Origin of the sequence: Sneathiella aquimaris, assembly GCF_026409565.1 — a bacterium.
Classification (GTDB): Bacteria; Pseudomonadota; Alphaproteobacteria; order Sneathiellales; family Sneathiellaceae; genus Sneathiella; species Sneathiella aquimaris.
Map to the genome: position 1 here is coordinate 113433 of NZ_CP112881.1, position 57671 is coordinate 171103.

Here is a 57671-nt window from a genome sequence, read left to right on the forward strand (position 1 = left end):
GATCTTCACATTCCGGGCAATCGTATAAATCCATGTAGAAGCGGAGGCTTTGCTACTGTCGAAAAGTCGGGCTTTCTGCCAAACCTTCAACATTGTTTCCTGCAGAATTTCTTCTGCATTATTTTCCATGACGCCCTGCGACAACAAGAAAGACTTGAGCCGAGGAGCGATGGAATGGAAAAGACGGTGATAGGCCTTTTGATCCTGTAAACGAGCGATTGCCGTCAGATCATCGTTCAGATCGTTTGGGGTGGCGTTATTTGCCATTGTCCCTCGCTTCGTGTCGTCAATCGATACTGTTCGATTAGGTTGTCCCACCAGCTCTTCCTTACCGCTTCTGTATAATCTGTATACGCAGACAAATTAGAACTGGATCAGCAGAGCAATTAAAATTGTGATCTAAAGTGTATAGAAACCCGTAGAAGGAGGATAGAATAACTTTATGAGAGCATCGGCATGAAAAAAATTGCAGTGATAGGGAGCGGGATTTCAGGGTTGTCCGCTGCGTGGCTTTTAGCAAAAAAACATGATGTGACGCTGTTGGAAAAAGACGATCGCCTGGGGGGTCATAGCAACACTGTCTCTGCCGATGGACATAATATCGACACTGGTTTCATCGTATATAATACGAAAAACTACCCCAACCTTGTTAATTTTTTCAGAGAATTGCAGATCGATACAGATCCCACAGAAATGTCGTTCAGTGTATCGATGGGGGATGGGGCGCTGGAATATTCAGGAACGTCAGTCGGCGGCTTGTTTGCGCAGAAATCCAATCTTCTAAGTCCGTCATTCTGGAAAATGCTGATGGAGATCAGACGGTTTTACAAGGAAGCTCCAGAAATTTTTACGGCCGAACAGACACAGTTCATAACGCTTGGAGATTTTCTGAAAAAAGGTGGGTACAGTCGGGAATTGATTGATAACCATCTGCTGCCTATGGGGGCTGCGATCTGGTCGACGCCGGCCAGTGATATGATGAATTATCCGGCAGCAACCTTCATCAGATTTTGTCAAAATCATGGGCTTCTTCAACTGAAAGACCGACCTGAATGGCGAACCGTCCAGCAGGGCAGCCAACAATATGTAAATAAAGTCGCGAAAATATTGGGCGATAAAATCAAACTCAACACGGCGGTTGAAAGCATTCATCCCGAACGGTCCGGTGTGATGGTCCAATCGCGAAACGGCTCGGTTCAACGGTTTGATGACGTGGTGATTGCGACCCATGCAGATCAGGCACTTTCAATGATCAGCGAGCCCAGCCAGATGCAGCAAAAAATACTTGGCTCTTTCAAATATGAAAAGAACCTGGCCGTCTTGCACAGTGATGAACGGTTTATGCCTAAACGTCAAAATGCCTGGGCCAGTTGGAATTATCTGACCCATTCTACCGATGATCAGGAAAAACAGCAGCTGTCCATGACTTACTGGATGAACAGGCTACAAAATATTTCAGCACAGAAAAATTATCTGGTGACCCTCAATCCGGCGATCCAGATCGAAGAAGGCACTGTGATCCGAAGTTTTCCTTATGAGCATCCGTTATTTGATACCGCTGCGATTGCGGCACAGCACAGGCTGTGGAACCTTCAGGGTCAAAATCGTCTTTGGTTTTGCGGCAGCTATTTTGGGTACGGTTTTCATGAAGATGGGATACAATCTGGCCTTGCTGTTGCAGAAGCGTTGGGCGGCCTGCGGCGGCCCTGGGCGCATGATATACGGCAGTCCAGGATTTGTCTGCCGAATGATTGGATGGGCGCAGAATTGACGCGTGTGGCATAACTGGATGTTGAAAAGCTCACTTTATCAAGGGATCGTTACCCATCGGCGGTTAAAGCCGGTTGGGCATCTTTTGCAGTACCGCCTTTTTTATCTTCTGATCGATTTGGATGAATTTGATCTGCTGGACAAAAGCCTGTCTTTTTTGTCGGTCGGCAAGAAGAATATTTGCAGCCTGTATCAATCTGATTTTGGTGAAAATAACCCGGCAGATCTTAAAGCCTACATCCTGGGCAAGTTGCAGGCAGAGGGAATTGAGACACCCATTTCCCGGATCAGCCTGCTTTGCGTTCCCAGATTGTTTGGCTATGCCTTTAATCCGATATCGGTCTATTACTGTTATGGGGCAGAGAATACCGTTGTGGCTGTCGTTTATGAGGTCCGCAATACCTTTGGTGAACAGCATACCTATGTTTTTTCGGTCACCGACAGTTACCCCCAGAAAATTCTGAAGCATTATTGTGCCAAGAAATTCTATGTTTCGCCTTTTATGCCGATGGATTGCCAATATAATTTTTCTTTGCTTCCCCCGTCCGATGAGATTGCGGTTTCCATTCGTCAATTTCATGAGGGCAGCCCGATTATGAACGCGTCCTTTCACGGCACGCGTTCTGAACTGACCAGCCGAACACTTGGTCAGGCTTTGCTCAAATTCCCCTTTAACAGTCTAAAAGTCATTACCGGCATCCATTGGGAGGCGTTAAAACTTTGGCTTAAGGGACTGAAAGTTGTCGACCGCTTCGATACGCCAACAAAAGAGATGCAGGAGAAATAAATGTCCGACGTTACCCACAAGCCGAAGGTTTCTGTTTCTGAATACCAACCGGTTTCATTTTCCGCATCGAAATTCAATGATCCCTGGTTGAGCGCTTTTTTACATGTATTGCAGCGTATCCAGTATGGCCATGTCACCCTTTCCTTGCCCTCGGGCTCGCTTTTTGAGTTTGGTCAGCCTGTGGCAGGCGTAAAGGGCGCACAAATGGATCTGCATGATATCGGCGCGGTCAAACGGTTTCTCAAGCACAGTGATATTGGCCTTGGAGAGAGCTATATGGACGGGCAATGGTCCTCACCGGATCTGGATGCCCTGATGCAGGTCGCCTTGTTGAATGAACAATATCTAAAGGAAAGCATCCTTGGCGGACTTCTGACTAAAATACAGCATTTATTTGCCCTTTTTAAAACCCGCAATACCAGAAGTGGTAGTCGGCGCAATATCGCGCATCATTATGACCTTGGGAATGATTTCTACCGGTTATGGCTTGATCGAACGATGACATATTCGTCGGCCCTTTTTGGGGAAAACGATCAATCTCTGGCTCAGGCACAAATGAGAAAATATCAGGAAATTGCCAGGATTGCGGGGGTTGAGAAAGGATCTAAAATTTTGGAAGTTGGCTGCGGTTGGGGCGGTTTCGCCGAATTTGCGGCCATAGAATATCAGGGTCAAACCGATGGTCTGACCCTGTCAGAAGAACAGCTTGCTTTTGCCAAGGACCGTTTGTCTTCACAGGGGCTGGAAAAACAGGCGCGTTTTTTTCTGCGGGATTATCGGGATCATCATGGGGATTATGATGCGATCGTATCGATCGAGATGTTCGAAGCGGTGGGCCGGGAAAACTGGGACTCGTATTTTCAGTGTTTAAAACAGAACCTGAAGGCGGGCAGGAAAGCCGCCGTACAGGTGATCACGATCGATGAAAACCGGTATGATACCTATCTTGGGGCGCAGGATTTCATTCAAAAATACATCTTTCCGGGAGGCTTGCTGCCCTCCAAAACAGCGTTTATGAATTCGGCCCGGAAAAATGGTTTTAACGTCCGCATCTGCCACGAATTCGGAACCGACTATGCGGATACTTTATCTCAGTGGGAAAAAGACTTTCAGAAGAACTGGCAGAAAATCAGTACGCTTGGTTATGACACACGGTTCAAGCGCATGTGGGAATTTTACCTGAAATACTGCGAAGCGGGTTTCCGCCAGAAATCGCTGGATGTGGTTATCTTTGAGTTATCCTGACCCAAAACCCAACCTGGCGGTCTTTTTATATGCCCTGCCGGGCGTGGTTATGGCGATGCCGCTTATTCCGGTCATAGTCATTATCCCAGCCTATTATGCAGATAATCTCGGCTTGGGTCTTGCACAGACGGGCCTTGTCCTTCTGATGGCTAGAATACTGGATTTTTTTACAGATCCCGCGGTTGGCTGGGCAACCGAGAATTCGCAGCGACGATACGCCAATGCCCGTAAAATACAGATCGGGATTGGTGTCGGCATCACCGGGTTTGCCCTGTTTCAGCTTTTTACGCCGTCCGTCGGTGTTGGCAGTTTTTATCTGTTTTTCTGGTATAGCCTGATGCTGTTTGGCTGGACGGTTATTCAAGTGCCCTATCTTGCGTGGATTGTTGATTTGACCGGCCAGTATGAAAAGCGGGTCAGTTACAACGCGGCGCGGGAATTTTCAGGTATTGTCGGCATCCTGATACTGGGTGCGTATCTTGCATTTGCAGCAGAACAACCGGTTTCTGAGCAATTACGCGGCAGTGCAGAATTGATCCTGTTTTTAGGATTGGCCGCCTTTCCATTTCTGTTTTTCTTAAGATCATCGCGGAAAAAGATATCCACAAAATTACGGCTATCAGCGTTAAAGACGCTTCGAAAAAATCGTCTTTTCCTGCGCTTGATGCTCGCCTGGTTTTTGAACAGTATGTCCATCGGTGTTGCAACGGCCTGTTTCCCGCTTTTTGTTAAATACGGGTTGGGACTGGAAGAAAGCACCGGTACCTATCTCCTGTTTTTATATTTTTCTGCCGCCATACTGGGAATGCCGATCTGGTATTATTTATGCCGGATATACGGTAAACACAGCGTCTGGGGTTATGCGATGATTATTGCCTGCCTTGCCTTCTTGGTGGTGCCGTTTTTATCGACAGGATCCGTTGTTTTATTTGGTCTGGTCTGTCTGGTGACCGGCATAACCGTGGGGGCCGATCTTGTTATTCCACCGTCTATTCAGGCGGATGTGTCGGACTGGGATTCCTATTCGACCGGCGAGGATCGCGCGTCCCTGCTTTTCTCGCTTTGGAGTATGGTCAGCAAACTCGCGCTGGGGGTTGGTGCCGGATCCGCCTATCTCATCCTTGGTCAACCAGAGACGTCTGCGGATACTGCAGAGATGTCGGACGCATTAAATTTACTTCTTCTTTCAGTGATCTATGCCGTGGTCCCCATCGTATTAAAGGTAAGTTCAGTCGCCATCATGTGGCGCTTTCCACTAGATGCGAGAAAACACAATGTTATCAGAAATCGACTGGAACGGCGTGCGGGCTGATCACACCCAGTCAAAGGAGAAGTCCGATGCGCGCCCTTTTGTTGTTTCCCCTACTGTTGCTTTTGACGGGTTGTAATACGATGAAGCCTGAACAGTTTAAAAACGCCACGCCGGCCCTCGATCTTTTCGAGTATTTTGACGGCAAAACCACGGCGTGGGGGATTTTCGAAGATCGTTTTGGAAATTTGCGGCGCCAGTTTAAGGTGGATATTGACGGTATCGTCAATGGGGACACATTGGTTCTGGATGAGGCTTTTGTGTATGCGGATGGCGAAAAATCCCGTCGGGTATGGACGATCATAGCCAAGGACGCTCATCGATTTGAAGGATCGGCTGATGACGTGATCGGAAAGGCTGTTGGGATTTCTTATGGGAACAGCCTGAACTGGACCTACGAGATGGATCTGAAAGTGGAAGATAGTGTCTGGCGGGTAAAGTTTGACGACTGGCTGTTTCGTCAACCTGATGACGTGATTATTAACCGGGCAACGGTGACGCGTTGGGGGTTTGAAATAGGCACCGTCACCCTGTTTTTTACGAGAGACGCAACGGCCGCTTTATCCACCGAATAATCATGCCCAATACAGGGATCTTCTCAAAAAAATATAAAGTGGAATCCCAGTAATCTACATGCGTGTGGATCAGTCCGTTTTCGTTAAATAAAAGCTCGGAAACACCCCTGATATGAACGGCTCCCAGTTTTTTGGAAGTCGCGTCAAATTCCCACTTGAGAACGGCAGATTGCTTTTCATCATCCCAAAATACAGTGTTTACGGAAAATTTGGGTTGCTCCAGATGATCAAACATGGTGGAGAACAATTCGATGACCTTTGATCGGGATTGTAGCCTGTTAAATGGGTCCTCAAAATATAAATTCTCTGTTGTCAGTTGATCCAGGTCTGAAACGGTTTCCGGCGACAGATTTTCAAAAAACGAAATATATTTTTTGCAGGTTTCTTCTGAAGATGTCGCTTTCATGAGCCAGTGACTTTCCGGATGAGAGGCATTGAGATCCAGTAAGGTAACAAGCGGATCAATTTTAGCATATAGGCAAATCTCAGCGGAAAGGTGATCTCGAACCGGTTCGTCTCGATGCCTTCCCGGATCCGCCTGGCGGCATCGTCCACCTCCAGCAGGAACGGCATGGGGTGTTTGTTCTGGTCGGTCAGCGGTGTTCTAACGAACCCGGGATTGATGATTTGAAGATCAACGCCTGTCTTGGCAAGATCAACGGCCAGTCCTTCACATAAATTGATCAGCGCGGCCTTGCTGGGACCGTAGGCATGGGAGAGGGGTAAGCCATTAAACCCGGCGACGGAGCCCATCACAACGATTTTTCCAGCATCCGCCTTCAGCAGGGGCGGCAGAATTTGTTCGAGAACCCGAATGACCCCAAAATAATTAACGGTCATCGTATCAATCCCATTTTGGGCGACAAATTTATCGCTGGTCATGGGGCGATAGGTTCCGGCATTAATAATGACCTGTTCCGGTGGTTTTTCTGACGAAAACAGGGCGGTGACACATTTCTGGATTGTGTCCGGATCTGTTACGTCCATGGGACAGGTCGTCAGCAGGTCAGGAAATTCGGATGCAACCTTGTCTAACTGCTCTTTCCGGCGGGCACTGATAATAACAGGAGTGCCTTCAGCGGCATATTGACGGGCCAGCTCTGCGCCGATCCCACTGCTTGCGCCGATGATCCAAACTGGTTTGTTAGAGTTCATATCAATTATCTTCCGTGTTGCAGTTTAAACAGAAATATTCAACGTTGGATCCGTCTTTTGCGGTGAAGGCCAACTTGACCCACCGGCCTTTGAGGTCATACCAGACCGTGGCGTCCAGATCGCCAACATACTGGTATCGGCGGGCTTCAATAAAGCCTTGGTGAACAGCAATGGTTTCGATCCCTTCTGGCTGGATTGTAACCCGGTTCAAATTGCCTGAAATGGTGTTCAGGACTGTGTCCTGGAACAACACGTTCTTATTCCAGTGATTTGTCGGGTAAATACGATAGTCAGGTTTTTCCGACACTTGTTGGCCATTGACCCAAAAACCGGCTTCTTTGCGGGCGGCGGAATTCGTGATGCGTTCGCCGCCATCTACAATATCAACGCTCAAAGCTGTCAACTTGCCGCTTTCCCACTTCTCCACGCTTGCATAAATATACTCATAAATAGGCAATCCCAGCAGTGTCAGTTTTAACTGAAAATTCGAGATGACTTCCAGCTGGTCGTCGGTCTTGTTGAACGTCACATTGTGACGGCCCACGTGGTCCCCATCCCGCAAGACAGAAAATTCAATGCGCTTACCGTACATTTCCAGTGGATCAACCGGGCTCAAACTCAAAGCTGTTGTGGCGCTGTTTGTAAAGCCCATGGCAGATAGAAAAGCAATTCCTGCCAGCAAACTCCTGCGCGGTGAAAACATTGTTTTTTCTCCCTTTGGGTGGCGAAAACGTGAGGGCATCAATAAACATTTACGCGTCTGAACCGAGTTTGGATCAGTTTTTTCTCAAGAAAGAAAAAAATGCCTGGATATTTGATTTTATTGATTTTTTTTTGATCCAATTCGGAAGGGGCTGCGTAAACAAGGGGGAAAATGATCTGCTGAGACCTGGATCTTTTAAAAATGTCGGATCGCCGACCCTTAGGAGAGAGAACATGAAATTCTACAAGCTTTTTACCTCGAAGATTGCAGCTATCACCCTCGCACTCGGTTTGGCCGCTTTCGGCACAAACAGTTTGGCGGGCTCTCAGGCAGACATTGTCGATACTGCTGTTAGCACAGGAAAATTTAATACCCTTGTTGCCGCAGTTAAAGCCGCTGACTTGGTCGGTACCTTGAAAAGTGATGGGCCCTTTACCGTCTTCGCCCCAACGGACGCCGCATTTGACGCCTTGCCAGCGGGTACGGTTGAAATGCTCCTGAAACCAGAAAACAAAGACAAGCTGGTGCAGATCCTGACCTATCACGTAATGGCCGGAAAAGTACTGTCTAAAGATATTGCCGGCAAAGAAATGATGGCGCCAACCGTTGAAGGCAGCAAACTTAACGTTAACGCAACGGGAAGTGCCGTGATGATCAATAATGCGAAAGTGGTCGGTGCTGATGTTATGACGTCGAACGGTGTCATCCATGTGATTGATACGGTTCTGCTTCCCAAAAAATAAAGATTTCGAACCCCAGGCAGGACGGATAGCCGGCCTGCAACCCCCGTGCCCACTGACAGTCATCCCCTCGTTGTCGGTGGGCACATCTTTTTTGCAAAACAGCGTTTCAACCGATGTGTTTTAAGGCGCAAGACATAAAAAAACAGCAGCCTTTCGGGGCTGCTGTTTTTTCGTGCGATATGGTGTCTTAGAAGTGAACCGTTAGCCTGATATCACCGCTCACAGCGTAAGAGGTTTCGTCATTTTCGATCCGCGCGCTATCGTTTAATGCTTCAGGCATGTGAATATACGGCATGCCATAGACGGCACTCGCTTTCATGCCGAGGGAAAGATCAACTGCGCCAAAAGACTTTTCAACACGAACGCCCAATTCCCCCTCATAAACACCACTGGTTTCGTCATCCTGCAGCGACAAAGTGTTGAACAAATTAATGTTTTGATCTTTATCCTGCGTTGCTGAAAGGTCAGTATCGGCAACATAACTTTTTATGTTGGACATGACACTAATGCGGTAGCCTGAAAAACTCGGGGATTTAATTTCACCTCCGAAACTCAGGCCGTATAGATCGGCATCAAGAGAGGCATCCAGAACATTCCGATTAGCGCTAGAAAAAGCAGAGTTCAAGTCATATGTCTGGGAATAGTCCGTAAAAAGAACGCCGATTGAGGGAGCAAAGGACCAGGTGTTTTCTTCATGGCTACCCTTGATGAAGGCGGAAAATTGTGCGACATCGATTTGATTATCACTCGCCCATGTCCCGTTCGCCCATTGGAGGCCGCGGGAACCATCCAGATTAAGATTGGAGTTCGCATTAGCCCCACCGTCAAAATGAGACGACGTGCTGTTGCCGGTCATATATTTGCCAGAAAACTGCACACTCGGCCGATCGCCGAAAAATGAGTTGCTTAGAAAAGTATCTTCCGGGAGTGAATAGCCAATAGCCACTCCTACGCCCGCCAAGGTCATGGTTTCGTTGGTTTTTGCCCGGCTACCGGCAACGTCATCCAGCATGTAAATGGTTTCGGGTTGCCACGCTCGCTGAATATCAGTCTGAACAGAAACTTCAAATCTACTGGCATTGTTGGTTTCCCCTGCGACAACGGATGTTGACATCAAGATGCAGGCGACAAAGGCTGATTTACTTGTGGTATTCATTATTTTTTTGGTCCTTTGAGCTAGCAGTGCAAAAAATTTATTAGAAAACTCTAAGGTATTGATTTGAGTGAGTTTTTCAATTATTTGAGGGTTCTAACACGGGCTAAAAGCAAAGACAATCAAATCCTATAATGCAGCCTGAACAAGAATTCTGAGGGTTCTGTAGTAATTTTTGGTATTGCGATATCATTTTCTGCAGTGGTCGGGGGACGGATCGCATGAGGATGGGGTGGTTAAATCAAAGCCCTGCTTTAATAACCAGTTGAACGGATCCCGTGTATAATGGGATCCCCAAAAGTCGAGGTTTACAGGTGTTCGGAGTACCTGTTAGCCGAGTGATCTATTTTAACCTGCCTGCCGAGTTTTCCCAAGGAATACATCAACGACAGATTTCAAGGTATCGGCCTGTTGAGACAGGGCGCCGGTCGAACTTTCAATTTGGCCTGCAGGAAATGCAAAGTCTTTTGAACGCGCGGCTGTATCGGGTCCGGTATCAATCCAACTTGCAGAATGAAGGCTGGTCACCCATCCGTTAATCAAGGAGGTTGGTTTTACCGGATCACTTGGCGGGGGCGTGGTTTGTTTGATAATGCTGTTTCCAGACCAGAACCCATCCCTTTTTAAGGGGAGTTAGACAGGAACAATCCTGTTTTCAGGATGCCGCATATACTGGATGAAAAAGCCGGGTTACTGGCAGAAGGCCGGTGTGGGTCTTCGCAGATGGGCGTCGGTCAGTTTTGCACCAATCCGGGTGTGGTTGTTGCCGTGAAAGGCCCCGCACTGGACGCTTTTAAAGCGCAATCTGCCAACGTTCGGAAAAAGGCAGTCGCCCTGCGCATGCTCACGAACCGTAATGCACAGGCCTAACATGAAACAACCCGGGCCTATAATACCGATGACCGCTTCACTTGCCTGCTGGCAGCTGAAGAAACTACTAATCCATTTTGTGCCATCCCGGGGATTTATGGTACAGACTTTGCCACGTGGCAAAAACACCCCGATCTGGCCGAAGAAATTTTTGGCCCCTCAGCAATCATCATTGAATGCCAGGACTTAGCGGAAATGGAAATGGCAAGCGCGGCTTTTGTCGGTCAGCTTACTGGCACCGTGAATATGTCTGAAAAGGATACAGCGGCAGTGGCTAAACTGATGCCTCATCTGGAACGCAGTTGTAGCCGCGTTTTGGTCAACTATTTTCCGACCGGTGTCGAGGTCTGTCATGCGATGGTTCACGGTGGCCCCTATCCGGCGAGTACTGATGCCCGGTCCATCTCCGTTGGTACACTGGAAAATCGAACGTTTTGTGCGTCCCATCAGCTACCAGAATATGCCAGAGGCGCTATTGCCTGATGGTCTGAAAAGTGACAATCCGCTGAATATTGATCGCTTGATAAATGAGAAAATGACCAAAGGCACCGTCTGGTTTGGACGGCGCACCCTCTCCTTAAAAGAGCAGTTTCTGGCCATTTGATATCAGGAGGCTGGCGGAAAATAATATGAAAGAGCTCTCTTTCTGGACAAAGCCTTTGAATTAAGAAACGGGAGAGCGGTGTGCGACAGACCCCCTTTCAAAAGCCTCTTCTCAGCTTGTCCTCTTGTGAAGTTGGAGGCCTCTTGCTGACCCGCAACATAATCAAAGTGACAGTCGAACTGTGGGAAACATGCCCTGACAGCAGTTGAGGTTGGAGCTGTTCTCAGATCGCAGTCAACCTGTCATGCTGACGGATGTCCACTTTATATCCGGGATATTGAACGCTACCAGACCGCGCCTCGGTGGGAAATCATTGAAAAAGGTTGGCAGAGGCATTAGCTAAACCAGTAGAAACACGGTATTTCCTGTTGATACTCCTCCTTGAGCGCGGGAATTCAGAGCGATGAAACCTTAAATTTAATATGGAGAAGCTTTCGGATTATGTCATTTCAACGACCTCCGATAACGGACAATCCAGATAATGAGGGGCGACGAGCCGGGTTTGAGTTTGAATTTGCGGATGTGAATATTCAAACCTGCTCTGAGATTATCGCTGATCTGTTCGAGGGTAAGATCCAATACAAAAACGCGCTGGAAGCCGAGGTGACCGATACTCCAATGGGGCGTTTCAAGGTTGAGCTGGATGCCCAGATGTTAAAAAGCCTGGCCGCTAAACTTGAAATAAAACAGCCTGTTGAAGAGGGCAGTCTTTTGGATATGAATCAGATCCGCGCAGCGCTAAGTGCCCGAATGGGTCAAGCTGCAGGGATGATGGTTCCTTATGAAATTGTAACACCGCCAATGTCCTTCGACCAGCTTCCAAAGCTGGAAATCTTGCGTCAGAAACTCCAGCAAAAGGAGGCCAAGGGAACCCGGTCAGCGTTTGTCAATGCGTTTGGAATGCATATAAATCCTGAAGTGGCTTCGGAAAAGGTCTCTTATATTCGCGATGTTCTTCGCGCCTTTTTAATTCTATATCCGTGGCTGAAGAAAGTCATGCGGATCGATTTGCCCCGCCGGATGCTGACCTATATCGACCCCTTTCCTGACGCTTATGTTAAACTGGTGCTACAGGATGACTACGCGCCTTCACTGGATCAGTTCATCGAAGATTATCTGGCGCATAACCCAACCCGCAACCGAGCCCTTGATTTGTTGCCTCTTTTCGCCCATCTGAAGCCGTCCATGTTGGACGGGCTGGACGAAGGGCAACGTAAGTTGGTGAAAGCCCGACCAGCATTTCACTATCGCCTCCCGAATTGTGAAATTGACGATCCGGACTGGCGTATAGCGCGAGACTGGAATTACTGGATTGAAGTGGAAAAACTGGCAAATGATCCGGACAAGCTGGGGTCTATGGCTGCTGATTATCTGGGATTTCAAGGGAACGGTCTTCGTATCTTCAATGCCGACTGGTCCACAGAAGTAGCAAAAAAGTTAGGATATGACGCTTAGAAAAAAGAGAGTTTTAATTGGAGTGACGGGCCCGGAAAAAGGGGGCCGAGTGCCTTGGTGGTGTGTAAGATTGGGAGTTTGGCTCGTCGGTGGACAAGCCCATCGCATAACCCCTGAAAAACAGGAACGCCCGCTGGATCATTATTCAGGGTTCATCATCACCGGTGGCAGCGATGTCCATCCCGAATTATATGGAGACGTGCCACTGGATCCAACTGTTTCCTACGACCGGGAACGCGATACGTTGGAACAGAAGGTGATCGGGCATGCGATCAAGGAAAAAAGCCCGATCCTTTGCATTTGCAGGGGTATGCAGCTGTTGAACGTTACGTTAGGCGGTACCTTGTATCAGGAAGCCAAAGACGTCCTGGAAGGGTTCCTACCCAGCGGTAGTCTTATCAGTAAAGCGATCGGCAGGCGGGATGTGGTTATCCAAAAAGACGCGCACCTTTTTGATCTGCTGGGTCAGTATGAACATTATCGGGTGAATAGTATTCACCATCAGGCGGTCAATAAGACAGGGGACGGCCTGCGGGTTGTCGCGCTGGAAAAGAACAATGTTGTTCAGGCGATCGAGCAGGTCGACAGAGGGGTGCATCCTTTTATGATCGGTGTCCAATGGCACCCGGAACTGATGCTCTACACACAGTCTGCGCGGAACCTGTTTCGCTCTCTGGTGCAAGCGGCGCGACCCTGAGGCGGCGCGCAGCTCACTTTTATATCTTGACCGTTACTCTGTGTCAGTTTTTAGGGGCGGGGATTTGGGCGTGTCGCCAGTTTTGTCTTCTTTGTCTTCGGTCAGGCCAAAATAGTCAGGGAATTCGTCCATATAACATACTGGTGAATAGCCTGCGCGCGGGGCAGCAGGCGGCCGTTGTTTCAGATCTTGCCGTTTTCCAGAAGAGTTCTTCGCCATAATGATCGCCGGTTCAAGTATGTAAAGACCATAATACAGTCTTTTGATCATTAAGGGAATTATTACGGGTATTCTGGATTGAGGCCGAGGTCCCTAGACTGCCATTTCTCAGTCTGCATTAAAATTCTGATAGCCTATAAAAAGGTACTGTCAGACTAGTACGAGCTCGTTTCCGTAAGCCATAAACTGGACCTCTATCACGTCGCGCTCGAGGTTGAAATGGTTATGGATAGTATAATGAACAACAGTATCAACATGCAGAACTCCGCAGTTTCCTTGAGGTCAGAGTTCAGAATTGCGTGAGGGTTTTATGAACATCTGTTTCAGTGAGTGAATAAAGGGATGTATCTGGTTGCTGTTTGATGCGCAGTCACGCGCCATTACACTTGCGCCTCAACCTTACCCACGTTGAGAATAATTAATGGGTCGTCTTTGCTGGCTGTCTGGAACCACCCGCCCACAGGTAGGTACAAATAAAGTTTATCCAAGTGGCGGCACGGGGGACTAAGCGCGAAGTCGCACGTATATATATCCGCTCAGAAATTTGTGGCGAAAAAAACAATTTAAGCGAGTCTTTGTTGGCCAAGATATACTAGATATTGTGGTAGACTCAGTTTTTCTAATACAGTATATTGAAAAGCATGAAGATACTTAGTAGCGATCTAGGGTCGTGTGAGGCGCTCCCTACTCCATGTGACACTCTATTTTTAGATGATAGCAAAGTAAACGATCCTTTGATTCGGGGAATGGGTTCGATGGTTGCTGTCGGGGGTATTCATGTTCCAGCAAATCATTGTGCGCTCTTAGAGAAAAAGTTGAATTCACTGTGTTTGGATGCTGGTTTTCCAAACGGCGAGGCATTTAAGTGGTCGCCAAGTAAGAAATTGTGGATGTATCAAAATTTGGTGGGAGGGAATCGGACAAAGTTTATACTAGATGCATGCGATATAGCTAAAGAATTGTCTGTGAAAGCCGTAGTCGTGGCTGAGGGGAAAAATTGGAAGCCTGCTACTAGTGAACGAATTGATCATGAATTAGATGCAACAAAGTTAGTGGCGGAGCGCTATGAGCGAGAACTAAAAAGAACACGTAAAAGTGGAGCCATTGTTGTCTCAGCTCCAAGTGGTGGCCATAAGCAAGCCGCTGAGCTCATAAAAACTATCGACAACTTATCGTCGGAAGGAACTCGGTACGTTAAAGCTAATCATATTTCATTTTGCTACTCAACTGGATTTGAAAGGGTTCGATGTTTACAGTTGGCGGACATAATTGTGTCTGTTTCATTGGCAATGATTACAGGAAGAAAGAAGTATTCGTCAGAAGTATTTGAATCTATAAAACCAATGTTTTATTCAAGTAATACTGGTGAAATACTGGGGTGGGGAATGAAGATACATCCCAGCCCATTGCAGATTCAAGTAGAGGAAACACTAGCAATCAACTTGTCTAAAGAAAATTTGATCACTGGGCCTAAGTTTTGCTCTTCAAATTCAAATAATTATATTAGCAAGCATACAGCTGCATAAATGGTTTTTCTAACCTAGTCTTATTGGCTGATATCTACACTACAAAACTTGATACCTTGGGAACTGCTCAATTACATTTGCGGACGCTTTAAGTGTCCCTACGCCACTATATTTCTTGCCTTCTGTATCGGGTGCATGACCTTGTATGATATCGAGTATACGGCCTTCCAGACCTGCTTCTAGTCCGTAAGCCTTAATAAACGAACGCCGCCAGCCATGAATGGGCTGTATGAATAGCCCCGTGTTTTCTAGACACTCTCTAGATAGGCGGCAATCGTCGCTTGCCTTATTTTGGCTTCACTGGGTTCTCTTGTATCGAGAGAGACTTTAACAAAGATGGCCTTGTCTGTGATCTTTCTTGAAATCACCTTATCGTCAACTGGGAGGTTAAGAACTATGCCTCTCGCCTCCTGAAGAATGTCTTTGGGATGCGTTGCACGAAATAGGGGATTTTGAATTCTTTTCGCCGCATGGGCCGGACCAATCGATAAAGCAATAGCACCTGAAGCCAACCACCTACATATTGTCAATCGATATAGAATGTTTTTAATAGGTTTAAATGGCTGTAATCAAACAATTAATTTACTTTATATTCAATTTAAGACTTACAAGTAGAATCTATTTATACCTATTTCGATGGGCGTGTTTTCAAATTTTGGGAAAACTACTGTGACGAATATTGGAGCCAAAAAGACTTGAAGATAGGGTGGTCTGAATAGAAAGGTTTGTTTAGCGGTTTGAGCGAAGATATTCATACCAGCAACATATGAAGGCAGCTGGTATGAACGTTGTTAGTTGTTTCTATTCCGTACCACCACCGAGGAAACTTTCATCATCTAACGCGAAGACCAAAGCAGACAGGGCTTCCGTGTAAGGGGCGTTTGTGGGGCTCTGTCAGACAAAACTTCGCTTTGACGGCCTTGCCGCAAAACAATAACATTTGGGTATGAAAATTCAAAATCCGTTTCGTTATTTCAAAACATCACCGGAGATCATTCGCCTCGCTGTGATGATGTATATTCGTTATCCGCTTTCACTTCGTAATGTTGAAGATCTTCTTCATGAAAGAGGGATTGATATTTGTCACGAAACAATACGCTATTGGTGGAATAGGTTTGGACCAATCTTCGCGAAAGAATTACGCAAGAAACGAATTCATCCTTCGGGCAATTACTCTAATTGGCGATGGCATCTAGATGAAGTCCTCGTAAAGATTAATGGCGAACTTCACTATCTGTGGCGTGCCGTAGATCACGAAGGTGAAGTGCTTGAAGTTTTTGTTACAAAGCGACGTAATCGCAAGGCTGCTCTGGCTTTCCTTAAGAAGGCAATGAAAAGGTATGGTCGTCCCAAAGAAATAGTAACTGATAAATTAGCCTCATTATGGCGCAGCGATGAAAGTTATTGGCAACGCCGATAAACAAGAAACTGGTCGTTGGGGAAATAACAGATGTGAGAATTCTCATCTGCCCTTCCGGCGACGAGAATACGCTATGCTGCACTTCCGAGATATGGGCAGCTTACAAAAATTCGTATCCGTTCATTCTTCAGTTTATAACCACTTCAACCACCAACGCCATCTAGTCAGTCGCCACAAATTTAAACAAGACCGCTCCGCTTCGTTAGCTGAGTGGCAGCAATTATGCGCTTGATAGGTGTGGGCGATTGGTACTTTAGTGGAACGATGAGTTTACCTTGACGGAGCCGTCACCTTAACTCATTACTCATCCAATTTGGTATTATTGAAGGAATTGAGAACCTTCTAAGTCGTTGAAATACAACAGGCCACATTTCAACAAACATCGAGGTTTTACGTTTAAAAAGTTAATGTGACAATGCCCCCTGCGTGACCTGCGCTCCAGTTCTCATCCCGATGGGACTGAAGATCGTTTCATCATTTTACCTGGTTCCTGATGAGGTATTTCCGGCGCACGAAAACGATAACAATCGGCACCGCCATGACGAGTGCGAAAACCGATAGGCCGAGGGCAATGCCGACCCCATCATCGGCGCGCAATTCGGTGCCGAAATGTGCGAGTAAAAAACTAGCCGGGATCATCCCCAAAAAGGTCGACGCTGCAAAGCGAAACACCGTAAGCCGTGTCAGTCCAGCCGCATAACTGACGGCATCGAATGAGAGAAACGGCAACAAACGGCTCACGAAGACCACAAGAGTAAGGCCATTCTGCGTTGAGAAACGAGTTTCTGGTAGGCGGTCGCCGATCAGGCGGCAAACTGCATCACGTCCAAAAAATCTGGCGATGGCAAACGCCACGAGTGCCCCGATTTCCGCCCCCACCAACACATAGATCGTTCCCCAAATATGCCCGTAAGCAGCCCCGGCAGCAAGCGCGAGAGGGGCGCTTGGCAGTGGGCTGAAAACGATAGCTCCAGCCATGATGCCGATAACGGCGATCGGCCCCCACACGCCAGCATTTTGAATAACGTCTTGCATCGCCTTGGGCTGGAATAGCCGATTAAGATACGCATTATCGGCGACAGCCCACCACACGGTAGCGATCAAAATCACTGCCAACAGCGCAAGTAGGATGCTTGTACGCGCGCGCATCTCATATCACCTCTGTTTGTAAGTCCACCGCGATCCTCAAATCCTAGCTTGATAGTGACAATTCACTTTCGAATTTTACATTAACAACGCTGCCACGCACAGATAAACTAAAATCGTATCACAAAGCATTCCAAATAGTAGGCTTAACTGCAGAGCATATTGGTAACAAATAGTCTAATAATAAAGCCGCGAATTTACATCAACCTTTCCGGCAACGAGTGCGAGCGATGATAAAATTCAGAAACACGAAATCGTTACAGAAATTTGCCTCAATTCACGCGTCAGTCCACAATCTTTTTAATCTAGAGCGTCACCTTATTGCGGCGTTGTCATGTCTGGATGGCGCCCCTTTAGCAAGGTGAATTTATGAGATGTTTTAACGAGGCAGTCGGGTGCAGTCATGTCTCCGGCCTTTGAACGCGGCACTTATGACCGCTGGCCCTGATGTTTTTCGCGGGAACCGGTCCCTATCACATTATCGCGCTTGATTTGCGCTAGACAAAGCCTCGGGTTTTCCGGTTCTGGCGTATCCCATTTCGCCTTTGTTTCACATCATCCCTTGTTCACTCCGCCAACTGTATTGCCCAGAGGGCAATTTCTAATCATTTCATTCAATCATGCTATTTTCGAGACAAGACCCTTGGGTATTGGTTGATATGTTGTGTTTTGGGTCATAATCGCCCATGCGATACGAGCCATCTTATTAGCTAGGGCAACGGCAACGAGTTTGAAAGGTTTTTTAGCCAAAAGCGATCGAGCCCACATGGCAAGCGGCGTATCGGTTTTGCCCGACTTGATGCTGTAGAGGGCTGCATGGGCGCCAACAACAAGCAACTTTCGTAAACGCCGGTTACCCATCTTCGTGATGCGGCCCAGACGAGGTTTGCCGCCAGTTGAGTGCTGCCGGGGAACCAAGCCTAGATAAGCGGCAAACTCCCGGCCGCATTTAAACAGGCTAGCATCTGGAATACTGGCTGAAAGACTGGATGCCACGATCGGACCAATACCGGGGATGGTCACAAGGGAAAAGGCGGCATAGTCACACTTTCATAGTGGACGACAATCACCCACGCTGGAGTTCTCAGTTATGAGCGGAGAACAAGGAAATCATTCTAAGTAGTTTCCCTCTTATTCATTTGTGGTACCAAAAAAGATTCATAGCATTTAGTGTTGTACCAAATGCGTGCCAAGAAAAATAAAATGCAATTAAATTAAATCAATTAACTAAACCAATAAGCAGTCCAGTTCATCATGGGGACAATGCTTATGGTGCGGTCGAGTTTGGTCACGGGTACCTCTTTAATAATGGCCTTCATATAAGGAAAATGTAGGAGGGTTTAAAGGAAAAAGGGCCTCGTCTAGTTTGGTGTGGTCGTTTTTAACAAAACCACTAGCTTCAAAATGGATCAAACCATAAGAAGGGGCATAAGATACAGAAACCTAAAAAACAAGCCTTTTAGGGCAGTTAGTGCCTGTAACATATTGAGATGTGTCACCATACCGTGACAATTTGTCCATTGACAAAAACATGCGAAGCCATATTTATAAGAGCATGAAATCTGTTTTTTCAAACATAAGCATTCTCCTGATTGCGCTCATATTTTCCGGATTGTTAGAAATCACTCCGGTCAAAGCAATGATGCTGGACAGCATGCAAGTTGAGATAACGAATTGTCAAGATTGCACTGAAGCTGGCAATATGAAGAGTGTCGGTGCTGCCTGTTCCAGTGTCTGTGTTGTATCTGTAATCGCCGATAAAGCTGCACTTGATGCAACTAGACTACGTACCGCTGAAAAAACACAATTTGAACGTCAGATTTCTCGCTTAAAAGAACGCGGTGAATTTCCTGAACCTCACCCTCCTAAACACACATCCTAATTGGTGCTAGCCCTGCGTTTTAGCAGATGATGGCTGGCGCATGCTTGTTATAGCCTTTTTTCGCTAACCAAGCAGTTGCGATCTGCAGAAGACATTTGTGTCTTTTGCGGCTGGAACAACGCCTGATGGATGTTTAACTTATGAAAAATAGACGAGTCTCGAAATTTACGCGCCGAAGCGTAATTTCATCGAGTGCAGCCGCTGCAATTGGAGCTATAATCCCGAACCTGTGGATGCCAAATGCCAATGCTTCCTCAGACATGGAGGTAACTCTTCATGCCGCCCCTGGCCAAAGTAAATTTAATTTTGACTCTGCAGAACCCACAACTTTTTGGCGCTTTAATGGATCAGTTCCGGGGCCCGAAATTCGTGTCCGCCAAGGAACGCGCTTACGTATAATTGTTGAAAATGGGTTGGCGGAAGAAACGACGGTTCATTGGCATGGCGTTCGCACGCCAAACGCTATGGACGGGGTGCCTCATTTAACTCAAAAGCCGATCTCACCAGATAGCCAATTTGTATATGATTTTAGGGCGATTGACGCTGGAACTTACTGGTACCATCCCCACCAGCGAAGTTTCGAACAAGTTGGTCGTGGTCTCTACGGGCCCCTAATTATCGAGGAAGCTAATCCAATACGAGTTGATCGCGATGTGACGTGGATGTTGGATGACTGGCGCCTGAACCAATCCGGTGGGATTGAAGAGGATTTTGGAAATTCCCACGATATGAGCCACAGTGGTCGAATAGGGAATTTCGTCACCCTTAACGGGAAGAAACCGGATGCCTTCTCGGTCAGGAAAGGAGAACGTATACGTCTCAGACTGATAAATGCGGCGAATGCCCGTATCTTTGGGCTGGATTTTCAAGGGCACGACCCACTGATTATTGCATTGGATGGACAACCCGTTACCCCACATTCGCCGGAAAACAATCTTGTTGTTCTCGGCCCTGCTATGCGAATTGATCTAATTTTGGATATGTCGGGAAATGTCGGAGACGACAACGGCGTGATTGATCGATTTTATGACGGCTTAACATATCAACTAACCAATATAAAATACTCTGATGTGATCGTCAGGAATGATCGTCCCAACTGGCCAGTTCAATTGCCAGACAACCCTCTAAAGGAGCCTGATCTTAAAACGGCAAAACGTCATGAAGTGATTTTCTCCGGCGGCATGATGGGCAATATGGTTGCACGGGACATGGGGATAAATGTGACATCGCCCCGTTCAATGATGGGCATGATGCATTCTAAAAAAATATGGTTCATCAATGGAGTTGCCGCTGAAGGGCACATTATGGACCCTATGCTCAATTTGGACCTTAACCGCAGTCATGTAATTGCGATGACAAACGCTTCCGCGTGGTATCACCCAATTCATCTCCACGGCCATTCTTTTAGGGTGATTTCTCGAAATGGGGAGAAGACCAAGCATCAGGAATGGCAAGACACAGTTTTAATGGCGCCGCGCGAAACCGTGGAAATAGCTTTTGTCGCCGATAATCCGGGTGATTGGATGTTTCACTGCCATATTCTGGAGCACCAAGCGAGCGGCATGATGGGGGTTATTCGCGTTGCTTGAAAAGTTGCATACTTGAAGAAGGAAAATTTAGATGAATAAAAAAATTATGGGTGTAGGTGCACTTGGAACACTTGGTGCAATTGCTGTTGCGGCCTACTTGTTTTACGGACAAGAGGTGGTGGCAACTGAGGTTACGCTTTATAAAAATCCGCAATGCGGATGCTGTGAATCATATGCAGATTATCTTCGGGAAAATGGTTTTACCGTTACTGTAAAGCCCACGCATGATCTGGTGCCTATGAGTAAAAAGGCTGGAATTCCAGAGGACTATCAGGGATGCCACCTCTCTGTCATCGATGATTACGTGGTGAGTGGGCATGTTCCAATTAATACAGTGAACAAACTACTTTCAGAAAAACCGGACATCAAAGGCGTGACACTTCCCGGCATGCCAACAGGGTCCCCAGGCATGGGAGGTCCCAAAACCGGATCATTCATAATTTATCAAATAAGTGACGATCAACCAACGATGTACTCGACAGAGTGAAGGAGCAGAAAAATGATGACCGATCCAAGCTGTATGTCAGGTGGAATGATGATGTGGGGAATGGGATTTGCAGGCCTTTTAGTTACTGTCTTGATCCTGCTCACAATTGCCGCCCTTGGTAAATATTTGTTTAGCGGTAAAAGTAAATGACACGGAAAATCGTTATTGTCTGCCTGATTGTCGTGGGATTGTTGGGTGTTGTGCTACTTGAGCCAATTTCGTTATTCAACGCCGATCAAGATGATGATACGGCGTCAGTATCTGATAGCAAAGGGCGTACATCACTGGAGGTTATGTCTCTTTATGAAAAACCACGTTCCCTGAATCCGATTTCATTTACTGATGTCGAAAGTTCCGACCTTGATTTATCTCATTGGCGTGGAAAATTTGTTTTGCTTAATATCTGGGCAACCTGGTGTGCTCCTTGCCGAGAAGAAATGCCAACCCTCGATAATTTGCAACGGCAATTAGGCGGTAAAAATTTTGAAGTTGTCGCTCTTTCAATAGATCAGGCCGGTGTCCCAGCCATACAAAAATTCTATACAAAAATTGGCATCAAGCACTTGGCTATTTACGTTGATCAAACCATGAAAGCATCAACGGATTTACAAACCTACGGGATTCCAACAACGTTGCTGATTTCGCCTGAAGGGCATGAACTTGGGCGGTTGGTTGGTCCGGCAACGTGGGACAATCCAGAAATGCTTACTTTTTTACGTCGCATCGTCAACCCTAAAACATTGGAGCCGTAAATCATGAAGCCCACTACACAACCAAACTCAAATATATTGATTGAATATATTGCCTATCACTATCGAAATCGTCGTTCGATGGTTCTATTAATTGGCGGGATTATTATTGCAACTCCGTTCTTGGCATTCAACTGGAGTTGGCTAACGGCAATTGGCGCGTCAGCTATTCTAATCAGTGTTTTGCCCTGCGCCATTATGTGCGCATTCGGTTTGTGCATGAAAGGTGGCAAAGACTGCTCGAAGAACTCGGCTACCGGCAATACTCCTGATGACGGCGACGGTAACCAGTAAAACCTGGCTTTCCCAGGGAAACTCGTAAAACAAAGGAAAATAGTATGAAAAAAACATCACTTATAATGGCGATAGCTGTTGGATTTCTAGGATCGATGTCATTTGCCTTGGCAGATGCCAATAAAACTGAAAGCCAGGACATGAAATCACACTCAATGATGCAGGATAATCAGATGCAGGGAGAAGATGGGAAATCGCAAAACATGTCCGGCATGATGAATATGATGAGCAAAATGGAACCCATGATGAAACAGTGTAGTGAAATGATGGAGTCAATGAACGATCATATGAAGTCCGAGAAGGACGCATAAAATCAATTGCAAACAGTAACGTAAAAGAAGTTGACCTCCCGCCAATGAAACTACGGCGGGAGGTCTTTTGATGAGTAAGAACTAATGAAAATTCAATATTTTATTCCGGCCATGATTTACAGTCTGGCATTCGCACTACAGGCAAGCGCCAATCACCCGGGCAGCAATCTTGATGATGTTATGAGTGAAAAAGAAACCTTTTTTCAAGCAATTAATGAGCCTGATGCACCATCATTTGAACTGATAAACGCGCAAGGTGAGTTGAAAAAGCTCGCAGATTATGAAGATAAAATAGTGGTTCTGAATTTTATTTTTTCGAATTGTGCCGGTGTTTGTCCCTTACATTCAGCTCGGATCGCTGACATCCAGGAAAAAATAAACAGCACTCCGATGAAGAGGCTCGTTCAGTTTATCAGTATAACAACAGATCCAGGTAATGATGTTGGAAGTACGCTGGAGGAATACGGCCAAACCCATGGGCTTGATCCTATAAACTGGGAATTTTTAACGAAAAAAGCAGACGATCCGGAAGATTTTACCCGAAAATTGGCCATGGAGTATGGCGTGAAATTCCAACCTGAAGAGGCGGGCCAGCAAATGCATGGTGTCGTGACGTTTATTATAGATCGAGGCAGCCGTTTCGCTGCCAAATTCCATGGTTTAAAATTCAAGCCAATTAATCTTATTTTGTACGTGAATGGCCTGTCGCACCAAGAGAAAAAGCAGAAACAAAGTTTTCTAGTTCGTTGGTGGGAAGTAATTTATTATTACTTCATTCACTAAGTTTGTTGCAACAGAACTGAAAGTCACAATTGATGATAGAGATCTCTGGTATTGGTATCGTTGCAACGTTTTTGGCAGGCATTATTTCGTTTCTGTCTCCTTGCGTTTTGCCTCTCATTCCAGGATATATTTCCTATATAGCGGGCAGCCAGAGAATAACTGTTTCTCCTGAATTTAAAATTCGAGAAAAGTTCGCAACAGCGGCGTTGAGTCTGTGTTTTATATTTGGTTTTTCTACAATTTTTATTGCTTTAGGGGCAAGTGCTTCAACTATTGGCCGGATGTTAATTGGATACAGTTATGAACTCAATCTAGTCGGTGGGGGTATTGTTGTCGCGTTCGGGCTGTTTATGATCGGGCTGGTGCAGCTAGATGTTTTACAAAGGGACGTTCGATTTCATCTTACAATTCCGGGAGGACGATCGGTCTCAGCCTATGTACTCGGCCTTGCTTTTGGGTTTGGGTGGACGCCTTGTATCGGCCCCATACTCGGCGCGGTATTAACTGTTAGTGCCGCAGCTGCGACCCTTAGGGAGGGTGTCGTCCTGTTGATGATCTACTCAGCAGGTTTAGGCGTCCCTTTTCTGCTTGCGGCAATTTTTACAGATAGCTTACGTCGAAAAATTCGAGATATAGGACGGTTGGGTCGCCGACTCCATCTGGGGGCGGGTGTCTTGATGATCGTGATGGGCATAATGATGATGACGGGACAACTTTCCAAGCTTTCATACTGGCTTCTGGACGTATTGCCAATTCTTGGGAAAGTTGGCTGATGGTAACATTTTGATACATTCAATGTGAAAGGTAGAAAGCTCTGGAAATTATACTTATATATTCAGATGATTACACCCGTCAGCTATCGTGAAGATAGGAAAATGCAGATATAATGGTAGTTGAAGCAATCACAACCGAACCAACCTGAGAGTTAATCTCAGCAGTTGCCCCATTCCTGAACTGGTTTTTTTGAGTTCATCTTCCGGCCCAATTAGCGGGATCAACGTAGAGCCCGAACCAGATTGACCACAGTCCAAGTAACGTGAATATGAGGCCAATAAGCCACCGCATTCGTTTCATTCTCTCTCCTAAATTTTCAAGGGATTTGGCAAGTGTTGGCACAAGTGCAAACACGGCGAGCGGAGAAGATAAAAATAGACCGAAGAGAAACATCATGCCGAAACCGGTCATAACCGTTCCCGTGGACGCAGCCAACCCAAGTAATCCAAACAAAATTGGCGCTGCACAGGCCGGAATATTAAGGCCGAAAGCCAACCCCAAGACAAACGGATTTTGCGCCTGCTTCCATGCGGCGGGCGCTAGGTTAATTCGCTGTTTGATGAAGCGGGCTCTACCAATAAGAAACGCAATACCGACGGCCAGATAGATTAATCCAAATATTAGCCAGATGCCTGTTTGTGCAGCGATTACTTTTTGACCAAGAAACGCAATCAAAGCGCCAAATAACCCTGCGATCAAAGAACGTGTCGCAACGAAGGTTAGAACGGCGTTCAACTTTTGACGGTTAGAACGGCCATTCTGCGTTTCGAGAAAGAGAAGATGTCCGCCTATTGTGCATGGTTCGACAAATCCTAATAGCCCTAAGCCGATTGGCAGGAGGACAAGTTCTAATAGTGTAAATTCCATATAACCTCACGTGACGTACGAACCATAATTCGTCCGGCAACAAGAACGCCAACCAGTCAGTTTTGTGCAAGGCGGTATAATTCAATTGGAGGTACATAATATCAGGTCAGCTCCTCATCGAACACGCATGTTTATTATTGGCAAGATATGTACCTCAGATGCGACCCCAATAGCGTAATAGAAACTGTTTTATTGCTGTTGTCTGCAAGTCACAGCAATCAATTCTGGGGCCAATGATTTAATAGTCAATCAAACTCTTCAATTAATTATTTGTATAACTTAATGGAACATTGGTACCAAAAAATTCCATGTAATCTCATGTGGAGCCAAATGTGTACTTCATGAATAAATATTGTTTAATATCTATTAGATAGATGGAATACCACTCCAGTCCATTATGGCACAATGCAGATATTTCGATCGATTTTGGTCACTTAAACCCAAAAATTATGGTCTACATGGTATACTCTTGTTTTGGATAACAATGAGCTTGGGAATTGAGGATGAGGGTCAAAGATACTTTTCATTCAGCATCACATTTCTGGTAGCATGCAAAGGTGCTAAAGCTTTTCACGATTGAAGTGGATGGAATAGAATGTAGCTTGAGGATGTCACAGAGGGAGAGCTGGTAGTTCCCAGTAAACTCGCAAAACTCTTGCGGACCGACGCAAAGGAGATTGCCTGGACGATTGGACTCGATGAGGGTGCCTTGAAACGCCGATCCTCTCCTCACGCTCCAGACACCCAAAGACGCCTTCGCGACCTTGTGGATGCGCTTCTGATCCTGACGCCACGCTTTGGATCGCCTCTCATGGCTTATGCCTGGTACCGGTCTGTACCCCTCGCTGGCTTTGCAGGTTGGACGGCCGTGCAGTTGGTTCAGGCCGGAAGGGTTGAGGAATTCTATTTATATCTGGAGTCCGTTGATGCGGGCGTGTTTGCCTGATCCGGGTCTCAATTGCAAGGCGGATTGCGGCGGGATGTAGAGCGGCAATCTCTATTGCATCTTATGAGTTTTTCTTCTCCGGGTCGGCTGGATAAGACTGCTTTATTGCATCCACAATAAGGCAAAAAGCACCAAGAAAAATCGCCGTATCTGCAAGATTGAAGGCTGGCCAATGCGCTTGCAGAAAATGAAAATCAAGAAAATCTATCACCTGTCCCCGTATAATACGGTCCGCCACATTACCCAAAGCGCCACCGAGGATCAGACAATATGAAAGCCTTGGCAGCCAAAGAGGCTTCTGGCGCAGCATCCATAAGAGCCAAACGGAAACACCGAGCGCAAGTACTGTTAAAAAATATCTTTGCCATCCTCCCGCATCAGCCAGCATACCGAACGCGGCTCCACTATTTTGGTAATAAACGAGATTGAAAAAAGGCGTGATCTGTATCGTCTCGCCATACGTGAAGCTATGGGCAATTGAAACTTTGACAATTTGATCCGCAAGCAACACCGTTCCAACAATTATCCAGTTCATTTTCGTAGTAACCTTAAGCCATTGCCAACCACCAACAAACTTGCGCCCATGTCGGCAAACACTGCCATCCACATGGTCGCATCGCCTGTGATAGTAAGGACGAGGAAGACAGCTTTAATACCGAGCGCCAGGGCAATATTCTGCGTAAGCACATGGGCTGTTGTTCGAGACAAACGTATAAAAGTAGGAATTTTGCGTAAATCATCGTCCATTAAAGCGACGTCGGCGGTTTCAATTGCCGTATCCGTGCCAGCAGCGCCCATGGCAAACCCAATATCAGCTCGCGCCATCGCCGGTGCATCATTGATACCGTCGCCAACCATTCCGGTTTTTCCTTCCGCCGACAGCAACTCAACTTCTCGCAACTTATCCTCAGGCAGCAAATTACCCTTGATACGGTCGATACCAACCTGATTGGAAATAGACGCCGCAGTATATGCGTTGTCTCCGGTAAGCATCATTGTACTTACACCCAAAGCATGTAATTCAGCGACGGCCTCTCGGCTCGTTTCTTTAACAGTATCAGCGACCGCAAATAGGGCTTCTACATTGCCATCATTGACAAGCATGACAACTGTTTTTCCCTGTTTTTCCAAGGCAAAGAGTGTTGCCTCAAATTCTGTCGTGATAACCCCCAATTCCTTTAACAGACGCAGGTTCCCGAGATGATATGTCCTCCCTTCGATGACGCCGCGCACCCCTCGGCCCGGCAGTGCCATGAATTCACCGACGTCTTGAAAACGAAGCCCATCTTGTTTGGCGACTAAGGCAATTGCGCGGGAGACAGGATGATCAGAGCGATCCCCCAGACTGGCGGCAATTTGCTGTGTTTTGGTGGGGTCCGCCCCGCCCCATGCCATTACCTCCGTTTGAACCGGCTTGCCATGTGTGAGTGTCCCGGTTTTATCAAGCGCCAACCATTTGAGCTTCCGACCATCTTCCAGATACACACCACCCTTAATCAAGATGCCATGTCGGGCAGCTGCCGCCAGACCGCTTACAATAGTGACCGGCGTTGAGATAACCAAAGCGCAAGGACAGGCTATCACCAGCAATACAAGTGCCTTGTAAACTGAATCTAACCATGTCGCTTCAAACAGCAAGGGGGGAAAGACGGCCACCATCAAAGCAAGTATAAATATCACAGGGGTATAAATTCGTGCGAATTTGTCGACAAACCGTTGAGTGGGGGCACGGCTACCTTGCGCATCTTCGACCGCGTGAAGAATACGTGCTAATGTCGAGTCACTTGCGGCAGATGTAACCTTATATTCCAGTGAGCCAGATTGGTTGACGGTTCCTGCAAAGACAAGATCGCCCTCCGCCTTCTCGATGGGCAAGCTTTCCCCGGTGATGAGCGCTTGATCCACAGTCGAAAAACCCTGCATAACGACGCCATCAAGGGCGATCCTCTCACCTGGTTTAACGCGGGCAAGACTTCCAATCGTGACTGACTTCGCATCAATATCTTCCCAGCTGCCGTCCTGCTGCTGAATTGTAGCTTGTTCCGGAGCAAGGTCCATTAATCCTCGAATGGCATTTCGAGCGCGATCCAGTGATTTGGCTTCAATGACTTCCGCCAAGGCAAACAAAACCATTACCATGGCAGCTTCAGGCCAATGTCCGATAAGGACAGCTCCAGTAACTGCGATAGACATCAATGCATTTATATTGAGGTTGAAGTTTTTAAGGGCAATCCAGCCCTTCTTGTAAGTCGGCAATCCGCCGCCTGCAATGGCGACACTGGCGAGTAGTATCACCAGCCAATTACTGTCTCCATTGAACCAGTAAACAAATTCTGATAGCGCGGCCATAATACCCGACAACGTCAGCGCCCAAAGCGTAGTATCGGACTTAGGTTTAGAAGGCTCTGCGCTACCTTCCTCTTGCAATTTTGCCTCAAACCCCAAGGACTTTAGTGCGGCTAGGATTTCAGGAAGAACATTATTCCCATGGCCGACTTTCAGTTTGCGTTGGATTAGATTGAAATCCAGCGATGCCACGCCGTCTATTTTGTCAAGTTTGGTACGGATCAATTTTTCTTCGGTCGGACAATCCATGTTCTCGATGCTCAACGTTGTGACTTTTTCTGCCATATGGGACTCCAGAGAAAAGCGGGTTATTTCTGACGTTTCATTATTTGATTGTACGTCATAGCGGTCCTTGGCTTTTCTCTCACGCATGGCAACTCCTTGCCTAAGTAGATCAGATCTTACGGATTGTAATACCTCTAGTAACTATAGGGTCAATAGGTTTTTTTGATGCTTCAGAAGATCGTGAGATCATGGGTCCATCATTTCAAAATATCTTTAAATATCTTGGTCATCTGTATTTATTTCAGCGCAGTTTCTCCAATCCAAACGGAGGTGTCAGGTAGGGCGTTTGCCGCACAATGGCAATCGAGCTATATTTCATGAGAGGATCTCCACATGTCCGCTGAATTCAGGGCTTGCTATGACCGGAAGGAATATCGACAACGTTATGTCAACGATTTCAATCTAAATGATCACTCTCACAGAGATTATGCTTTGAAAGCGATTCAATTACATAACATTTCCCAACATTGTTGCCGGAGCATTTAGTGGCGATACGGGATAATTCCTTTTCCAGGCCCTTCAATTGTTTAATACGAGTCCTTATTGCGGCGAGGTGATTATTAGCAATTTTATTCGCTTCCACACACGATTTTTCTGGACTATTGCTCAGCTCCACTAGTTCCTTAATATCACTAATACTTAAACCAAGATCACGAGAATGCTTAATAAAAGACAGCCGATCGATACCATACTTATGGTAGCGCCTCTGATTTCCTTCAGAGCGCTCAGGTGTTTCTATAAGCCCCATTTGTTCATAGTACCGAATAGTTGGGATTTTTACACCTGTGTGTCGCGAAAGCTCGCCTATGGAATACATCTGGAACTTCCCTAAATCTATGGTTGATGGCGAAATCGAATGGCGTCAGCTTAAAAGCAACACTTCATACCAATCCATTTTTGAGCCGTATGCATTAAAACAATACATAATATGTGCAAGTAAAAGTTATCAACAACAAAACGGCTTACCTTGGGCTTCTATTTCCTAGCCAATTGCACTAAGTATTGGAAATTCAGAGATAAATGGGTGTTGTCACATTAACTTTGTGGCGAGAAAATTAATGATGATCTAATCTCGATCAATGCAAAATATCTCCTATTCCCGGCATCGTTTCCCGCCCCACATCATTCAACATGCTGTTTGGTTGTATGCTCGTTTTACGCTGAGCTACCGGGATGTTGAAGATCTGTTGGCCGAACGAGGTTTGGATATTTCCGACGAAACCGTTCGTAGATGGTTTTTCAAATTTGGCGAACCAATTGCCAGTAACCTGAGACCTACCCGCCCTACTCCCAATGATATTTGGCATTTGGATGAAATGGTGATCGTTATTCGACGAAAACGCCATTTTCTCTGGCGGGCGGTTGATAGAGAAGGTGAAGTATTGGATTTCCTCGTACAATCAAAGCGAAACACAAAAGCTGCCTTGAAATTAAAGCGTAAATTATTGAAGAAACAGGGCTTTGCACCAACGCAAATCGTGACAGATAAGCTGAGACCATATCACAAGGCATTTCGAACCTTAGGCTTAACTGCTGAGCATATCGACAACAAGAGATCGAACAATCGAGCCGAGAATTCACATCTTTCTGTTCGGCGAAGAGAGCGAAAAATGCAACGGTTCAAATCACCAGGATCTGCCCAGAGATTTCTCAATGTTCATTCCGCCGCCCACAATAGCTTTTACGTTCAACGTCACCTATTAAACCGAACTTACCTCAAGGAATGTCGCGCCGAAGCATTTAGCGTTTGGGAAACTGCAAGTACCGCTGCCTAAATATTGTTACTTCAGTTTCATCACGCCTGTCATAAGTTAATGGGACAATGCCTTCAAAACAACGACGGACGAGGGCGCTCTATCTTATAAAAGGTGAGCGCCCTCTTTTTTACACAGCACTCAGATTCTGCTTTTTTAACAAGGGCATCTGTTGACACTGGACGAGAGTTCTAACTCATGCATTCTATGGGTGGGGTAATACCCCTGCGGGCATTGTCATCTATGGACGCCCCTGACAATGCCTAGTGGACAACTAACTCGTTAAGTGAATACACTTTGGCGAGAGTGTATTAATCCGTTGATTACCCAATAAATCGACCGCAATTGAGGCCAAAATCATGTACTTCCAATATGCCGGCGAAAGCGCTTTTTTTCTTGATCTTTATGCACGCTATAGGCGTGACCCCACGTCAGTCCCGCAAGACTGGCGCTTGCATTTCGAAGGATATGATGGTGACAGCACAGCGGATCCGGCGGCGGCACCTTCCTCAGAGCTGGGCGATTTCCTGACTGAGGCTTATCGTGAGTATGGCCATAAGGAAGCTAACCTCGATCCGTTGGGGTTGACGCGGCGTGTGCAATCCAGGCGTCTAGACGCCGCGCGGTCGCTGGTTGAAGGGCAGACACTCGAAGTCCGTCTGGCGGGGGTTCAGAAGCAACTTGGGGCCCAACAAGCTATTGACGAGTTGGCCAAGCTATATGCGGGAAATGTTTCTTTGCAGGCTGCGCATATCGATGATCCCGAACAGCGCGACTGGCTCTTTGATGCCTACGAGGATGAAATTTCTCAAAATCCAGATGAAGGAAGCATGTCGCGTGCACTTGAGGCTGTTGTTCTGGCAGATGAATTCGAAAAGACGCTGAAGAAAAAGTGGCCCGCAAAGAAAAGGTTTGGCAGTGAAGGTTCAGAAGCGACTATGGTACTTTTAGGCGAAGCTTTTCACGTGGCGAATTCCACCGGTTATCGTGAAGCTGTGATTGGTGGTATGCATCGGGGACGTCTCGCCTCGTTGGCGACAGTGTTCGGAAAAGACTTGTCGAGGCTGATCGCCGAGATCAAGGGCGTGGACGTAACCGAAGGCGATCACAGTTTTACCGGAGATGTTCCTTATCACAACGGTTTGCGTGCCACTATCGATATCGACGGGTGCGACTTCGAGGTGCGGGTTCTGCCACATCCGTCGCATCTGACGGTAGTCGCTCCGGTGGCGCTCGGCGCGGCCCGCGCGCGCGAAGAAATTCGTAGGGACGGCAAGGTACTTTCCCTGCTTATGCACACCGATGCCGCGTTCGCGGGTCAGGGTCTGGTCAGTGAATTGCTACAGATGGATGGTCTTACAGGATATTCGACCGGCGGGGCGATCCACATTGTCGTCAACAACCAGATCGGATTCACGACGCTGCCCGATGAAGGTCGCTCGACGCCTCACCCAACTGACATCGGCCTCGCCTATGGTTTGCCGATCTTCCATGTGAATGGTGACAATCCACTGGCCGCCGCTGCGATAATGCGCGTCGCGGTTGCATGGCGGAATCACACCGGTAAAGGCTCACTCATCAATCTGGTCTGCTATCGCCGCAATGGCCACAACGAACTGGACGAGCCACGCTTTACGCAGCCGCAGATCTGGTCAGTAGTCGACAAGCATCCGGCGAATGCGGTCAGCTGTACGGCGATGGTCAAAGCAAAATCGGCGAGCGCGGTTAACAAAGCGGAAACCGCACGCCGGGCATTCGCTGGCCGGCTCGAAGCTGTGTTCCAACGGAGTGAGTTATCTAACAAGCACAACGGTCCGGATGAAACTATAGTATTTCCGGCCACTAGGGCGCCATCCGTTAGCGAAGGTAAAACTGGAGTTGCACTGGATCAATTGCAAAAAATTGCATCGGTGACTACTGAATTACCGAAGGGCTACGAAGTCCACCCGAAAGTAGCTTCGTTTTACAAAGCGCGACGGAACAGCCTCCTGCCGGGTGGCGAAATAAACATGGCAACCGCCGAAGCCATGGCATATGCGACGCTTCTGGCCGAAGGAACATCGGTGCGTATGAGTGGCCAAGACTCCGTGCGGGGTACGTTTACTCAGCGTCACTTTGCCGTACACGATCAGGCAACAGGCGCCTCAATGTTCCCGCTTGAGCAATGTGTGGCAGATGGTGCACGATTTGACGCCATCAACTCGCCGCTGATCGAATATGGTGTGCTATCGTTTGAATACGGCGTGAGCCTGGCTGATCCAGACCGCCTAGTGGTGTGGGAAGCGCAATTTGGCGACTTTCTGAATGGTGCACAGATCGTCGTGGACCAATTCATTGTCACGGCTAAAGCCAAATGGCGGATGGACTCATCGCTGGTAATTTCACTGCCACACGGTTTAGAGGGGCAGGGGCCCGACCACTCCTCTGCTCGGATCGAGCGCATTCTCCAAAGTGCGGTCGATGACAACATGTATGTCGCCAATCCTTCGACACCGGCGAACCTATTCCATCTGCTTCGCCGCCAACAGCGCGGTGATAGCAGACGCCCACTATTTCTGATTTCGCCCAAGTCCCTACTGCGTCTGAAGGCCTGCGTCTCAAAAATCCAAGATTTTGATGATGACACTGAATTCCAGCCGGTGATTGAGACGCCAGCGCCTGCCAAGACTCGCCGGATCGTAATGTGCAGCGGCAAGATCTACTACGCGCTTGCTCAGTCGGTCGAAGCGAACGGGCCCGATGGCATTTATTTCGTTAGGGTGGAAGAGCTTTATCCTTTCCCAGAGGTGAAGATCGCCAAAATTTTGAAAAAGCACGCTGGAGTAGAACTGGTGTGGTGTCAGGAAGAAGCGCGTAATCAGGGCGCTTATAATCATGTTAAAGACCAGATCGCGGCGATAGCGCCTGAGCAGAAACTGTGGTTCGTAGGCCGGCCGCGCATGGCTGCTGCCGCCGGTGGTTCGATCGATAGGCATGAGATTGAGCAGGCTGCGCTTATTGATCTGGCACTTAATGGATCATTCGATGCCTGAATGGCTGGCCAGATAGAAGATAAGTTAAGAGATGAACAGTGCAACAAAATAGAGAGTGGAACGTGCCATCGTATATTCCTACAGGATTGTTTTAGGCAGTCTCCTTTTCATACTGCACTCGAAATCGCTCAGTGTGAGGTAGGTGCGTTCGAGGCGATACGAGGCAGCGGTTGATCAACCCGCGGCACGTATATTTGTTTCATATGATTTTTCGCGGATATAGTTAATTGCATCACGAATTGAATGGTTTGTCCAGACTTTGGAGAAAGCGGTTCAACAGTAGAATCATGCGTGGCGCAACGAGGCAGATATCTGAGAGAAGGTTTCGCCCGCGTCCAACCGCTCCATAAAGCGCTCGTCTCGTGCGTGCAGCTCTTCGGCCTTTGATAGTACTTCTTCTGCACGTTCTTTTGGCAGTACCACTGTACCGGTATCATCGATGATTACGAGATCACCCACACACACATCGACACCGCCACAAGTGACTGGTTCATCCATCGACATGACCTTCGCACGCCCCTTCCCGGAACGGGGGGTTCGATATTTCGCCGCGACGGTCAAACCAGAAGCGCAAATTTCCTCTAGATCGCGGCAACCCCCGTCGATCACCACGCCCGCAGCTTTACGTTGTGTCAATACCCTACTAGCCAGGCCTCCAAATGTTGAGACATCCACTCCGCCCATTGCAACGACCAGAACTTCGCCTTCAGACACAGCATCAAAGCCGACGCCAACCTTGAAATCCTCAAACGGAAAGGCGCCATAAGCGGCCGTCTTTTCAAGCATTGTCCGCGCGAAGCCTACTATTCGCCCGGCACCGCTCTGACGCTGTATGCCCGACATAATGCCAGGCAGGCCCAGATCATCCAGAGCATCGGCAAGTGTTGCAGTAGCCAGAATTTTTGCGCGTTCAATCATTTTAGTCGGCTCCCAATTTGGTAGCCAGATGCAGAATCACGCGTGATAGCATCTGGTGTGTTGTCTTTTCATCTTCTTCCCTTAACGGTTATTACGATGAATCAGAAATCCTCTGTCTTCGGATGGCTTGCCACCATTGCCCTCGATACAACTTCTCCTTTTCCAAAACGGTGGTTATTTACTATTCTTTCATGGAAAGCAGTAATCAGATGGCGTCTATCCCTAACCTTTGTTGCGCCCATTTGGCAAGGTCAATAATTGAGTCTCACACATATAAATTCACCTTGCTAAAGGGGTGCCATCCAGACATGACAACGCCCAAAAGGGAGCTTATGGTTAGGTTTATCAATCAGATATTTTCAATCAGACGATACCTTCTGAAGATCCTTCCAGTTAGATGTATAGCAGGGGCTTAAATGTTCTCTCGCCATCCACCAATTTCGGGTAAATCCACTGGATGCGATCCGGACCGTTTCACGGCCAAAGCGTTGGTTAAGTCCATCTAAGGTTTTCATCAAATTTGCCGAAGAACCCTCATCTGATCCTGATGTAAAAAGGGACGGTTGGCTTTCATGAGCGTAGACCAGTTCGGAAAGCGTTATTCCGGCCTTCTGATATGCTGAACCTTCAACTGAAATTTTACGTAATCCTTCTAAAGCGGCTCTGACGAGGGTAGGGGTGTTATTCGTCGCTTCCGGAAATATCATTGTTGCGGAAGATCCTGGCTGGCGATGCGCTTCTTTGAGGGGCGGATTTACAAAGACCGAGAGGCGGTGGGCAAATACCTTCTTCTGGCGCGCCTTCTCAGCCGCGCGGGATGCATACAAGGCAACGGCCTCTTGCAAGTCTTTGAGGGTATGTACCCGGCCCTTAAATCCTCGACTGACCATGATGTGTTGGGGATGAGGGGGCGCTTCATTGAAGGTGAAACAAGGAACACCCTGCAGCTCCCGCACGGTCTTTTCTAAAACAACGCTAAAATGCTGCCGAATAAAGCGCGGATCTTGTTTTTGCAAAGACCGGGCATTCTTTATTCCCATCTCATTGAGGCGGCGACCAAGGCGGCGGCCAACACCCCAAACTTCCTGAACGTCAATTTGCGCGAGGTAGGAGGTTGGATCGTTTGGTAGGATAACCACACCGTCACTTGCGGGATTCTTTTTAGCGATCCGATTGGCGATTTTGGCAAGGGTCTTTGTTGGTGCAACACCAACACTAACTGGAATACCCGTTGATTGTTCAACATCGGCTTTCAAATTCCGGCAATATCGGTCGCGATTGCGAAAGCCGGAAAAATCTAAAAAGGCTTCGTCAATGCTGTAAACTTCTACCGCCGGGGCTTTGGCCTTGAGGATTTTCATAACCCGAGCCGAAAAGTCGCCATACAGAGCATAGTTTGAGCTGAAAACCGTAACACCGGCTTGTGCGAGTTTGTCTCGGACCTGGAAATAAGGCGCGCCCATTTCAATGCCGAGTGTTTTGGATTGAGCGCACCTGGCAATAACGCAGCCATCATTGTTCGAGAGAACAACAACAGGCTTTGTGCGTAAATCAGGCCGAAAAACCCGCTCGCAGGAAGCATAAAAGTTATTGCAGTCGACTAAGGCCAGCATTTAAAACCGGTGGATGGCGGCCTTTACGACCCCCCATATCAGTGTATCCTCTGTGATAGGTATTTCCGGATAATCTGGGTTGGCTGGTATCAGGCATGGTTTTTTATCAACAACCACGTACATCTTCACCGTCAGTTCACCGTTTAGAGCGGCAACAACGATCATCCCAGACTTTGGGGTGATGGACCGATCAATCACCAAAATCGAGCCGTCGAGGATTCCGACACCTTTCATGCTGTCGCCGGTGACCCGCATGAGGAATGTTGCCGGAGGATTTGTCACGAGTAATTCATTCAGATCCAGCGGATCTTCTAGCCAGTCTTCCGCCGGAGAGGGAAACCCAGCAGGAACTAAGCCGCCAAATTGCTGCAAAGGTATCTTTGATTTAATCGTCGCGGGATTGATTTGAAGAATCTGTACTGTCATTTGGCAATGAGAACAAACAAAGAACATTTCTGCAAGAAAAATTCTTCAAACCTAGTCATTGAGTATAATAATTTCTTCAAAACATTCGTACTCTTTCTGGGTAGTAAGTTTCCGTTAATTTGTCTGAGTTAGTCTTTTTGTTAAATTTTATGACGGCGCTTGCGGTTTAGTTTCGTGGGCTTTTGATAAGTTGTAAATTAAACAGAAAGATTATTGTGGTCCGAAAAATCCTGTCCCTGAAAAAATATAAAAACGATATTTTGAAGCGGAAAGCGTCGAGTCTTTTCAAAGGAATATTGACTGCAAGTATTACAGGGATTTTTCTAGGCGCGTTCTATCTGTTTGTTGATGAAATTGATTTCTCAGAAATATCCAATGAAGAGGAACTAACGGGTTCAGTTACTCATGTAAGAGATGCCGATACGATTGAAGTATCAGGTGTCCCCATTCGGCTAAACGGTATATCCGCACCGGAGCTCAATACGCGAGAAGGGCAGAACGGGAAAACATTTCTGAAACAGCTTGTTCTTAACGAGAAAGTTGTGTGCCGGTTAAATGGGGATAGGACTCACGACCGGAAAGTTGGAGTATGCCATCTAGCAGGAAAGGATATTGGCGTAAGTATCGTCAAGGCAGGTCATGCTGCTGATTGCCCTCGATATTCAAATGGACGGTATAAGAGTTTTGAAACTGTTGAAGCTCGTCGCTGGCCACTGCCTAATTACTGTAAGGCGAGTTGATCTTTGTAAATTGCTTTTTGAGCATAAAATCAGTTTAATTTAATTGACAGTATAACACCGTGGAGGTTTTCTCATCTGACGGGGTTGATCATGCGTGATGCGCGTGATGTCGTTGAAATCAAATGGGCATCAAAGAGATTATGGTAGGGGAGGCTTGTTTGACGTCAGCGCCTATGGGCTTGAATAACGGAATTGTATAAGAGAGGGTTTCTGGTTCATCGTAATGACCCGTAGGGGAATGAAGATGAAACAGAAATTGCAGACAAGATAGAGCGGTGCCGCCGTTTGGCTGGGACATGTAGAGGGTTCATTGATGAGGGCAAACATGTCATTTTCGACGCAAGAAAATACGTGAACCTTTTCAATATTAAAGCTGCCACTCTGGGTGTTTAGCTTGATTATAGAAGTCAACACATACAGAATTGGGCGTGCGCCCGATCTTTTCTCGGCTAGGCTCCAATAATTCGATTAAACCGGCATAGTAGTCTTGCTCTCCCGCCCATGCCTCATCTTCAGATGTAAGCTCTAAGTATCGACGATATACATACGATAATGCATCAGCCACTTGAACAAGGGATGAATGATCCGACTTAATGGCAAATGCGGTATTGATAATGTGATCAAATCGATCCCCCGCACTTCTTTGGATCCAGATGGTGTTCCCTCGTCGCCTCGTCTGAATTTGGTAGAGTCCGTCAAACCAAGGATCACCTTGATATAGTGCGTCCGAAAGCGCTGGCATCTCTGTTTTGTTATCATCCATTATAACAACTGTAAGGCCTTTACTGTTCTTAATTCCTTGGACCTTCTTCTGAACAAGGCAACTAGCGAACATCGCTCCGGCCATCCAATAGCTGTTTGCAAACGGTTGGTTGTTGCCAGCGGCAGCGGCAGCATTGAAAGCGTCGAAGGAAATACCAATTCCAAAAATCTTTCCGCCATTTGCTACGGCGATGCTACAAATATCAGACAAAAAATCTTTGCGTTCTTGGGCATCAATCTGTCGCCACGCTCCTCTGCCATTGATGAATCGGCTTGTTTTGAGATCAGATCTTATCCCAGGGTGTCGATCAAATAAGGCTGCTAATTTTTCATCAAATTCAGCTGTTTTAGTACGGAGTTTGTATGCATCAACCATCAACCCACAAGTAACAAAAACATCTCCTTGATCTTGGCTGCCGCTCTCATCTAGATAAATAAATTTCATGTCTTAGCTTTCCCCCCCGCTTATATCTGCCGGTATGCGCAGGCGAGCATCTTCACCTTCAGCAAATGCATCGGTCTGTTCAAGCACCATGCGCGCATGGCTGAGATCTTGCCAATCGATCGCATGGGTATAACGCTGTGCAAAGTCTAGCATGCGGATAAGTGGGGTCGTATGGCGATTATGGGACAATGCTTTGAGCGCCCCGAGATAATCGGTACGGTAAACAGTCGGAATGATGATACGTTCTTCACCACCTGCGACCAATTCAGCATTCATCATCACACGCGCTACACGTCCATTCCCGTCAGAAAAGGGGTGAACCTCGCTCACGATGAACATCATAAAGACGGCTCTGTGAAATGGGTCCCCCAGCCCCTGAAGGAACTCGAAGCCTTTTTCAAGTGTTCCAGTCACAAGCTCAGGTTCAACAAATATAGTCTGACCGGCCCGGTTGGTCTGTTTCTTAAAGGCGCCTGGATTTTTGTCTGGGCGGGCCTCCATGATCGTGGCGTGACGACGACGCAATAGGTCGACAAACTCATTAAAGTCGGATGGCAGCTTTTTCATTTCCGTCTGATCCGAAACGATACGGAAAGTGCCAAGTACATCATGCGCATCGTCGGGACGTTCTTGCGGAATAACACCGTCAAATACGATCTCTCTGGCTTCATCGACACTAAATTCCGTTCCTTCGATAAAATTCGAGAAATAAGCTTCGAAGAAAGCAAGGTGTGCATTTGCTTCACCTGCGCGCTCAGGAGAGCGGCGTACCATGGGGACAATCTCCCGGAGAGCGGCGAAAAGTTTTTCAAAAAGTTGAATACGATCCGGATCAAATGGACTACCTGCAACACGCGCCTTGCCAACAGCAGACTTCACATCGGCTTCACGTGTTCCAAGCAAAGCTCCGACCAGATTGTTAAATTCTTCGAACTCTTTTTGGAGTCCGAGTTGTGGGGCTATTTCACGTGCCTCATCACGAATACGATTTAGGGCTGCCTCGCCCTGTCCTCGCAGCAATTTATCGAGGCGGTCTTCTATTTCTTCGTGGAAGAGTGTTCGCGCGACACGCCCGCCGCGTGCGCGCGAAGACTGCATGTTTTCAAGATAAGCTCTTGCCGGGGATGCCAAGCGGGCACCTCCGATAAAGGGCCTGTCGCTGTCGGTGGCCTCCGGACCCTTGCGCGGGCGAAACACAAGCCCCGGCAATTCAACCTTGCGCTTCTTGTCAGATATCAGAAAGACTGACCCGTCGGCAGCTGGTTTGTTTTCAATCGCCGTCCGGTCGGTGATCAAAGCATCGGGGTAATAAGCCGTGATAAGATAGTACCAGTTGCGCAGCACCAGCCTATCAGGGGCCTCTTGAAGATTGCGCGTATAAAGGCGAGAGCCGAGCTTACGCAGTTTTCCACGCGCCACCGCTTCCGATACGGCTTTGGAAATAGACGTGTCGGATACGAACACCTCTGGCATCGCATCTACCGAAAATTCTGGCATTAAGCTCTCCTTATGAGGCTATTATGCTGAATTTTCGGGATTTAATATACCATAAAACTGAATTTTTGGTATTTTAGAGAAATTTCAGGAATTTTTGACACAAAAACTATTCCCAATAAATATATGGCGGAATTATCGGGATTTAATACATCTAAAATCTGAAAATTCGAAACTTAAGATGAAAATCTGCTATATAGTTCCAACAATAAAAAGGACACCTTCGTAGCGGATACGGTTCATTTTTTCTAATTGTGTCGTTGGGTCAAAGCAGAAGTCGCAGCTGTTTTAGCAGCATTGCTAGAATTCGGATTTCGAAGGGCTTGTAGAAGCAGCTGAAGCTGCTCGCGTGCTCGTGACTTCAGTGTTTTGCTTTTGCTTGCCACTGGTGATCACTTCCTTTTAAGTTTCCTGGAGTGAGCCAGCCTCATGCTTTTCAAAAACCCCAAGTAATTTGTTCATCCGTAAATCTGCGTTTCACATAATGCCCCCGTTTGTGTTAACGAAAACACTTACTTTTGAGAGGCGTCAGTTTGGGGAGAGAGTCACTATACTTGGTGGCGATGATCATATAGTCGAAGGCGTGCAATGTTTGACGACAGCTAGCGGCATTCCTTTTCAGTCCATGAATAGGTTCGTTGATAGATCGGAATAACGAACTGCGGCAATTTTTTGAGGAATGCTAGAAGTTTGGCTTCGGCTGCTTTCATGTCTAAGGCAGCTTTCTAATTAGTGCATTCGATTTAATAGGTTACGTGATTTCCATTACTTAAAGAAGTTCTAAATTAAAGAAATTGTTTCGCTAAGCTCAAGGTATCGGCAAAAAGCATTGGCCAATTGCATCTGTCTCGGAGTTTTGCATTCTGCCTCAAAAACCTGTGGCGAAGCTACAAGGATGGCGATGCACTGCGCGCGCGAAATCGCCACGTTGAAGCGGTTTGCACTATAGAGAAATTCCATGCCGCGTGGCGCATCAGCATGGCTGGAAGTGGCCATCGAATAGATTGTAATCGGAGCTTCTTGCCCTTGGAATTTATCAACTGTTCCAACGCGCGCATCCGGCAGCCGTTGCTGAATTTCAAACACTTGCGCATTGTAGGGAGCGATTATCAGTATGTCGCCGATAGTAACCGGCTTCGTCTCGCCATCACGATCAGTCCACTCTGCACCATGATCTAATATCTTCTCCACAAGGACTTTGACAGCTTCAGCTTCCTCAATAGACGTGCTGGTGTTGCCGATGTGCGGCACTGGCATGTAGCGCATCCCTGACCCTGAGACGATACTGTCTGAGCCAATGATTTGACGTTCGCATCCCTCAATGGAATTCAGTTTTCCTTCGTAGAATAGTTCTGAATTAAACGCGCAAATTTCGGGGTGAAGGCGATAAGTAGTACTAAGGAAAAGCCCCTGTTGCGGTTCTATGGTCTGCTGCCCCCCGATCAAATAATCGAGCGCGGACACTCCCGTTCCATCTGGATGTGTACCTTGCGTGGGCTGCTCCAACTGTTGAGGGTCACCTAGCAGAATGACAGTCTGTGCTGCCTGAGAAACAGCCAAAACATTGGCAAGGGACATTTGACCTGCCTCATCGACAACGAGCACATCAACGGCTCCAAAAGCGTCTTGTTTAGCCCAGAAGAAATGCGTTGCTCCTGCTACTTTTGCACTTCCTGATGATAGTGCATTCAAGACGTCGTCGTTCGTTTTCGCAAAAGTCAGTTTTGCTCCATCTATCTCTTTATTGCCCTGTTCTGGTTTCTGGATGCTAACAAAATCTACCTCCATTTCAGGAGCGGCCTCGATCACCTTGTCCATCAGGTTTCGAATTACCTTGTGGCTGTTAGCTGTGATCCCAACGGTCTTACCCTGTTTCACCAACTCGCAGATCATGCGCGCACCTGTAAATGACTTTCCGGTGCCGGGCGGTCCTTGGACTGGGAGAACTCCACCATTCATCAATCGAGCAACCCGTAGAGCGGCTGTCAGGCTTTCTTCGCCGTCTCGTTGAAACGGTTGTCCCGAGATATCCAGTGGATTCCGCAGAAGGAGGTCGCGGGCGCTCTTATAAGCGCCGTCGCCCTCAATACCATTTTCGGCAACATATTCGCCTAGACGAAAGAGTGAGGCCGCTTGTTCTTTGGGATCAATGAATTTGTGCGCGAAAACACCCTCTGGATGAACACCTGCCGTTGCCTTCATTTTCTTGATATCGATGGTTTGATCGTCTTGCGAAACCATCATGGCGGTGCCGAGTTTGTCACCCCCTACATTGTGCAATCCTTCGTCGCCTCGAATGTCGGTTTCCTGAGCTTCAAAACTATAGCGGTGGGTCGGAATACCTGTCTTAGAAGTTTCGACTTCGCCTACGAGTTGCAAATGACCAATTCCGGCCTTTTCTTCAAGAAGTTCCAAACTGCTCAAGTCTTGCAAACGAAATTTTTCCCACCACACGGCTTTGTTCTCACGTCGGTGCCAATCAAGAATATAAGCTAGAACCCATCGTGCTTGCTCTTCTTGAGATCGTTCTTCCGGATCGACAGGCACATTACTTGTAAGAGTTTCTATTAAAGCCAGGACGCGTTGTTGCTGCTCGCTTAGTTCCTCACTGGGGCCATCTTGGCCAGGTTCGGGCCTCGGTATATCGTGCCCATCTGAAACTCTCGATGATCGGAGTTCCTCTAACCAGTCGCGCAGGCTACTGGTCGCAAAGCAATCATCGGCATTGTATGAAGCTACCACGACCTTTGTCTCTTCATTTATTGATGGGATATCATCCAGCTCTAAACCCGCTGTAACCTTGGTCAGCGCCATGTTCGCTTCAGTCAACGGTGTCTTGCGTTGATACCCGCAAAAGGGTTCGAGTTTCTTCAAAGAGTAGCTCTCTACGCTGGCCCTGATGGCGTGTTTTGTAACGGTCAGCAGATCGACTAAAACTTTGCCCCGAAGTAGATTATCGACTTCGTCCTCGCGTGTGGCATAGCGGCCCATAAGACGTTTCAGAGCGCCAGATTCATACCCGCCGAAATGGTAGACGTGCATGTCAGGAAACGTAACGCGTCGTTCGGTAACGAAATCAACAAAGCGTTCGAAGCACGCTTTCTCGCCTTGGCGGTCAAAGGCCCAGTCCTGAATATATTGGTCGGCACCAGCGCCATCTACATAGCAATATCCGAACAAATACTCCAAACCATGTTCGCCAACAAACTGGTCGCTCTCGATGTCAAAGAACACATCACCTTGCGATGGTTCCGGAAGCGCCGCAAACCCGAACTCCGGAACAACATTTAAAAACTCAAACTCGTTTTCCCCTGAGTGTCTGGCAGCAACTTGTATGGCGGCTTGAGCTTTTATTCTTTCAAATGATGCGGGTGCACCGCGCTGTGGCGTAAAGGGCAGCGGCAACGGCATATCAGCAAGTGCTTGAGTGGACCCATAGCCGTTGTCTTGGAGCTCGGTAATTTGATTTTTCGATATGCCAGCCACAAGGCAAAGATGGTCATCCGCTCGACGCCGTTGCTGGCATTGTTGTTCCCAACGGCAGACATCGCAATGGCTCTTAGGATCAGGATATTCTTCTTCGCCGTCAGTTGATTGTACAGCGCCTTCCGCAGCTGCCTTCACCCGACGGAAATAGGCGGCGTAGTCAGCAAAGCGGAATTCTTGAGGTTCGAAGTCAGACCATGGCGCTACTACATAGATATGTTCTGGGGCGCAGCCCTGCATGGCCGCCAGCAAGTCCGCGTATAGGCAAAGCTGAAGCACCGTCCCGCCCTTTGTCTCGCGGGCAAGTTTGGTATCAATTATTTCATATGAATAATCACCGAGGTTGCTTGGAATTGAAACACGCCGAAGAACATCGGCGCGACCGCTCCATCGTCCATCTCTTAAAGATGCTTGGATGATAATTTCAGAACCATTGCGCATAGCTTCCAACGTCGCATCGATTGTGCTGTCTGTGATATCAACGCCCGGTATTTCTGTAACTTGATGGCCTCGTTCGCGCAGGTGCCCAATATATGCATCTTCGTGCCGCTGACCACGTTCTCGAAGGATTTCTAAGAGGGGATCGTAGTGATCGGGCTTTTTTAATTCACCATTTGCGACTTGAACATCCAGTGCCGTTAAGTGCCCGCAGTTAAGATGTCCGACCAAGTCTGTCGCGCTGAGTTGAATGTTGCCTTCGATATTCTTCATGAACTTCGCCGCTAATAATTGATTAACTTATTATTTCAAACTCTTTGTTGTGAACGCATATGGTTGTTACGGTTTGTTGAAAAAGGAAACGTTCGAGATTTTCAGCTTCTCAACAAAGTCCTTGATGTTTCTCGCTCCCCTTGAGTCCTTGGTAAACGAAAAATAGACGCGTTCACGCGCCCTCGACAGCGCTACGAAGAAAACATTTACGTCGTCGTCATTTCCCCAAAAGGCGTCATCATTAAATTCGACAAAAACCACTGTGTGATACTCAAGCCCTTTGCTCTTATGGATCGTCATTAATCGAACAGATTCCGCACCTTCCATGTTTGAAATGCACTGAGACCAACTATTTGCATCTTCCCGGCATTCCTCAAAGAAAGCCCTGAAACCCGCAATTATTGCATCTAAACGCTCACCCCCGACATATTCACGATAAGTGCGTTGCAACTCACCTCGTGATACGAATGCCAAAATAAGGTCGGAAATTTCCTGCCCCTCAACTTCGTTGGGAGCTCTGCCATCGAGTAAGTCTTTCAATTGAGAGACCAAACTCCTCACAGCAAAAAGAGCTTCGCTATGCCCTTGGTCGCTATTGAGATCAGCTCCGCGAACATCTGCAATTGTGTTGCGACATTCTTGAAATGGTTGTCCAATTCTTACATTTACTGAGAGCTTTAGTGCGGAAAGCATAAATGTATATGCTTTTTCCTTCACCAGATCTTGAATCGCAATCCCTCCGACCTGCCTTGCTTCGTTTCTAAGTTTTAAGCCCTTATTTTTGAAGTTAGCCTTTATTCGTTCTTCCACTTCGTTAATTCTAAGCCGAGCCAAAATAACAAAGTCGGCAGGGTTCAAGTCAGGATTTTTTTCGAGCTCACTCGCAACAAAGGAAGCAATATACTCACCTTCGTCCTGTCTGGTTTCGAACACCCATCCTTCAACCGCGTTTTCAGGCACTGGTTCATCAGCCCGTGCGCACTCAGTTGGTATGAATTCTTCATCAAATGTAGCAGTCAAATCATTGATCAGTTGAACAACTCTAGAATTTGATCGGAAGTTAAAGAGCAGCCTTTTATCGGTAGCGATGAAATCTGTTTCGAATTGGTCAAAGATATCAGCGCGAGCACCAGCCCAACGCATAATGGCCTGATTTGAATCACCAACAGCGGTAAGGACAGCGCTTGAACCCCAAAAGGCTACTTTGATCAAGTCGTACTGACGCTGAGTAACATCTTGAAACTCGTCCAAGAACACATGTGAATATGTGCTCCTCAAAGCGGACAAAATGCTGTCGTGGCTTTGAAGAATTTGAATAGCCAAGAGCTTAATCATATCAAAAGTAAGGCATGAAGGAGATGCCCCAATTTGATCACGCCACCAAATACACTGGATTTGTTGTTCTAACGTCGTGGCATTCTCCAAGTTGGTAGTTGGAATAGAACTATGCGTTATCCGCTCAAGCTGCTTATTGTTTACTGATTTGATGTCAGGATAGTCATCACTATATCTGTTTCCAAAGTCTTCCCAGATATCCCTATTTGGAAAGATAATTTTGTAGTCAGGAGATGGACGCAACTGAGCGGGAAGGGCCTCTAAGAACTGATCAACAATTCTCTTTGCGAATGCGTCGAGTGTTAGAGATTCAAACCTATTCGCGTGGACGGATTCAGATCGTTCGGAAACCCGTTCCTGCAAGTTTCGTGCGGCATCAACTTTGAATGAAATTGCTAAGATACGGCGCGGAGGTGGGCACAATCCTGTAGCAAGTAAGTAGGCGGCTCGTTGCGCCAAAAGCTCTGTCTTTCCAGCGCCCGGGCCAGCCAATACAGATATCGACGAATCTGACTGAACAATCTTTAGCGCGGTGCCTTCTAAACGTATCTGCGGGGACGGTTTCCAGTCATCGGGTGAAACATAAGTCATTCGTTCACCTCAGCAACGACTGGCGGAATCGGAGGTGGCGGTGGCGTGAGGATTGCTCTTGCAGCGTCTATCAAAGCTCTAAGTGGTTCAGGGCAATTTGCCTGGATCGCCGCATCATCAAGAGCTGCGAGCCCCTTGTAGTGAGAGGCTGGTTTAGAGCGAGACTTGAAAAGGTTTTTGTAAGTGAACATTTCTTTGTCTGTAAAAGCCGCACCAAGACGTGCAACGTCCACATTGCCTTTGCCGTTATCACCAAAAACTGACTTTGCGACTTTCTCCGGATCATCTTTCGCCAAATCTAAGGGGCGGCTTGGTAAATAAGCGTTGGGGAAAGACTGAACCATCATCATGTCGAGATCCAATGGGGATGAATAATAGACTTGAAGCGCTCTCATCCAATCCACCCATTGCTTGAGCATTGCTGAATTCAGCGCTTCGTTTTCCGGCACTTTAGTTGGATCAACCTCGTACCCAATATCTTTGAGCCAACTTACGGCATTCTTCATCCTTCCCATTCCAGCATTGTGCCGCCCAAGGTCAAAATCCAACAATGTTAAGCAAGGGATATCTAGTCCTCTGACCAGCTTCCACAAATGTTGAGCGTGGCGTCCACCGATTGGCACAAACGCAACGAATGATGGGTCTAATGAAACATCAAATGCTTCGGCGACTCGTGGGATAACGATACGCTCGCTGTCACCTTCACCAATAATTACAAGACGCGCGAAGTAGATTTCGGGGTTGGATAGAATGACTTGGTGAAGGAAGTTGTCTTCATCGGTTCCCTTAGCGGGTAAGGGTATCTCCTTTACGCTGGAAATGAGTGAGTTTCTGCAATTCTTAAAATACCGAACATTTCGAGGTGGAATGCGACTTAGCACGCTTGTAGAGTGGCTTGTCACAAATGACTGTGCAGAGCCCGAGTCTATGAGCTCTTCTAACAGGCCGATAAGTCGTGGCAAATAGAATGGCGCGAGATGGTTTTCTGGTTCCTCTAGCGCAAATATTGTTAGAGGTGCAGGAACAAAATCCAGAGCTTTAAACCCCTTAAGATGAGAGGGAGATTCCGCTTCCATCTTCCAAATCAAGTTATGTAACGTTGCAGACAGTGCAAAATACAGTAGCGAGATTTGCCCTTCGCTTAGTTCTTCAAGTTGGCGTTGCCCACCCCCTGGCGATTTTTCAAAGCGTAAAGTTAAATCACGGATTAGCTGTTCAAATTCTGTAGCAACGACACTGATGATTGGATTTGCATCATAGTGGCCATCGTGAAGTGCGCCCCAAAACGTTTTAAGGTCTTGGGTAACCGTTCCAATTGCATCCACGCCGTTCAGGCTATCCTCTAGCTCTTTCGCGAAAGCTTGTGACTTGCTTTTGGTTTCATCGCTCCAGTCTGCGGAACGTTCAAGCCGCTTGAGTACGTTCATCAGAGCATGGCGGGTTACAGCAAGGGAATCTCTGTGTGCAGGGATGTATACGAGCTCTGCAAATTGAGTTGGCCGTCCGCGCAACGGAGTTTTGCGCTCATCATCTGGCCCAAAGGGAACGTCATCTAAAGTTCGCACTGTATAGAGTTTTACCTCAATATCATCTTCGTGCGATTCCGACTTTTTGTAGTTTGCCTCAAGTAGCAAACGTACTTTTAGAGACTGATCTGCACTGTCAAAAAAAATGTCACTAAACACGTGCGGTATGGAATCTGGGTTGGAAAATCCAAATACGACATCAATGACGATTTCTCTTTCATCGACTTTTTGACTATCTTCTCCATGCCCGAAGTGAACATCACTCTTGCGAAGTTTCCGTTCCGATGAGACGGGCGAGAATAGCCTTTTTAAAGCTTCCAATGCCGAGGACTTGCCAGCACCGTTGTCACCAACGAAACCAGACACGCCACTATTTGTTGGAATGCTGACACATGTATCCCCGAAGCATCGGAAGTTTCGAAGGGAGATTTTTTCTATATGCATCAAATAGTCTTTCAGAAATTTATTTAACGTTCTTTGTTGCGAGCGCTAAGTGGCTTAATATTTTACATGGGTCTTGACCTGATACTTTGGTCGAAATCCTTCATTCCACTTCTTGAAAAGAATTCAAAAAGCTGATCCGTCTTTTCAGACAGATCGGACTCAGAGTAAGTATCGACAGGAAGACCAGTTCTATCGTCATAAAGGTGATCATAAATCGACTGACGGAAGCGATCACGTGTAGACGCCTTCCCGAATAAATCCTGAACATCATGCATTTGTTGTTCTAGGGACTTGAGAAGCGCAACCGCGACCGACTTAATTTTCTTGATGTCTGATTTGGACAAATCAGGTTTCAGAAGCATGTCGAAGACAGCAAGCTGTTCCTCGCTTTCCAATCCTTCCTTCACATATCTCTTGGATTCCGCACTCATTTCAGCGGTTAACCGCATCAATGCTTCAAACGTGGCTTCAATCGTGTTTTTGTCTTTTTCTTTGTTGTAGTCCCGAACAATCTCATCAAAACGTTCCTGAAAATCAGTACGTAAGGGATTTTGCTCCAGCATTTTCCGGAGCCGGTTTTCGACCACCGTCTTAACGTCCTGCACTTCAGAACGTTGGGTTTCGCTTTTCGAAAACTCTTTCCGAAGCAGATCGAAATTGATCTTTGAAATATCAAAGACCTTGTCATCGGATTCAGCATCAGCCTTCACGTCGATGGCATCACTGACGATAGCATTCAATTTCTGGATTATTTCAGAAGTATCTGCACTTTCACGATCATCTTGGAGTGTCTTGTAAAGGAAACTTATAGCTTCAGCGTCTGCGCGGTTGATTTGGACTCCTTTGAACGTAAGGCAGGCTTTGTATTTCCTAAAAACGGAACGAGCAGAAATCTCGAACTTCTTCCGGCTTTCATCATCAATATTCACGGCTTCCTTGGCATCTAGCAGTGCCTTGTTGCGGGCAAAACCGGTTGCCGTCTTTAGCGTTGCGAGATCGAAGCCATTATCATTCAATTGACTGCGGACAAATTCTATCGCTTCTACAAGTTCTTCCAGAAGTTCTTCTTCGGGATGCAACGGATCATTTTCAGTGCCGCCCTTACCATCGAAGCCACCTTCGCCTGTATGACCAGCAAAGGTTGAGAGTGCTTTTCGAAGGTTTTTTAGGATTCCACAGTAATCTACAATCAAGCCATTGTTCTTGCCCTCATGCACACGGTTTGCGCGGGCGATTGCCTGCATCAGCGTGTGCGCTTGTAGCGGCTTGTCGAGGTAAAGCGTCGAGAGAGAAGGTACGTCAAACCCGGTGAGCCACATGGCACAAACAATGACCACGCGGAAGGGATGTTCTTCGCGTTTAAAAGCGGATTCAACGTCAAGGCGCTTCCCATCTTCGAGTAGGAAACCTTCCCGCATAAGTTTTCTATGCGGAAAAATATCCAAGTCCCACTTGCGGAACTTGTCGACTTCACCTTGCTCGTCACTAATGACAACCGCCATTTCTGTTTCGCGCATCCATGCGAGTTGGCGTTCCCGAACCAACTGATCCTGGTCGTCTTTCGCCGTTGAAAGCTCTGCTTCCAACTGCGCAATTTTGGCCTTCCATGCCTGAAGAAAATAGCCATGCATGCGAACGGCGGTGATCTTGTCAATTGCTACGAACATTGCCTTTCCGGTTTCCCAGTTCGTCGAATAATGTGCTGCAAAATCCGTTGCAATATGCTTCAGCCGCTTCTCGGCGGTAACAACATGGTATTCGCGCTTGAGCTCATTCTCTAACTTTGCGGCCACGTCCGCATCGCTGATCTCAGCATCGGCGATGGCATTGGCCAGTTTTTCATTTAGCCCTTCAGCTGATAGCCCGAGCTTATCGCCCCGCGCATCATAGTAGAGTGGAAGCGTGGCATTATCCTCGATGGCCCGCTGGAAGTCATAGGTCGAGATGTAGCCACCAAAGACGCGCTGCGTGATCTCATCGCTGGTAAACAGCGGCGTTCCAGTAAACCCAATGAAGCTGGCGTTCGGTAGAGCGTCCCGCATGTTCATCGCCAACGTTCCGTATTGCGTCCGGTGCGCTTCGTCGGTCATGACGATGATGTTTTCCCTATCGGAATAGGCCTCACCGTCTTTTATCTCTTTGTTGAACTTCTGGATCAGCGAGAAAACAAATGCTTTCTGCTGGCCAAGTAAGTTTTTCAGCTGATCACCGCTGTCGGCGCGACATGGGTCTTTGTCATTGTTGGCTAGACCAACGCCCGCGAAGGTGTCGTAAATCTGCTTATCCAGATCGGCCCGATCGGTCAGCACGAGGAAGGTGAAATCACCGCCCAGCTTACGCCTTACCTTTTGCGCGAACAGCGCCATTGAGTAGGACTTGCCCGAACCTTGCGTGTGCCAGAATACGCCAAGTTTTCCATCGCGTTCTTTACGTTCGATCACGGATTGCAGCGCACGATTGACCCCCAGGTATTGGTGGTTGCGCGCAACGATCTTGGCCAGCTTGCCGGTGCTGTCATCGAACAGAATGAAGTTCTCGAAGATGTCGAGGAAGTTGGCCTTGGTGCAGATACCCTTCACAAGGGTCTCCATTTGCACGACACCTTTTTCGCCCTCGGCCAGGCGCTTCCAATCGCTGAAGTGTTCGTACTTGGCGCTGATCGATCCGACCTTGGCCTCAATTCCATTCCCTAAGACCACAAAGGCGTTGAAGTGGAAGAGCTGCGGGATCGTGTCCATGTAGTCTTTGAAGTTGTCGTCATAGGCGCGGCGCAGCGATTTGTCTGGGCGTTTCAGCTCCACGAACATCAATGGCAGGCCGTTGACGAAACCGATGATGTCGGGGCGGCGGCGATGGCCATTTGGACCCATCACCCACATCTCACGTACGCATAGGAAATTGTTGTTGTCGGGGCTCTCGTAGTCGAAGACCTTCAGGCGCGTCTTCTTGATCTCACCGTTCTTCTTGTAGCTGGCGACCACCCCGTCACGGATCAACTCGTATTTTTCGCTGTTGGTCTGAACAGTGGATTGAAATGCCAGTGTGTCGGTGATCTGGCGCAGCGCGTACGAGTAGGCCTCATCCGGCAAGCCAGGGTTCAGACGGATCAGTGCTTCGCCTAAGTGACGGGTCAGCACGACCTCGCGGTCGGACTTGCGACCAAGTGTGCCTTCCGGCCCGAAGGTTTCGCTGTTGAACGCGAAGACAGACTCCCAACCGAGTTCGTCCTGCAAATACTCGGCGAGGGTGGCTTGGGCCAATCTGTCTTCGGTGTAATCGTTCATGTTGTCAAATTTCTAATCTGCCGTCCATCAGACGGGGAAGTAATAAGTCGCGGGCTCTTGCTGTCGCTGTGATTTGTACCTGCAAATTTGTAATCTGTTTTTGGATGGGGTCGACAATTGAGTCGAAATCCATACGCAGTGCATTATTTGGTATAGCGAACTTTATTTGTGATAAGACATTTGCTGTCAAAAAAGGAACAGCTGCACCGCTGGCATGACTTGCGATATCATAGCCTGAAAGTAGATAATAAAGGAAGGCTGACGAGACAAAGCCGCTATCTGGGACTGCGCCCATCATGTTGTTATCTATGATAGTGTCTCTGACTGTGACCCTCACACGGTTCTTTTTGAGTGCCTCACCAATCTTCGCAAAAACAATTGTTCCAGACGGAAAGGCTTTGGCCTTGAGCTCCTTTGCCTCCACTTCAGAAACCCAATTGTTCGCTTCAGTGATAGAAGCGGAATTTCCAGCGCTGTTCATATCTCCCACTTTGATAAATGGGTAATCCCCCGCCTTTTGGCCTTGGAATTTCATTTTGAATGCATTGCCCCCACGAAGCTTACAAAAATCCCCCAATTCCAAAACTTCAAAAGTCTCTGGCACGCCGTCGATGATCTTGACGTGTTCATGGCCGGGAAATCGGAAATGAGTAAACCATTCGCGATACAAAAGCCGCGCTGCCTCCTCCAACAACGCAATCCGCCGCCCGTTGTTTTCGATCAGGTCATCGTATGTGGACAGGATTGAAGCGATGCGTTTCTGCGAGGTGAGGTCAGGTAAATCTATTTCATAGGACCGAAGATTTTCGATGGTTATTTGTGCTTGTGCAGCACCGGTATTCAATTTCGCCTTGAGAGGCTCCCGGCCAAGCCGATAGTACAAAAACTTCTTGTCAACGATATCCGATGATAGGCTGAGGACTATCGATAGGTTTGTTATCCATGCTTCGGGAGGCGAGATTTTTACATCACCAGTGCCCCCGACGCCCCGAGCAACTACAATCAGCTCCGGGTCCTTGTATAGAAATTCTTTTGCATAACCTGTGACCCGATATCCACTGTATATAGGATATCCCGTATCGCTCACAACGTTCTTTGGCGGCATTTTACCATACTTCATCGTGGCAAAATCGTCTATTCGCATTTTGGTCAGCGCACTCATACAAACAACTCTTCAAAATTCTTTTTGATGGTTGCCGCTAATTCCACTGCCTCGACATTTAATCCATCGATCTCGATGTGAATGTCGCGCAAGGCTTCCTCAAAATCAAAATCCTCGTCCTCTTCTTCCGGTGCTACGCCGACGTAGCGGCCCGGAGTCAGGCTCCAGTCGTTGGCTTCCAGCTCGTCTCGGCTGACCAGCTTAACCAAACCTTCCACATCGCGCAGCTCGGCATCTGGGAACCGCGTTTGCAACCATTCCGCCTGTGTATGGAAATATCGTGCACGTTTGAGATGCTCGGTTACTTTTTGTCGCGCAGTATCTAGTTCGTTCAGCCGCTTCTTGCCCTCGGCAGGTTTTGTGCCATCGGCCACGTCAGCCTCATGCACGCGAGTTGCCAGCTTGTAGAGATGGTCGATTTCCTTGACCAAGGCCCTGGCCTGAACTGCCACTGGCTCAAACGCTGTGCTGGAGGATTTCAGCCTGTCATTATCCCGGGCGGCGGCGTCCCATGTGGTGCGTGCATCCTTCGCTTTGTCACCCAGAGAAACGATATCCGCCAAGACTTCATCTGCCAGCTTGTACAATTCGTCGTCTTTGTGCGCACCAGTCAGGGCCTTCAGCGCCTTTGCAAAACCGTCGAAATCGCAGGCCTGCATCTGGGTGAACGCCGTTTCCAGATAGTCCTGCACCAGCGCCAAAAAGCGGTCAGTCTGACCGCGATAGAGCCAGACCATGCTGGACAAGTTCTGTTGCTGTTCGGGCGTAAAGTCAAAAATCTTGCGAGTCACCTTACGGTAAACGTTGCGCGCATCGATCATCAGTACCTTGTTTTTTAGGTGTTCGGGCTTGGCCTTGTCAAAGAACCAAAGCTCACACGGCACAGCGCGCGTGTAGAAAAAGTTGCCACGGATGGCCATCATGACATCGACATCGCCGGTCTTGATCATCGCTTCGCGCACTTTGGCTTCACCGCCCCAGCAGATGATGACTGCGCTGACATGACGATACCCGCGCGTCCGGTATCGGATAGGTACGAGTAAAAGAACGACATCCAGACGTAGTTGCCGTTGGACACCTTCCCCTTGTTGTTCACCCCAGGAAGCCCGAATTCCAGACGGTCGTCATTCTTGATCTTTTCGGCGTCAATTTCGTCCACGTTAAAGGGCGGATTTGCCATGACAAAATCAAACGGCCCTTTGTCCTTGTGCGGGTCGTCGTAGTAGGAAATCGCCTTACTGATATCGCCTTCAAGCCCGTGAACCGCGAGGTTCATCTTGGCTAGGCGGATCGTCGTCGGGTTCTTCTCCATCCCGTAAAAGGTCACGCGGTCGCTGGGGTTGGCTTTCATTTTTTCGATGAAATGAGCGGATTGCACGAACATGCCGCCTGAACCACAGGCGGGGTCGATGATCTTGCCGTGGTCAGGTTCGATGACGTTGACCAGCGTTTGGACGATCGAAACAGGTGTGAAAAATTCGCCGCCATCGTGGGCTTTCTGGTCAGCAAACTGCGTCAGGAAGTATTCGTAGATGCGCCCAAACACGTCACCATCAGCTTTTTGAAGCGCGGGATCGTTGAAGGTGCGCAAGAGCTGACCAAGGTCGTCATCGCCAAGTTCCTGATATTCCGACTTAGGCAGAGCGCCATCAAGGGACTGGTAGTCCGCTTCGATGCTTTCCATCGCAGCGATGATTGCACCTGCACGGTCTCCGCCATCGGGGATAGCGACCAGATGATCGAATTGCGCTTCTGGCTTCAGGAAGATCGAGCCTCGCTGCGAGAAGTCTTCCTTTGTCAGCGGGCGTGTGACGCCACCGCGCGAAGGAAGCGAAGCTTTGATGTCGTCCTGGACGCGCAGAAAGCGGCTGTAGGCGTGACGCAGGAAGATGAGGCCCATGACGGGAAGGAAATATTCGTTACTGGCGAAGTTGGAGTTTGCACGAAGGTGGTCAGCTACTGACCAAAGTCGTTTTTCGATTTCGCCTACGTGATCCATATGTCTCTCAATAATAAATTTTTGCTGTGCGAATGTTCTAGCATATTCATAATTATAAAAATTCGTTAGCGCTAAAATACACCCACAGGTTATATTAAATCTATTTCACTCGTGAATACAACAGCTTCGAGGGATTTTATTATTATCTAGATTTTGCTAATTCGTAGTTCGATGATAGTAATGAGACAGCGTGGTTCGGCGCTGATGGAGAGGCATATCTCCAAGTCCAGCGAGTGGCTCTGTCAAAGGAAACGCTCCGACCGATTTAAGTCCTAATCGCCCTCACTTATCAGGCGCATAACTGCCGCCACTCAGCTAACGTAGCTGAACGATCTTGCTTGAATGCTTGGTGACTGACAAGGTGGCGTTGGTGGTTTAAGTGGTTATAAACTGAAGAATGAATTGACGCGAATTTTTGTAAACTTTGCATATACCTGAAGCACAACATGGCAAACTCCCGTCGTCGAAATGGCAAATGAGAATTCTCACATCTTTTATTTTTCCAGCAACCCGTTTCTTGCTTCCCCGCTTTGACAGTGACATTCATGGCTGCTCGATATGAACGTAATTTATCAGTTACGATTTCTTGTGGTTGTGGTGGTTTGTCACAAAGACCTCGAGTATCTCACCTTCATGATCAACAGCACGCCACAGATAACGCAGTTCACCATTTATCTTCACGAAAACCTCATCTAGATGCCATCGCCAGTTTGAATAAATAGCGGACGGATAAATTCGTTTCTTGCGTATTTCTTTAGCGAAGATTGGGTCAAAACGGTTTCACCAATAGCGAATGGTTTCATGACAGATATCAATCCCTCGCTCGCTTAGTAGATCTTCCGCATTACGAAGTGACAGTGGATAACGAACATACATTAGCACAGCAAGCCGAATGATCTCCGGTGATGTTTTGAAATAACGAAACGGATTTTAAATTTTCATACCCAAATGCTATTGTTTTGCGGCAAAGTCGTCAAAGCGAAGTTTTGTCTGGCAGAGGCCTCGAGACCGCATCCAGGTTTGCTAGCATGTGTTTGATTATGTAGAACTTTTCTACATCCGATGCGCAAACATGGTAACAACGGATTACTGTTGCTAATCTAGTTTTAGAAACAGGAATATTGGAAAGTCCAAGGTGTTTAAGAAGCTAGGGGAGATTTATTTCTCCCTCATTATTTTAAAGCTTATCTAAAAAAGAGACTGATCTGTGAAAAAATATGCTTTTTATCTGCAAAGTATCAACATTCATCCTCATACAGATATCCGCTATGACGTAGTAAAATGCGCGCAGAATAAGCAACAATTTTTCAGCGTTGTTGAAAAACGCTACCTTGGTAATCCGAATGAAAACAACTTTGAAGAAAGGATTATTTCTCATGAAGACAGACCCGAAAAACCGGTGCTTTTCAGAAACGAAGCATTTGCTAGATCGCATATTTTAAATTTGCTGACTAAAGAAGTCTTTCAAACAAAGCTTGTTACTCGAAATATAAACCAATTGTTTCGATTGATATTATTTCCTGAAGATCGTATTTCTCCAAAAGATGACCAATATCAAGATCTTTTAGGGCTACCCACCGAGCTGCTGCAAAATCGGAAAAACATTCCGATACTTCAACTCTCCCTATTCTATCAAATTCTGAAAACTCTTTCATCTGAAACAACTGAAATGATGAAATATCTTGATAATGATGTTAAAGAACTCTTCTGTTCTCAGGATCTTATCAACGGCGCCCCCATCAAGCTTATGGCTATCAGGGCGTGCTATCCAAATCTCACTGGTTCGGTTACCTATTTTTCTAACCTTGCGACTAAGTCTTTAACGGATGAAGACAAGTGCCAAATCAAAGAAAATAGAGATATTCGCGCTGTAGAGATGGAAAACCGTTTAGAGGAGCTTCGCAAAACCGACCAGTTCTATAAAGATGAAGCTCTCAAATTGTCTCAAAGCATCACGCCGCCAGATATAAGTCAAATTCATCTAATCCCTGAAACAGATATAGCTGACTTTCAGATCAATCAGTCCAGGCATCTTCAGCAGCTACATGCAACTCTGAGGGAGCGTCCAGATTTACTCCATGTCCTGACTCAAACTGGCCCTTTTGTCACTCTCTGGATCCGTTGCTTAGAAAACGAGTCAGACGATATACAAATCTGGAAAGAATGGAATAAGTACGGAAAGCAAGATACAAAAAGGAAGATTTTTGAGCGCGCGCATTTCGCCGATATTCACCGCATCCCTATTTTGAGCCGGGGGCACCTAATCAATCTGAATAGCATTAGAGCTCGATTAAAAGATATCTACACGTCGGACCCTATGCGAGATAAAATAACTCATGAAGAACGGCAAATACTTGCAACTGCGTTGGGGCAGAACATAACCATTGTCAGAATTGGTGGAAAAGTTTTTCAGTATTTACCTGGAGAGAATATGTGGGTCCGAAAGGAGTTTGGAGTGCCCGACAGCTCAGGGTATGGCTCATCCTCTCGTTTATGGCAAGAGGGCAAAATTATCTCAAGAAACTATGGATCGACGATCATCCTTCCCTATATTAACTCAGATAATATACATGTTCATGGGCATACACGGAATAAGGCTTATGAGGGCCCAGCAAAACTTCGAAAAGAACCTGTTGAGTTATCATGGCGCTCTTATCAAATGAATAATAAAACAGACACGTGGTCGGTTGTTGAAGATGATGTCTATTACGCGGAACTGTTTAATACAGCCTAACGTTTGAAGCCGTTCTGAGTGTCTTTCTACGCCATAATTTCCTCCAATAAGTATCAATAATTCTGTTGGAGACCCTGTACATTTCTCTAAGACAAGCCCAATGATCCACCTGCCAAGCGTTGACTTACTGACCCACAAATCATCGGCTATAACTTCACGGGGTAAGCCGCTGTTCAAATCAAGCTCTGATTAAGTAAATTTACATATATCGTTGTAATGGTGGCTGATTAACAAACAAAGATGAATTGAAAATCGAATGTTGATCTCCGCCCATATTGAAGAAATCTCGCTCTCAAAAATAGATGGTATTGATGATAGTATCAAAGATCTGCTGAATTCCTTCAACTTAGGCCCAAGTTTGAAGGCGTTAAGTCATGAAATAACTTCTGACGCACTAAAAGTGTTCTTGGAGCTAGCGCCTATTCGAGTTTTTAAACACAAGAAAAAAGAGACTTATCTTTGTGTTGCCGGTTGGCGACAACTGATGCTTGCCAAGGAATATTATAAAAATAATGAAGCATTGGT

Annotated in this window: 49 protein-coding genes and 5 pseudogenes (2 of these 54 cut by a window edge); 29 read left to right on the forward strand and 25 right to left on the reverse strand. The window is 47.2% G+C overall.

The window, feature by feature from the left end; translation table 11 throughout:
* On the reverse strand, window positions 1-318 hold the 5' portion of the coding sequence (locus tag OIR97_RS00610) for a sigma-70 family RNA polymerase sigma factor (protein ID WP_219821611.1). 294 nt of this gene lie to the left of the window's left edge; the window shows 318 of its 612 coding nt (coding positions 1-318); the start codon lies at window positions 316-318; its stop codon lies off the left edge, out of view.
* A gap of 138 nt (window positions 319-456) precedes the next feature.
* On the opposite strand from OIR97_RS00610, the gene OIR97_RS00615 reads away from it, so the two are divergent.
* From OIR97_RS00615 to OIR97_RS00635, 5 genes are read left to right on the forward strand one after another with little or no spacing between them, the layout of a single operon-like run.
* Complete coding sequence (locus OIR97_RS00615; protein WP_169543819.1) at window positions 457-1785, forward strand: NAD(P)/FAD-dependent oxidoreductase; 1329 nt, start codon at window positions 457-459, stop codon at window positions 1783-1785.
* A 4-nt stretch (window positions 1786-1789) separates the two neighbouring features.
* The gene (locus OIR97_RS00620) at window positions 1790-2557 is read left to right on the forward strand and encodes a DUF1365 domain-containing protein (protein WP_169543820.1); all 768 of its coding nucleotides are present in this window, start codon (window positions 1790-1792) and stop codon (window positions 2555-2557) included.
* Entirely contained in the window at window positions 2558-3802 is a 1245-nt protein-coding gene (locus OIR97_RS00625) for an SAM-dependent methyltransferase (RefSeq protein ID WP_169543821.1), read from the forward strand. It abuts the gene before it with no gap.
* Window positions 3789-5114, forward strand: coding sequence for an MFS transporter (locus OIR97_RS00630; protein ID WP_169543822.1), 1326 nt, complete (start codon window positions 3789-3791; stop codon window positions 5112-5114). Before OIR97_RS00625 ends, OIR97_RS00630 begins: the two co-directional genes overlap by 14 nt.
* A gap of 26 nt (window positions 5115-5140) precedes the next feature.
* Entirely contained in the window at window positions 5141-5686 is a 546-nt protein-coding gene (locus tag OIR97_RS00635; RefSeq protein ID WP_169543823.1) for a DUF3833 domain-containing protein, read from the forward strand.
* Here the strand turns inward: OIR97_RS00635 and OIR97_RS00640 are convergent.
* From OIR97_RS00640 to OIR97_RS00650, 3 genes are read right to left on the reverse strand one after another with little or no spacing between them, the layout of a single operon-like run.
* Complete coding sequence (locus OIR97_RS00640; RefSeq protein ID WP_169543824.1) at window positions 5649-6092, reverse strand: nuclear transport factor 2 family protein; 444 nt, start codon at window positions 6090-6092, stop codon at window positions 5649-5651. The two genes, OIR97_RS00635 and OIR97_RS00640, sit on opposite strands and share 38 nt — an antisense overlap.
* Window positions 6089-6841 carry an SDR family NAD(P)-dependent oxidoreductase gene (locus OIR97_RS00645; protein ID WP_169543825.1) on the reverse strand — a complete coding sequence of 251 codons (753 nt, stop codon included), beginning with the start codon at window positions 6839-6841 and terminating at the stop codon, window positions 6089-6091. Before OIR97_RS00645 ends, OIR97_RS00640 begins: the two co-directional genes overlap by 4 nt.
* A 1-nt stretch (window position 6842) precedes the next feature.
* Entirely contained in the window at window positions 6843-7544 is a 702-nt protein-coding gene (locus OIR97_RS00650; protein ID WP_169543826.1) for a DUF6134 family protein, read from the reverse strand.
* A 233-nt stretch (window positions 7545-7777) separates the two neighbouring features.
* Between OIR97_RS00650 and OIR97_RS00655 the strand changes: the two genes are divergently transcribed.
* Window positions 7778-8287 carry a fasciclin domain-containing protein gene (locus OIR97_RS00655; protein ID WP_169543827.1) on the forward strand — a complete coding sequence of 170 codons (510 nt, stop codon included), beginning with the start codon at window positions 7778-7780 and terminating at the stop codon, window positions 8285-8287.
* A 187-nt stretch (window positions 8288-8474) separates the two neighbouring features.
* Here the strand turns inward: OIR97_RS00655 and OIR97_RS00660 are convergent, their stop codons facing one another.
* Both OIR97_RS00660 and OIR97_RS00665 read right to left on the reverse strand, forming a co-directional pair.
* On the reverse strand, window positions 8475-9443 hold the full coding sequence (locus OIR97_RS00660) for a hypothetical protein (protein ID WP_169543828.1): 969 nt from the start codon (window positions 9441-9443) through the stop codon (window positions 8475-8477).
* Window positions 9444-9788: 345 nt separating this feature from the next.
* Window positions 9789-9983, reverse strand: a complete 195-nt coding sequence (locus OIR97_RS00665; protein WP_169543829.1) for a hypothetical protein — start codon at window positions 9981-9983, stop codon at window positions 9789-9791.
* A 117-nt stretch (window positions 9984-10100) separates the two neighbouring features.
* On the opposite strand from OIR97_RS00665, the gene OIR97_RS00670 reads away from it, so the two are divergent.
* The 5 genes from OIR97_RS00670 (at window position 10101) to OIR97_RS00690 (ending at window position 13066) form a co-directional block, all read left to right on the forward strand.
* Entirely contained in the window at window positions 10101-10310 is a 210-nt protein-coding gene (locus OIR97_RS00670) for a hypothetical protein (protein WP_169543830.1), read from the forward strand.
* A 195-nt stretch (window positions 10311-10505) separates the two neighbouring features.
* The gene (locus OIR97_RS00675; RefSeq protein ID WP_169543831.1) at window positions 10506-10793 is read left to right on the forward strand and encodes a hypothetical protein; all 288 of its coding nucleotides are present in this window, start codon (window positions 10506-10508) and stop codon (window positions 10791-10793) included.
* Window positions 10786-10914, forward strand: a complete 129-nt coding sequence (locus OIR97_RS00680; protein ID WP_267177751.1) for a hypothetical protein — start codon at window positions 10786-10788, stop codon at window positions 10912-10914. Before OIR97_RS00675 ends, OIR97_RS00680 begins: the two co-directional genes overlap by 8 nt.
* A 441-nt stretch (window positions 10915-11355) precedes the next feature.
* A complete protein-coding gene (locus tag OIR97_RS00685; RefSeq protein ID WP_169543832.1) occupies window positions 11356-12369 on the forward strand; it encodes an amidoligase family protein in 1014 nt (337 codons plus the stop codon).
* Between the two features lie 70 nt (window positions 12370-12439).
* On the forward strand, window positions 12440-13066 hold the full coding sequence (locus tag OIR97_RS00690; RefSeq protein ID WP_169543833.1) for a gamma-glutamyl-gamma-aminobutyrate hydrolase family protein: 627 nt from the start codon (window positions 12440-12442) through the stop codon (window positions 13064-13066).
* 33 nt (window positions 13067-13099) lie between these two features.
* Here the strand turns inward: OIR97_RS00690 and OIR97_RS00695 are convergent, their stop codons facing one another.
* The gene (locus OIR97_RS00695; protein WP_169543834.1) at window positions 13100-13285 is read right to left on the reverse strand and encodes a hypothetical protein; all 186 of its coding nucleotides are present in this window, start codon (window positions 13283-13285) and stop codon (window positions 13100-13102) included.
* A gap of 755 nt (window positions 13286-14040) precedes the next feature.
* On the opposite strand from OIR97_RS00695, the gene OIR97_RS00700 reads away from it, so the two are divergent.
* Window positions 14041-14811 carry a hypothetical protein gene (locus OIR97_RS00700; RefSeq protein WP_169543835.1) on the forward strand — a complete coding sequence of 257 codons (771 nt, stop codon included), beginning with the start codon at window positions 14041-14043 and terminating at the stop codon, window positions 14809-14811.
* A gap of 946 nt (window positions 14812-15757) precedes the next feature.
* Window positions 15758-16463 (forward strand): annotated as a pseudogene (locus tag OIR97_RS00705) (IS6 family transposase).
* 242 nt (window positions 16464-16705) lie between these two features.
* Here OIR97_RS00705 and OIR97_RS00710 read toward each other — a convergent pair.
* The gene (locus tag OIR97_RS00710; protein ID WP_169543836.1) at window positions 16706-17380 is read right to left on the reverse strand and encodes a TVP38/TMEM64 family protein; all 675 of its coding nucleotides are present in this window, start codon (window positions 17378-17380) and stop codon (window positions 16706-16708) included.
* Between the two features lie 176 nt (window positions 17381-17556).
* Here OIR97_RS00710 and OIR97_RS18845 point away from each other — a divergent pair.
* Window positions 17557-17697: pseudogene (locus OIR97_RS18845) on the forward strand (IS6 family transposase); the annotation flags it as partial.
* A gap of 298 nt (window positions 17698-17995) precedes the next feature.
* Here the strand turns inward: OIR97_RS18845 and OIR97_RS00715 are convergent.
* Window positions 17996-18403 (reverse strand): annotated as a pseudogene (locus OIR97_RS00715) (transposase); the annotation flags it as partial.
* Between the two features lie 529 nt (window positions 18404-18932).
* Here OIR97_RS00715 and OIR97_RS00720 point away from each other — a divergent pair.
* From OIR97_RS00720 to OIR97_RS00760, 9 genes are all read left to right on the forward strand, one after another.
* Complete coding sequence (locus OIR97_RS00720) at window positions 18933-19259, forward strand: hypothetical protein (RefSeq protein ID WP_169543837.1); 327 nt, start codon at window positions 18933-18935, stop codon at window positions 19257-19259.
* A gap of 140 nt (window positions 19260-19399) precedes the next feature.
* Window positions 19400-20848: a multicopper oxidase family protein gene (locus OIR97_RS00725; protein WP_169543838.1), complete on the forward strand. Its 1449-nt coding sequence runs from the start codon at window positions 19400-19402 to the stop codon at window positions 20846-20848.
* Between the two features lie 31 nt (window positions 20849-20879).
* The gene (locus tag OIR97_RS00730; RefSeq protein ID WP_169543839.1) at window positions 20880-21335 is read left to right on the forward strand and encodes a DUF411 domain-containing protein; all 456 of its coding nucleotides are present in this window, start codon (window positions 20880-20882) and stop codon (window positions 21333-21335) included.
* Between the two features lie 12 nt (window positions 21336-21347).
* Window positions 21348-21485, forward strand: coding sequence for a hypothetical protein (locus OIR97_RS00735; RefSeq protein WP_169542757.1), 138 nt, complete (start codon window positions 21348-21350; stop codon window positions 21483-21485).
* Window positions 21482-22087, forward strand: coding sequence for a TlpA family protein disulfide reductase (locus OIR97_RS00740; RefSeq protein ID WP_219821614.1), 606 nt, complete (start codon window positions 21482-21484; stop codon window positions 22085-22087). Before OIR97_RS00735 ends, OIR97_RS00740 begins: the two co-directional genes overlap by 4 nt.
* Window positions 22088-22090: 3 nt before the next feature.
* Window positions 22091-22378: a hypothetical protein gene (locus OIR97_RS00745; RefSeq protein WP_219821615.1), complete on the forward strand. Its 288-nt coding sequence runs from the start codon at window positions 22091-22093 to the stop codon at window positions 22376-22378.
* Between the two features lie 44 nt (window positions 22379-22422).
* Window positions 22423-22689 (forward strand): hypothetical protein, encoded by a 267-nt coding sequence (locus OIR97_RS00750; RefSeq protein ID WP_169543840.1) that lies wholly within the window; start codon window positions 22423-22425, stop codon window positions 22687-22689.
* Window positions 22690-22773: 84 nt separating this feature from the next.
* Entirely contained in the window at window positions 22774-23472 is a 699-nt protein-coding gene (locus tag OIR97_RS00755; RefSeq protein ID WP_169543841.1) for an SCO family protein, read from the forward strand.
* A gap of 32 nt (window positions 23473-23504) precedes the next feature.
* A complete protein-coding gene (locus OIR97_RS00760) occupies window positions 23505-24245 on the forward strand; it encodes a cytochrome c biogenesis CcdA family protein (protein ID WP_169543842.1) in 741 nt (246 codons plus the stop codon).
* 196 nt (window positions 24246-24441) lie between these two features.
* On the opposite strand, the gene OIR97_RS00765 is transcribed toward OIR97_RS00760, so the two are convergent.
* Window positions 24442-25113, reverse strand: coding sequence for a cytochrome c biogenesis CcdA family protein (locus OIR97_RS00765; protein ID WP_169543843.1), 672 nt, complete (start codon window positions 25111-25113; stop codon window positions 24442-24444).
* A gap of 655 nt (window positions 25114-25768) precedes the next feature.
* Between OIR97_RS00765 and OIR97_RS00770 the strand changes: the two genes are divergently transcribed.
* Entirely contained in the window at window positions 25769-26059 is a 291-nt protein-coding gene (locus OIR97_RS00770) for a hypothetical protein (RefSeq protein ID WP_219821616.1), read from the forward strand.
* 61 nt (window positions 26060-26120) lie between these two features.
* On the opposite strand, the gene lspA is transcribed toward OIR97_RS00770, so the two are convergent.
* From lspA to OIR97_RS00785, 3 genes are all read right to left on the reverse strand, one after another.
* Complete coding sequence (gene lspA / locus OIR97_RS00775; protein WP_169543844.1) at window positions 26121-26594, reverse strand: signal peptidase II; 474 nt, start codon at window positions 26592-26594, stop codon at window positions 26121-26123.
* Window positions 26591-28777: a heavy metal translocating P-type ATPase gene (locus OIR97_RS00780; protein WP_169543845.1), complete on the reverse strand. Its 2187-nt coding sequence runs from the start codon at window positions 28775-28777 to the stop codon at window positions 26591-26593. The genes lspA and OIR97_RS00780 overlap by 4 nt, the downstream gene beginning before the upstream one ends.
* A 310-nt stretch (window positions 28778-29087) precedes the next feature.
* The gene (locus OIR97_RS00785; protein WP_169543846.1) at window positions 29088-29507 is read right to left on the reverse strand and encodes a MerR family transcriptional regulator; all 420 of its coding nucleotides are present in this window, start codon (window positions 29505-29507) and stop codon (window positions 29088-29090) included.
* 262 nt (window positions 29508-29769) lie between these two features.
* Between OIR97_RS00785 and OIR97_RS00790 the strand changes: the two genes are divergently transcribed.
* Both OIR97_RS00790 and OIR97_RS00795 read left to right on the forward strand, forming a co-directional pair.
* Window positions 29770-30465: an IS6 family transposase gene (locus tag OIR97_RS00790; RefSeq protein WP_169543847.1), complete on the forward strand. Its 696-nt coding sequence runs from the start codon at window positions 29770-29772 to the stop codon at window positions 30463-30465.
* A gap of 338 nt (window positions 30466-30803) precedes the next feature.
* A complete protein-coding gene (locus OIR97_RS00795; protein WP_169543848.1) occupies window positions 30804-33476 on the forward strand; it encodes a 2-oxoglutarate dehydrogenase E1 component in 2673 nt (890 codons plus the stop codon).
* Between the two features lie 285 nt (window positions 33477-33761).
* On the opposite strand, the gene OIR97_RS00800 is transcribed toward OIR97_RS00795, so the two are convergent.
* The 3 genes from OIR97_RS00800 to OIR97_RS00810 all read right to left on the reverse strand — a co-directional run bounded on the left by OIR97_RS00800 (window position 33762) and on the right by OIR97_RS00810 (window position 36433).
* A complete protein-coding gene (locus tag OIR97_RS00800; RefSeq protein ID WP_169543849.1) occupies window positions 33762-34394 on the reverse strand; it encodes an RraA family protein in 633 nt (210 codons plus the stop codon).
* Window positions 34395-34753: 359 nt separating this feature from the next.
* On the reverse strand, window positions 34754-36007 hold the full coding sequence (locus OIR97_RS00805) for a Y-family DNA polymerase (RefSeq protein ID WP_169543850.1): 1254 nt from the start codon (window positions 36005-36007) through the stop codon (window positions 34754-34756).
* A complete protein-coding gene (locus OIR97_RS00810) occupies window positions 36008-36433 on the reverse strand; it encodes a LexA family protein (protein ID WP_169543851.1) in 426 nt (141 codons plus the stop codon).
* Window positions 36434-36648: 215 nt separating this feature from the next.
* Here OIR97_RS00810 and OIR97_RS00815 point away from each other — a divergent pair, with 215 nt between their 5' ends.
* On the forward strand, window positions 36649-37173 hold the full coding sequence (locus tag OIR97_RS00815) for a thermonuclease family protein (RefSeq protein ID WP_267177753.1): 525 nt from the start codon (window positions 36649-36651) through the stop codon (window positions 37171-37173).
* 367 nt (window positions 37174-37540) lie between these two features.
* Here OIR97_RS00815 and OIR97_RS00820 read toward each other — a convergent pair whose 3' ends face one another.
* The 9 genes and pseudogenes from OIR97_RS00820 to OIR97_RS18745 form a co-directional block, all read right to left on the reverse strand.
* Window positions 37541-38380, reverse strand: a complete 840-nt coding sequence (locus OIR97_RS00820; protein ID WP_169543852.1) for a DUF3800 domain-containing protein — start codon at window positions 38378-38380, stop codon at window positions 37541-37543.
* A 3-nt stretch (window positions 38381-38383) separates the two neighbouring features.
* Window positions 38384-39877, reverse strand: a complete 1494-nt coding sequence (locus OIR97_RS00825) for a Fic family protein (RefSeq protein WP_169543853.1) — start codon at window positions 39875-39877, stop codon at window positions 38384-38386.
* A gap of 777 nt (window positions 39878-40654) precedes the next feature.
* A complete protein-coding gene (locus OIR97_RS00830; protein ID WP_169543854.1) occupies window positions 40655-44071 on the reverse strand; it encodes a TM0106 family RecB-like putative nuclease in 3417 nt (1138 codons plus the stop codon).
* A 66-nt stretch (window positions 44072-44137) separates the two neighbouring features.
* Complete coding sequence (locus OIR97_RS00835; RefSeq protein WP_169543855.1) at window positions 44138-45997, reverse strand: UvrD-helicase domain-containing protein; 1860 nt, start codon at window positions 45995-45997, stop codon at window positions 44138-44140.
* Window positions 45994-47967: an ATP-dependent nuclease gene (locus OIR97_RS00840; protein WP_169543856.1), complete on the reverse strand. Its 1974-nt coding sequence runs from the start codon at window positions 47965-47967 to the stop codon at window positions 45994-45996. The genes OIR97_RS00835 and OIR97_RS00840 overlap by 4 nt, the downstream gene beginning before the upstream one ends.
* A gap of 62 nt (window positions 47968-48029) precedes the next feature.
* Entirely contained in the window at window positions 48030-51251 is a 3222-nt protein-coding gene (locus tag OIR97_RS00845) for a type I restriction endonuclease subunit R (protein ID WP_169543857.1), read from the reverse strand.
* A 4-nt stretch (window positions 51252-51255) separates the two neighbouring features.
* A complete protein-coding gene (locus OIR97_RS00850; protein ID WP_169543858.1) occupies window positions 51256-52413 on the reverse strand; it encodes a restriction endonuclease subunit S in 1158 nt (385 codons plus the stop codon).
* Window positions 52410-54412 (reverse strand): annotated as a pseudogene (locus tag OIR97_RS18740) (N-6 DNA methylase). The gene OIR97_RS00850 and the pseudogene OIR97_RS18740 overlap by 4 nt, the downstream one beginning before the upstream one ends.
* A gap of 289 nt (window positions 54413-54701) precedes the next feature.
* Window positions 54702-55288, reverse strand: a pseudogene (locus OIR97_RS18745) (IS6 family transposase).
* Window positions 55289-55619: 331 nt separating this feature from the next.
* On the opposite strand from OIR97_RS18745, the gene OIR97_RS00865 reads away from it, so the two are divergent.
* Together OIR97_RS00865 and OIR97_RS00870 are read left to right on the forward strand one after the other, a co-directional pair.
* Window positions 55620-57146, forward strand: coding sequence for a hypothetical protein (locus tag OIR97_RS00865; RefSeq protein ID WP_169543859.1), 1527 nt, complete (start codon window positions 55620-55622; stop codon window positions 57144-57146).
* A 256-nt stretch (window positions 57147-57402) separates the two neighbouring features.
* Window positions 57403-57671 carry the 5' portion of a hypothetical protein gene (locus OIR97_RS00870; protein ID WP_169543860.1) on the forward strand. The gene runs 268 nt beyond the window's last position, so 269 of the gene's 537 nt are visible here — the first part of the coding sequence; its start codon is at window positions 57403-57405; its stop codon lies beyond the right edge, outside the window.

Coding starts and splice junctions, on each gene's coding strand:
- OIR97_RS00735 (WP_169542757.1), top strand. CDS start 21,348: ATGATGACCGATCCAAGCTGTATGTCAGGTGGAATGATGATGTGGGGA.
- OIR97_RS00625 (WP_169543821.1), top strand. CDS start 2,558: ATGTCCGACGTTACCCACAAGCCGAAGGTTTCTGTTTCTGAATACCAA.
- OIR97_RS00825 (WP_169543853.1), bottom strand. CDS start 39,877: ATGCCAGAATTTTCGGTAGATGCGATGCCAGAGGTGTTCGTATCCGAC.
- OIR97_RS00730 (WP_169543839.1), top strand. CDS start 20,880: ATGAATAAAAAAATTATGGGTGTAGGTGCACTTGGAACACTTGGTGCA.
- OIR97_RS00650 (WP_169543826.1), bottom strand. CDS start 7,544: ATGTTTTCACCGCGCAGGAGTTTGCTGGCAGGAATTGCTTTTCTATCT.
- OIR97_RS00765 (WP_169543843.1), bottom strand. CDS start 25,113: ATGGAATTTACACTATTAGAACTTGTCCTCCTGCCAATCGGCTTAGGG.
- OIR97_RS00795 (WP_169543848.1), top strand. CDS start 30,804: ATGTACTTCCAATATGCCGGCGAAAGCGCTTTTTTTCTTGATCTTTAT.
- lspA (WP_169543844.1), bottom strand. CDS start 26,594: ATGAACTGGATAATTGTTGGAACGGTGTTGCTTGCGGATCAAATTGTC.
- OIR97_RS00675 (WP_169543831.1), top strand. CDS start 10,506: ATGGAAATGGCAAGCGCGGCTTTTGTCGGTCAGCTTACTGGCACCGTG.
- OIR97_RS00820 (WP_169543852.1), bottom strand. CDS start 38,380: ATGAAATTTATTTATCTAGATGAGAGCGGCAGCCAAGATCAAGGAGAT.
- OIR97_RS00720 (WP_169543837.1), top strand. CDS start 18,933: ATGAAATCTGTTTTTTCAAACATAAGCATTCTCCTGATTGCGCTCATA.
- OIR97_RS00800 (WP_169543849.1), bottom strand. CDS start 34,394: ATGATTGAACGCGCAAAAATTCTGGCTACTGCAACACTTGCCGATGCT.
- OIR97_RS00810 (WP_169543851.1), bottom strand. CDS start 36,433: ATGACAGTACAGATTCTTCAAATCAATCCCGCGACGATTAAATCAAAG.
- OIR97_RS00780 (WP_169543845.1), bottom strand. CDS start 28,777: ATGCGTGAGAGAAAAGCCAAGGACCGCTATGACGTACAATCAAATAAT.
- OIR97_RS00635 (WP_169543823.1), top strand. CDS start 5,141: ATGCGCGCCCTTTTGTTGTTTCCCCTACTGTTGCTTTTGACGGGTTGT.
- OIR97_RS00710 (WP_169543836.1), bottom strand. CDS start 17,380: ATGCGCGCGCGTACAAGCATCCTACTTGCGCTGTTGGCAGTGATTTTG.
- OIR97_RS00660 (WP_169543828.1), bottom strand. CDS start 9,443: ATGAATACCACAAGTAAATCAGCCTTTGTCGCCTGCATCTTGATGTCA.
- OIR97_RS00655 (WP_169543827.1), top strand. CDS start 7,778: ATGAAATTCTACAAGCTTTTTACCTCGAAGATTGCAGCTATCACCCTC.
- OIR97_RS00755 (WP_169543841.1), top strand. CDS start 22,774: ATGAAAATTCAATATTTTATTCCGGCCATGATTTACAGTCTGGCATTC.
- OIR97_RS00670 (WP_169543830.1), top strand. CDS start 10,101: ATGCCGCATATACTGGATGAAAAAGCCGGGTTACTGGCAGAAGGCCGG.
- OIR97_RS00805 (WP_169543850.1), bottom strand. CDS start 36,007: ATGCTGGCCTTAGTCGACTGCAATAACTTTTATGCTTCCTGCGAGCGG.
- OIR97_RS00785 (WP_169543846.1), bottom strand. CDS start 29,507: ATGTATTCCATAGGCGAGCTTTCGCGACACACAGGTGTAAAAATCCCA.
- OIR97_RS00620 (WP_169543820.1), top strand. CDS start 1,790: ATGTTGAAAAGCTCACTTTATCAAGGGATCGTTACCCATCGGCGGTTA.
- OIR97_RS00745 (WP_219821615.1), top strand. CDS start 22,091: ATGAAGCCCACTACACAACCAAACTCAAATATATTGATTGAATATATT.
- OIR97_RS00830 (WP_169543854.1), bottom strand. CDS start 44,071: ATGAAGAATATCGAAGGCAACATTCAACTCAGCGCGACAGACTTGGTC.
- OIR97_RS00835 (WP_169543855.1), bottom strand. CDS start 45,997: ATGACTTATGTTTCACCCGATGACTGGAAACCGTCCCCGCAGATACGT.
- OIR97_RS00840 (WP_169543856.1), bottom strand. CDS start 47,967: ATGCATATAGAAAAAATCTCCCTTCGAAACTTCCGATGCTTCGGGGAT.
- OIR97_RS00740 (WP_219821614.1), top strand. CDS start 21,482: ATGACACGGAAAATCGTTATTGTCTGCCTGATTGTCGTGGGATTGTTG.
- OIR97_RS00725 (WP_169543838.1), top strand. CDS start 19,400: ATGAAAAATAGACGAGTCTCGAAATTTACGCGCCGAAGCGTAATTTCA.
- OIR97_RS00845 (WP_169543857.1), bottom strand. CDS start 51,251: ATGAACGATTACACCGAAGACAGATTGGCCCAAGCCACCCTCGCCGAG.
- OIR97_RS00750 (WP_169543840.1), top strand. CDS start 22,423: ATGAAAAAAACATCACTTATAATGGCGATAGCTGTTGGATTTCTAGGA.
- OIR97_RS00695 (WP_169543834.1), bottom strand. CDS start 13,285: ATGGCGAAGAACTCTTCTGGAAAACGGCAAGATCTGAAACAACGGCCG.
- OIR97_RS00645 (WP_169543825.1), bottom strand. CDS start 6,841: ATGAACTCTAACAAACCAGTTTGGATCATCGGCGCAAGCAGTGGGATC.
- OIR97_RS00615 (WP_169543819.1), top strand. CDS start 457: ATGAAAAAAATTGCAGTGATAGGGAGCGGGATTTCAGGGTTGTCCGCT.
- OIR97_RS00640 (WP_169543824.1), bottom strand. CDS start 6,092: ATGAAAGCGACATCTTCAGAAGAAACCTGCAAAAAATATATTTCGTTT.
- OIR97_RS00850 (WP_169543858.1), bottom strand. CDS start 52,413: ATGAGTGCGCTGACCAAAATGCGAATAGACGATTTTGCCACGATGAAG.
- OIR97_RS00790 (WP_169543847.1), top strand. CDS start 29,770: ATGCAAAATATCTCCTATTCCCGGCATCGTTTCCCGCCCCACATCATT.
- OIR97_RS00685 (WP_169543832.1), top strand. CDS start 11,356: ATGTCATTTCAACGACCTCCGATAACGGACAATCCAGATAATGAGGGG.
- OIR97_RS00700 (WP_169543835.1), top strand. CDS start 14,041: ATGGTTGCTGTCGGGGGTATTCATGTTCCAGCAAATCATTGTGCGCTC.
- OIR97_RS00760 (WP_169543842.1), top strand. CDS start 23,505: ATGATAGAGATCTCTGGTATTGGTATCGTTGCAACGTTTTTGGCAGGC.